Genomic DNA, 57,423 nt, shown 5'->3' with positions numbered 1-57,423 from the left:
GGTGAGGCGGTCGTGGATGGCGTGCGCGCTGGTTGCGGGCAGGTAGGCCGTGAGCCAGGCCATGCCGTCAGCGGCGGGGTCGAGGTGCACGGCGCGCCTGGTCGCGGCGCTCTCATGGCGTGCTGTGAGAGGTTCCGGGTGGGCCAGGTCACGAGCTCGCCGCAACCGGCGGCGCAGTTGCGGCAACGTCACGCACGCCGCTGCGGGCAGCACCGCCGCCTCGATCGCCACCTGCGCCTGTGCGCGCACCCGCGCAGCGTCGGTGTCGGGAGGGGCATGAGGCAGGTCCGCCAGAGCGTCCGCGATCGCGCGGGCGTGCGCGAAGGAGAACCGCCCCTGGCACAGCTCGATCAGCGTCGACGTAGCGGGCGCGCCCGCCTCCCGGACACCCAGCGCGACGTCCGCCAACGTCTTCGCGGTGTCCACCAGGTGCGTCGCCTGCTGCTCGGACAACCGCAGCGCCGTCGCCAGATCGGCGATGAACGCCCGCTGCGCCAGCTCCCGCCGCCGCAGCGTCGACGCGCGACACACCTCGAGATCGGTCTCGTCCAGCAACGTCCGCTCGCACCCGGCCGCCGCCCGCCGTGCCCGCTCCACCACGAGCAGCCTGCGCCCCTCCAGTGCGTCGATCCACGCCTGGAGCAGGACCGCCTCGTCGATCGCCGTCGACACGTCACCCACTGACGGGCGCGGCCCAGGATCAACCTGGGTTGCGACATCGACGGCCTCGACATCCACGGCTTCGAACATGCGTTCGAGTCTAGCGCTCGTCAGTCCGGTCCGACAGGGGGTGTGGACAACTATCCGGCCTGGTCAGCAGCATGGTCAGCAGCATGGTCAGCAGCATGGTCAGCCCAGGAGGACTGCGATGCCCAGCGACACGGGCAGGGCGAGCAGCATGCTCAGCAGCGTGACGTCGCGCACGGCCGTCGTCGGCAGGCGGAAGTGGCCGGCGAAGAGGAAGACGTTCTGCGCGGTGGGCAGCGCGGCCATGATGACGACGCCGAGCAGGTCGACGCCGTCGAGGTGGAAGGCGAACCGGCCCACGACCCACGCCAGCACGGGCATCACCGCGGCCTTGAGCACCGCGCCGGCCACGACCTCCGCGCGGGCTTCGCCGCCCAGCGGCTTCTGCCCGCGCAACGCCATCCCGAAGAGGAGGAGCAGGAGGGGGACGGACGCGTCGGCGAGCATCTCGAGCGGCGCGCCCAGCACCTCCGGCAGCTCGACCGACAGCAGCGCGGCGGCCAGGCCGAGGGCCGTGGCGACGCTCACGGGGTTGGCGAGCGAGCGCGCGAGCGTCCGCCCCAGGCCGCCGGACCCGCCGTCCGCCCTGTGCCGGCACCACGCGAAGACCGCCAGATAGAACGGCGCGACGACGAGCAGCTGCGCGAGCAGGACGGAGACGACCGGCGCCGTGGTGCCGACCGCGTACAGCGCGATGGGGACGCCGATGTTGCCGGCGTTGACGTACGAGGCCGCCATCGCCCCGGTCGCTACGCGCCCCGCAGGCCGGCGCAGCATCCCGCCGGCGAGGGCCGCGTAGAGCAGCCCCGTGGCGGCCGCCGTGATCAGCGCGAGCGGCGCATACGTGCCGAGCACCGCGTCGACGTCGGCACCCGAGACCAGCACGAACATCAGCGCCGGGTTGGTCACGTAGTAGACCAGCGGCGCGATGCCGCGCTGCATGTCCGGCGCGCGGGCCGGCAGAAGCAACGTGACCGCCAGGCCCACCGCCACCAGCACCAGAACGACGGCGAAGCCGGTGAGCACGCCCCCCACGCGTCAGCGACCCCTCAACGAACGAGGCACGGGCGCTTCGGGTCGAACTCCCACCCCGGCACCAGATACTGCATCGCGACGGCGTCGTCGCGCGAGCCGAGCCCACGCCTCCGGTACAGCTCGTGCGCTGTGGCGAGGCGGTCGCGGTCCAGCTCGACGCCGAGGCCGGGGGCGGTCGGGACGCGGATCTCGCCGCCGGTGATCCGCAGCGGCTCGGTGGTGACGCCCTGCCCGTCCTGCCAGATCCAGTGCGAGTCGAGCGCGGTGATCTCGCCGGGCGCCGCCGCGCCCACGTGCGTGAACATCGCCAGCGAGATGTCGAGGTGGTTGTTGGAGTGCGAGCCCCAGGTAAGCCCGAGCTCGTGGCAGAGCTGGGCCACGCGCACGGACCCGGCCATCGTCCAGAAGTGCGGGTCGGCCAGCGGGATGTCCACGGCGTCGGCGCGGAGGGCGTGCCCCAGCTCCCGCCAGTCGGTGGCGATCATGTTGGTCGCGGTGGGCAGCCCGGTCGCGCGGCGGAACTCGGCCATGACCTCGCGCCCGGAGAACCGGCCCTCGGCGCCGCACGGGTCCTCCGCGTAGGCCACGACACCCCGCATGCGCCGCCCGAGGCGGACCGCCTCGTCGAGCAGCCAGCCGCCGTTCGGGTCGAGCGTGATGCGGGCGTCGCCGAACCGCTCCTTGAGCGCGACGACCGCGTCCACCTCGAGGTCGCCGGCCTGCACGCCGCCCTTGAGCTTGAAGTCGGCGAAGCCGTAGCGCTCGCGGGCGGCCTCGGCGAGCCGGACGACGGCCTCGGGCGTCATCGCGGCCTCGCGGCGCAGGCGCGACCAGGCGTCCGGGCCGTCGGGCTCGCGAAGGTACGGCAGGTCGGTGGCGTCCGGGTCGCCGACGTAGAACAGGTAGCCGAGCATCGGTACGGCGTCGCGCTGCTGCCCCTCGCCGAGCAGCTCGGCCACGGGCACGCCGAGCGCCTGGCCGTGCAGGTCCAGCAGCGCGGACTCCAGGCCGGTGACGGCGTGCACGGTGGTGCGCAGGTCGAAGGTCTGGTTGCCGCGCCCGCCGGCGTCGCGGCCGGAGAACGCCGCGGAGACCTGCCGCAGCAGCGACCGGAACCGCGCCACCGGCTGCCCGACGACGAGCCGCCCGGCGTCCTCGACCGTCGCGCGGATCTTCTCGCCGCCCGGCACCTCGCCCAGCCCCTCGCGACCGTCGGAGTCGTGGACGATCACGACGTTGCGCGTGAAGAACGGCCCGTGGGCGCCGGACAGGTTGAGCAGCATCGAGTCGTGCCCGGCGACCGGCACGACCTCGACCCGGTCGATCGTCGGGGTGCTCACCGCGCGGCCTCGGGCGCGAGCTCGAGCGCGCCGTCGACGCGCCGGTTCAGCCGCCACGGATTGTCCGGACGCACCGGCGCGGGGAGCAGGAACTCCGGCAGGTTCTGGTAGGCGACCGGCCGCAGGAACCGTTCGACCGCGAGCGTGCCGACCGACGTCGAGCGACCGTCCGACGTCGCGGGGAACGGGCCGCCGTGCACCATCGCGTGCCCCACCTCGACCCCCGTGGGCCAGCCGTTCGCGAGGATGCGCCCGGCCTTGCGCTCCAGCACGGGCAGGAGCCGCACGGCGGTGTCACGGTCCGCCTCGGTGAGGTGCAGCGTCGCGGTGAGCTGGCCCTCCAGCCGCCCGAGGGCCGCGAGCAGCTCGTCGTCGTCCGCGTACCGCACCACGAGGGACGCGGCGCCGAAGATCTCGGCCTCGAGGACGGGGTTGGCGAGGAAGGTCGCGACGTCGGCCGTGAAGACGGCCGGGGCGGGCGCGTTGCTCGTCGCCCCGGCGGTCCCGGAACCGGTAGTCGTGACACCGTCCTGCGCGGCGAGCCTCTCCACGCCGTCGTGCCAGGCCCGGGCAATGCCGGCGGTGAGCATGGTCTGCCCGGTGGCGGCCTCGACGGCGTGGCGCACGGCGTCGACGAAGGCGTCGCCGCGCTCCGACCGCGGCGCGAACAGCAGGCCGGGGGCGGTGCAGAGCTGGCCCGAGGACCCCGTCACCGAGGTGAGGTAGGCGTTCGCGAGGGCATCGACGTCGCCCTCCAGCGCGCCCGGGAGTACGACCACCGGGTTGATCGAGCTCATCTCCGCGTACACGGGGATCGGCACGGGGCGCGCGGCGGCCGCGGCCACGAGGGCCAGCCCGCCGGACCGGGAGCCGGTGAAGCCGACGGCCCGGACGGCGGGGTCGCGCACGAGCGCCTGGCCGACCTCCGCCCCGGGGCCGTAGACGAGCGAGAAGACGCCCGGGTGCAGGCCGGCCTCCGCGACGGCCTCGGCGACCGCGCGGCCGACGAGCTCGCTGGTGCCCTGGTGGGCGCGGTGCGCCTTGACGATCACGGGGCAGCCGGCGGCCAGCGCCGACGCGGTGTCGCCGCCCGCGGTGGAGAACGCGAGGGGGAAGTTGCTCGCGCCGAAGACGGCGACGGGGCCGACGGGCACCTGCCGCTGGCGGATGTCGGCGCGCGGCGCGGGCGTGCGGTCCGGCAGGGCCGGGTCGACCCGCACCCCGCGGTGGTCGCCCCGGCGCACGACGCCGGCGAAGAGGCGCAGCTGGCCGGTGGTGCGGGCGAGCTCCCCGGTGAGCCGGGCCTCGGGCAGCCCGGTCTCGCGCAGCGCGCGCCCGACGATCGCGGAGCCCGCGGCCTCGATGTTCTCCGCGACGCGCTCCAGGAACCGGGCGTGCGGCTCCGGGGCCAGCGCGGAGAACGAGGCGAAGGCCTCCTCGGCCGCGGCCGTGGCGAGCGGGAGCTGATCGGTGGACAGCAGCGAGTAGGCGGGCTCGAGAGCCTCGTCGGTGGCGGGGTCGTGGCTGCTCGCGGAGCCGGCGGCGCCCACCAGCGGGGCGCCGGCGACGATCGAGTGCCCGGTGAGGACGGCGGTGGCGGTCATGGTCCCTCCAAGGGTGCGCGCGGATGCGCGTGGCTGTGTGGGCGTCGTCGGTCAGCGTGCCAGCGCGACGTCGGCCGGCCGGATGCCCGCCGCGTCGACGAGGGCGCGCAGGTCGTCGACGTCCCGGTCGGTGAGGTCCTGCAGCGGGGGCCGCACGCCGCCCAGGTCGCGGCCGACGGCCTTGAGGCCGCCCTTGACGATCGAGACGCCGTAGCCCTTGGCCCGGTCGCGGATGTCGAGGTACGGCAGCACGAAGCGGGTCAGCTTCTCGGTGACGGCGTCGCGGTCGAGACGGCGCACGTCGCGGTAGAAGTCGAGCGCGAACTCGGGCACGAAGTTGTACATCGCGGAGGAGTAGGTGCTCATGCCGAGCTGCAGCAGCGGCAGCGCGAAGGTCTCCGCGGTGGGCAGCCCGCCGAGGTAGAACAGGCGGTCGCCGTTGGTCGCGACCACGCGCGTGAGCTGCTCGATGTCGCCGAGCGCGTCCTTGAAGCCGACGAAGTTCGGGTGCCGGTCGGCCAGCCGGGCCACGGTCTGCGCGGAGTAGACGGCGTTGGCGCGGTTGTAGACGATGACGCCGACGTCGGTCGCGGCGCACACCGCGGAGGCGTGCTCGAGCAGGCCGTCCTGGTCGCAGTCGGTGAGGTACGGCGGCAGCAGGAGGACGCCCTCGGCACCCGCGGCCTCGGCGGCCCGCGCGTTCTCGACTGCCTGCGCGGTGTTGCCGCCGGCGCTGCCCAGCACGGGGGTGGCCCCTTCCGCCGCCTCGACGGCGAGCGCCATCACGCGCGCGGCCTCGCCCGGCGTCAGGCTGAACCCCTCGCCCGTACCGCCGGCGGCGAACAGGCCGCCGATCCCGAAGCTCGTCTGCCACGCGATGTGCTCGGTGTACCGGGCGCCGTCGACCTCGCCGTCCGCGGTGAACGGGGTGACGGGGAACGAGAGCAGGCCCTCCTTGAGGGTGGCGGCGAGCTCCGAGGGTGAGTACGTGGCCACGATGGCCCCTCCTGGTGACAGACGTCGGCGGTGACAGTTCGTCCGACAACCTAAGGAGCGTTCACGATGCCTGTCCAAGCCCCGAATGGCATCGAATCATGCACGTCCTGCATCGCTGTCGGAGCTCCTGCCGGGCGTCCGCCTCAGTCGTGCACCTGCTGCAGGATCCGGAGGAACTCGTGCAGCGCCGGGTTCCGGGAGTCCCGGTCCCAGATCGCGTGCAGCTCGACGACGGCGTGGGGGACGTCGGCGAGGTCGACGAACTCCACCCCCGGCAGGCCGAGCAGGCGGGCGGACTCCGGGACGAACGCGACCCCCCGACCGGCCGCCACCAGCGAGCACATCGTGAGGATCTGGCTCACGACGTGCACCACGTTCACGTGCTCGACGTCGACGTAGCGCACCACCATGTCGTAGAAGTAGCGGGCCTTGGTGGAATGGTGGCCGATCAACGGGACGTCCCGCAGGTCGCCGGCGCGGACCGCGCGACGCAGTGTGGCGAACGGGTGGCCGTGGGGAACCACCAGCACGAGGTCCTCCGACAGCAGGAGCTGGGAGTCGAAGGTGCTGTCGTCGAACGGCGGGCGACCCAGCGCCAGGTCGAGCTCGCCGCGGCGGATCGCCTCGATCTGCTCGATCGTGACGAGCTCCTGCAGGTCCAGGTCGACGCCCGGCATGTGCTCGCCGATCGCCCGGACCAGCGTGCCCAGCAGGCTGAACCCGGTGGCTGCCGTGAAGCCGAGACGGAGCACCCCCGCCCTGCCGGCCGCGATGCGGCGGGCGAGCGCCGGAGCGTCGTCCGCCGCGGTGAGCAGGCGGCGTGCCTCGGTCAGGAAGACCTCACCCGCCGTGGTGAGTCGGACGTGTCGGTTGTCGCGCTCCAGCAGGAGGACCCCGACGACCCGCTCGAGCTTCTGGATCTGCCGGCTGAGCGGCGGCTGGGTCATGTTCAGCGCCTCCGCGGCGCGGCCGAAGTGCAGCTCCTGCGCGACGGCGACGAAGCAGCGGATCTGGTCGAGGGTGAACACGATGCCCTCCGGGACTCACGCAATGCTGTAAGTGGCTTAGACAGGCATCGTACGGCTCCCTAGGCTCGCCGCCAGACCGAGGTTCACGACCCCGGACCGCCCGAAGCCGCACCGACCGTTCTCGATGAGGAGACATTGATGACCATCCCCCTGCGCCGGGCTCTCCTCGGCGCCACCGCAGCCGTCAGCGTGATCGCCCTCGCCGCCTGCGGCGGGAACGTGAACGGCGGCTCCACCGACGAGTCGTCGTCCGACTTCCCGACCGAGGACATCACCTTCACCGTGGGCCAGGACGCGGGCGGCTCCACCGACCTCATCGCGCGGTCCGTCGCCGACGGTATGTCGGACGACCTGGGCGTCGCCGTCCCCGTGGTGAACAAGCCGGGCGCAAACGGGGCGCTCGCCACCAAGGAGGTGGCCGCCATGCCCGCCGACGGCCAGAACCTCGTCCTGCTCAACGCCTCCCTCATCACCATCACGAACCTGGCGCTCCCGGAGGACGAGGCCGTCTCGCTCGACGACCTCGACGTCCTCAAGGGGCTGTCGCAGGACGACTACGTCCTCGTCGCCAGCACGGAGTCCGGCTTTACCTCCGTCGACGACCTGAAGGCCGCCTCGGGCGGCATCAAGTTCGGCACCACCGGCGTCGGTACCGGATCACAGCTCGCGCAGGAGCTGCTCTTCGCGCAGGCCGAGATCGAGGGCACCCCTGTGCCGTTCGACGGCGGCTCGCCGGCCCTGACCGCCGTCGTCGGCAACCAGGTCGACGTCTCCACCGTCCAGCTCGGCGAGGCGAAGCCGCAGATCGACGCCGGCAAGGCCGTCCCGCTCGTGGTGTTCTCGACCGAGCGCAACGAGAACCTGCCCGACGTGCCCACCGCGGCCGAGGAGGGCTACGACGCCCCCGTCGCGCAGTACCGCGCCGTCGCCGCCCCGAAGGGGCTCCCGGAGGACGTCAAGGCGCGGCTCGTCGAGTCCATCGACGCGGCCCTCGCGACCGACGCCTACCAGGAGTTCAACAGCTCCCAGCTCCTGACCCCGCACGAGATCTCGGGCGAGGAGGTCGTCGAGGAGTGGAACGGTCTCGCCGACAAGTACGCGGAGCTCACGGAGACGTACGACATCGCGCTCTCGGAGAACTGAGCACGCCGTGAGGAGCACGACGATGACGACACCCGGCACGCACCCGACGGCCGACGCGCCCGAGCCTTCGCCGGCGGGCACGCAGCCCGCGGCCGACGCCGGGCCCCCGGTCGACTCGGTCGACTCGGTCGACTCGGTCGACTCGGTCGACGACAGCCCGGACGGACCCGAGCCCGCCGGCCGCGTGGCGAACCTGGCCTCTGGCCTGGTCGCCCTCGCCGTCGGGGTCTCGGGCGCCGTGCTCTCGGTGTCGTTGGGCCTGGGCACGCTGGAGCAGCCGGGCACCGGCCTGTGGCCGTTCGCGATCTGCGTCGCGATGGCGGCGCTGGCGCTCGCGCAGCTGCTGCTGGGTCGCCACGGGGGCGAGGGAGAGCGGTTCTCCCGCCACTCGTGGCTGGCCCTGGTCGGGCTGGTCACCCTGGTCGTCCTGGTCGTGCTGCTGCCGGTGATCGGCTTCGAGATCCCCGCGCTCGTGCTCAGCATCGTGTGGATGCGGTTCCTCGGCGGAGAGACGTGGCGCTCCACGATCGTGTGCTCCGTCGGCCTCGTCGCCGCGCTGTACGCGATCTTCGTCGGCGCGCTCGGCACCGCCGTCCCGCACCTGTTCTGACCGCCCGAACGCACCCCGCGAAGGAGACGTCAGGTGGAATCCCTGGACAACGTGATCGCCGGATTCGGTGTCGTGCTCGAACCGACCAACCTGCTCTACTGCCTGATCGGCGTCGTCGTCGGCATGCTCGTCGGCGTGCTGCCAGGCCTCGGCCCGGCCGCGACGATCGCGATCCTGCTGCCCATCTCGTACGGGCTCGAGCCGGTCACCGCCATCATCATGCTCGCGGGGATCTTCTACGGCGCCCAGTACGGCGGCACGATCACCGCGGTGCTGCTCCGCCTCCCAGGCGAGGCGAGCTCGGTGGTGACGGTGCTCGACGGCTACGCGCTGGCGCGCAAGGGAAGAGCCGGTACGGCGCTGGGGATCGCCGCGGTCGGCTCGTTCGTCGGCGGCACGATCGCGATCGTCGGGCTGACGTTCCTCGCTCCGGTCGTCGCGGGGTTCGCGCTCGACTTCGGGCCGCCGGAGTACGCGGCCCTCGCGCTGCTGGGCATCCTCCTCGTCGCGACGATCGCGTCGGGGAGCGCTCTGCGTGCGCTCGTCGCGGCGACGTTCGGGCTGCTGCTGGCCACGGTGGGCCGGGACTCGTTCACGGGTGTCGGGCGGCTCACGTTCGGCAGCCTCGACCTCGCGGACGGGATCGACTTCGTCGTCGTCGCGATGGGCGTCTTCGGCCTCGGTGAGATCCTGTACAACCTCGAGGACCGGCACCGTGCCGTCGCCGCGCCGGGCAAGGTCGCCAACGTGTGGCCGTCGCGCCGCGACCTGCGGGAGTCGTCCGGCGCGATGGGTCGCGGCTCCGTCCTCGGCTTCCTCCTCGGTGTGCTGCCCGGCGGCGGCGCCACGATCTCCTCCATGGCGGCGTACGCCGTGGAGAAGAAGCGCGCCAAGGACCCGAGCCGGTTCGGCAAGGGCGCTGTCGAGGGGGTGGCGGGGCCGGAGACGGCGAACAACGCCGCCGCGACCAGCTCGTTCATCCCCCTGCTCACGCTCGGCATCCCGGCCAACGCCACGATGGCGATGATGTTCGGCGCGCTGCTGATCCAGGGCATCACGCCCGGGCCGCAGCTCGTCGACCAGGAGCCCGAGCTGTTCTGGGGCGTCGTGAACTCGATGTACATCGGGAACGTGCTGCTGCTCATCCTGTCGATCCCGCTCGTCGGGCTCTTCGTCCGCGTGCTGAAGGTCCGGCCCGCGATCCTGGCGCCCGTGACGGCGCTCATCACGGTGATCGGGGCGTTCACGCTCAACAACTCGGTGTTCGACGTGCTGCTGGTGGTCGTGTTCGGCGCGCTGGGCTACCTCATGAAGAAGTTCGGGTACGAGGCGGGACCGCTGGTGCTGGCGTTCGTCCTCGGCGGGTTGCTGGAGGAGAGCCTGCGCCGTTCGCTGCTGCTGTTCGACGGCGACCCCGGCGGGTTCCTCGGCCGGCCGATCTCCGCCGTGCTGCTCGCGGCGTTCGTGCTGGTCGCGGTGTGGCCCCTGGTGAAGGTGGCACGCACGCGAGTGCAGGCGATGTTGTCGTCGGGCGACGAGACGTCGTCCGACGGGCGCTCGAACGACAGGAAGAAGGAATCGGTATGACCGTCGTCGTGGGATACGTCCCGACGCCCGCGGGCGAGGCCGCGGCCCAGGCCGCCGTCCGCGAGGCGAGGCTGCGCGGGGAGGACCTGCTCGTCGTGAACTCGGCACGGGAGGGCTCGCTCGTGGCGAGCAGTGTCGCGACGGACGAGGACCTGGACGCCCTGCTCGCACTGGCCGCCGACGCCGGCGTCCCTGCACAGGTGGTGCGCGGCACGCACCGCGACGACTTCAGCGACGAGATCCTCGAGCTCGCCGAGCGGCACGACGCGACCCTCATCGTCATCGGGTTGCGCCGCCGGAGCCCGGTCGGGAAGTTCATCATGGGCTCCGTCGCGCAGCGCATCCTGCTGCAGGCCGAGCACCCCGTCCTCGCGGTCAAGCCGGCGTCGTGAGCCCCGGCGGGGTCAGCCCCGCCCGGCCTCGGCGAGCAGGCGGCGGCGCGAGCCCGCCAGGTGCACCCGCATCGCCGCGGCGGCGGCGAGCGGGTCCTGCGCCGTCAGCGCGTCGAGGATCGCCTCGTGCTCGTGCACGACGGTGACGAAGCGGCCCGCGCCGGCGGCCCCGTCCACCCCGGCGTCCTCGGCGGAGGCGCCGAGCCGCCCGCGCGGCATCGCGATCATCTGCGGGCCGAGCCGGTCGAGCGCCTCGAGCAGGTAGCGGTTGTGCGCGGCCTCGGCGACGAGCCGGTGGAACGCGAAGTCGTGCTGCATCGCCGTCGCGGGGTGCCCGTGCGCGGCGTCCAGGTCGCGTAGCCGCTGCGCGAGCGCGGCGAGCTGGGCCGAGGTGCGGTGGTCGGCCGCGAGCGCGGCGGCCTGCGTCTCGACACCCAGGCGGTAGTCGACGAGGGCGAGCCGGTCCTCGAACGAGCGGGCGACGGGCTCGCCGTCGGCGTCGCCGGTGGGCGGGGCCAGGGCGTAGGTGCCGCTGCCGCGCCGGGTATGGACGAGCCCCTCGAGGTTGAGGCGCGTGATCGCCTCGCGCACGACGGTGCGGCTGACCTCGTGCTCGGCGGCGAGGCGCGTCTCGCTCGGCAGCCGCTCCCCCGGGGCGATGTCACCGTCGACGATCCGCGCCCGCAGCGCCGCGACGAGAGCGCCGCTCAGGGTCTGGGACATGGCCTCATGCTTCCATCCCGCCGCTTCCGCCGGCGCCTCATCGCGCGCCGACCACCACGCTGTCGGTGGTCCAGGCCCGCGCCTGCTCGGTGAGAGTGGCGCCGAGGCCGGGCCGGTCGGGCACGAGCATCCGGCCGTCCCGCGTCTCCAGCCGCTCCTCGAACAGCGGGTCGAGCCAGTCGAAGTGCTCCACCCACGGCTCGCGCGGGTAGGTGGCGGCCAGGTGCAGGTGGATCTCCATCGCGAAGTGCGGTGCGAGGTCCAGACCGGCCTGGTCGGCGAGGGTCAGCAGGCGCAGGAACTGCGTGATCCCGCCGACGCGGGGCGCGTCGGGCTGGATGACGTCGCACGCGCGCGTGGCGATGAGCCGCTCGTGCTCGGCCACCGACGCGAGCATCTCCCCCGTGGCGATCGGCGTGTCGAGCGTGGCGGCGAGCGCGGCGTGGCCCTCGACGTCGTCGGCGTCCAGCGGCTCCTCGATCCACGCCAGGTCGTACGGCTCGAGGCGGCGCCCCATGCGCAGCGCGGTGGTGCGGTCCCACTGCTGGTTCGCGTCGACCATGAGCGGCACGTCGGGGCCGATGTGCTCGCGCACGGCCTCGACGCGGGCCAGGTCCGTCCGGGAGTCCGGCAGGCCCACCTTGATCTTGATGCCGCCGATTCCGTCGTCGATCGACCGGCTGGCGCGGTCCTTGACCTCGTCGATGCTCGCGTTGAGGAAGCCGCCCGAGGTGTTGTAGGTGCGGACCGAGTCGCGGTGGGCGCCGAGCAGCTTGGCCAGCGGCAGGCCGGCGCGCTTGGCCTTGAGGTCGTAGAGGGCGATGTCGATCGCGGCCAGCGCCTGCGTGGCCACGCCCGAGCGCCCGACCGACGCGCCCGCCCACAGGAGCTTCGTGTACAGCTTGGCGATGTCGTTGGGGTCCTCGCCGATCGCGGAGCCCGCGACCTCCTGGGCGTGCGCGTACTGCGCGGGGCCGCCGGCCCGCTTGGAGTAGGAGAACCCGAGGCCCTCGAACCCCTGCTCCGTGCTGATCTCGGCGACGAGGAACACGACCTCCGTCATCGGCTCCTGACGGCCGGTGAAGACCTTGGCGTCCGAGACAGCGGTGGCCAGCGGCAGGGCGAGGGTCGAGAGGTGCACCGTCCGGATGGCATCGGGCTGGTAGTGCATGACGCTCCTTCGCGTGGGGTCGCGGTCGCCGTCCGCGACCGCGGCTCCGCGCGACGACGCGCGGGCCAAACCGATCATACAAGTTGGTAACTTGTATGCCCACACTGTGCCGCTCGGCGGGCCGGAGTGCGAGGCGGGTGCCCGAACGTGGCGTCGCTCGGAGGCCTACGGAGTCGGCGCCATGCTCGGCCTGCTCGTTCGAGAAGCCCTCGAACTCCAGCTGATCGATGAGACCGGAGCGCGAGAAGCTCGAGTACCCCATGTAGTTCTCGGCACTCCTCGCAGCCTGTTCCATCCAGTCCACCTCGACATTGTTCACGGCGTACTTGGCGTCCTTCTTCGAGTAGCCCTCGAACTCCAACTGCTTGATGAGCCCGGACTTCGAGGAGGTGGTGTAGTCGAGGTAGTCCTCGGCGCGGGTTCATCCCGACGACGGACCCGACAGGGCAGGTCAGAACGGCGCGGCACCGTGGCGGGGGCCATGGATGCCACGTGGTCGGACGACTCCTCTGCGCCCTTCAGCGGCGGGGGAATTCGCGAAGGTCGCACCGATCTCTGCCGACGAGTCGGCGATGCAGTTTGAATCCACGTTCGAAGTATGGGGACCTCGGGCCCCCCTGCGGGTGAATGACGACCGGCACGGTTGTCCGGCCCCCCGACCGTTCTACAGTCGAGAGGTGAGCCGCGAGCCGGGCACGGCACGGGCGCCCGCGGGGCTGGACCGACAGCTCCTCGAGGCCAAGTTCACCGTGCCCCGCCCCCGCGCGGGGACGGTGAGCCGGGCCTGCCTCGTCGACGCGGCCCGGTCGAGCGGGACCCGGGTGGTCGGCGTGACGGCGCCGGCCGGGTACGGCAAGACGACGCTGCTCGCCGAGTGGGCGTCGCGCGACGACCGCGCCGTCACCTGGGTGTCGCTCGATCGGCTGGACGACGACCCGCTGTCCCTGCTCGCCGTCCTCGCCTCCGCGTTCGCGCGGATCCACCCGGGGCACCCGCACCTGGCGGCGGACCTGGCCGGGCGGGATGTCGCGGTGCTCGGAAGGGCCGCGCCCCGGCTGGCTGCTGCCCTGCGCGAGGCCCCCGCGCCCTTCCTGATCGCCCTCGACGACCTGCACGAGCTGCGCTCCCCCGCCTGCCACGACGTGCTCGGCGTCGTCCTCGCCGGGATCCCCGCTGGGTCACAGCTCGTCGCCGCGAGCAGGTCCGAGCAGCCGCACCTCCCGCGGCTGCGCGCGACGGGCGACGTGGTGGAGATCGTCGCGGACGACCTGGCGCTCGACGTCGCAGGCACTGAGCGGGTGTTCGAGGCCTCCCACGTCCCGGTCTCGCGGGAGGTCGCCGCGACCGTCACCGACCGCACGGAGGGCTGGCCGGCGGGCGTCTACCTCGCGTCGCTCGTCGCGCGGCACGGCGACCCGCGCGCCGTGACGATCACCGGGGCCGACCCGTACATCGCCGACTACCTGCAGCGCGAGACGTTCCGGCGGCTGTCCGCGACGACGCGGCGGTTCCTGCGCCGCACCGCCGTGCTGGAGGTCATGTCGGCGCCGCTGTGCGACGCCGTCCTGGGCGAGCGCTCGTCGCACCGCCTGCTGCGGCTCCTCGAGGCGTCGGGCGCGTTCCTCGTCCCGCTCGACCGGCAGCGCGAGTGGTTCCGCTACCACCCCCTCTTCCGGGAGTTTCTGCTCGCCGAGCTCCGGAACGTCGAGCCCACGACGGCCGACACCGTGCGGATCCGCGCGGCCGACTGGTTCGAGGCGCACGGGTCCCCGGAACGGGCCGTCGAGCACCTGCTCGCCACGCCCGAGCGCGACCGGTGCGTCCGGCTGGTCACGCGGATCGTCATGTCGAACTTCCAGGCCGGGCGCGTCGCGACCGTCGAGCGGTGGCTGCGCACCCTGGGCGACGACGCCGTCGCGGGCTACCCGCACCTCGCGGTGCTGGCCGGGTACGTGGCGGTGTACGAGGGGCACGCCCTCGAGGCGGAACGCTGGGGCGCCGTGGCCGACGCCGCGTCGTCCGCGGAGGACCCCGTGGACGGGACCGCCTCCTTCACCTCGGCGCGCGCCATGTACCGGGCGCTGCGCTGTCCCGACGGGCCGCAGCGGATGATCGACGACGCCCGCGTCGCCCTCGCCGAGGAGCCCGGGTGGAGCGTGTGGCGGGACACCGCGCTCACGCTGGCCGGCGACGCGCTCCTGCTCGCGGGGGACGTCGCGGGCGCCGTGCGGCACCTGGAGGACGCCCTCGCCACGGCCGTCGCCCTCGGTAACGCGGACACCCTCGTGTTCAGCGCGGCGCTGCTGGCCCAGCTCGACATGGACCACGACCGCTGGGACGACGCCGCGAAGCGGGCCCGTCTCGCCCTGGACGCCGTCGGGCAGCACCGGATGGGCGACCACGCGACCAGCGCGCTCGGCTACGCCGCCGCGGCGCGCCTCGCGCTGCACCGCGGGGACGTGCCCGCCGCCCGCCGGCGGCTCACCCAGGGGATGCGGGCGCGGGCGTTCTGCACCTTCGCCTTCCCGACGCTCGCCGTGCGGGTGCGCCTCCACCTCGCGCGCGTGAGCTGGTCGACGGGCGACGTCGCCACCGTCCGGCACCTGCTCCGCGAGGTCGACGACGTCCTGCTGCACCGCCCCGCCCTGGGGATGCTGGTCGACGAGGCCGCCGACCTGCGCAAGACGTTCGGCGCGGGGCAACCCCGGTCCCCCGACAGCGTGGTCCCCGGCAGCGTGGGGGCTCCGCTCACGCCCGCCGAGCTCCGGCTCCTGCCGTACCTGCAGACCCACCTGACGATCCGGGAGATCGGGGAGCGGCTCTTCGTGACCCGCAACACCGCCAGCTCACAGGTGGGGTCGATCTACCGCAAGCTCGGCGTCACCTCCCGCGGCGGCGCCGTCGCCCGGGCCACCGGGATGGGGCTGCTCGGCTCCTGAGCACTGCCCGCCCGGTCAGGCTGTCCGATCAGCCTGTCGGGTCCGAGCCGAACGGGTCGTGACCCAGCGCCAGCGCGAGCTTGGGCGCCGCCGCGACCGCGCCTGGCAGCCCGACGATCGGGACGACGGCGACCAGCACGTCGACGATCTCGGCCGTTGTCGCCCCCGCGGTGACGGCCTCGTCCACGAGGCTCCCGTACGTGGGCTCGGCGCCGCCGACCGCGACCAGCGCGGCGAGGCGCGCCAGGGCCACGTCCCTCGGGTCGAGCTCCGTCGGGAGCTCCAGGTCGACGTCGAGCCGCGGGTCGTTCACCGCGAAGCGACGCAGTCGGTCGACGTAGTCCACGGGTCCCCCTCCGGCGTCGGGTCGACCCGTCCATTCGACGCGCGGCGGCGGGCCCGCGCATCACCCCGATCAGGTGATCCCGGCGCCGGACCCCGTTGCCTCCGACCCCGTGCCCTCCGACCCCGTGCCGCCGAGACCAGGGTTTCGACAAGCTCAACCAGCGGCGGGCCGATCGCCTCGACGACGCCGGGGTCATCAACGACGAGGAGTTCACCGCCCTCAAGGAGAAGGCGCTGGGCTGACTCTCACGACGCCGGCTCTGCCGTCGCCGCCGCTCCCGACTCCTCGGGCACGGGCGAGCGGGCCAGCAGCTCCAGGACGGCGACGACCACGCCGGCGACGATCGCGGTCCCGACCACGAGGCCCGGCGTCGGAGAGTCGGCGAGCAACAGCACCAGCGCCGCGAGCGCCACGACGACCACGCGGACGAAGCCGCGGTGCTGCCCGAGCCAGTCGCCGACCGGCCCGGACGACACGCCCCGCCGCTCGCCGTACGTCCGCGCCCGGGCGAATCCCCGGCCGATGCCGGCCCGCAGGCTGCGCGCGGACGCGCTCCCGCCGCCCAGGTAGGCGGCCAGCGCGACGACGAGGCCGAGCACGCCGACGGTGCGCAGCGTGACGCGCAGGAACGACACCAGCTGGTCGTAGAGCACCTCGGCGGCGTCGAGCCGCAGGACGACGTCGTCGAGCGCGTCGAGGTACAGGCCCCGCGCGATCGCGAGCCCGATGCCGAGCACGACCATCCCGGCGGCGAGGGCGAGGCCCGCGACGACGAGCGCGCGGAGCCGGTGCGACGCGACGAGCACGCCGGCCGCGAGCAGGCCCAGCGCGACCCACGGCAGCCACGTGCCCAGCGCGACGACCTGCGCGTACCGGTTCTGGACCTGCACCAGCTGGGAGGTCTCCATGACGGTGAACGTGGCGTCGACCCGGGGGATGTTCGCGGCGATGCCGAGCCCGCGGTCGACGAGGCGCTCCTTGAGGAGGTCGATCATCCCGGCGAGCTGGATGGTGAGCTGGCCGTCCTGCCCGATCTGCAGGAGCTCGCCGCCCTGACCCTCCATGGTGGCGACGAGCTGCCGGTGCGCCGTCCGGTTGGCCTGCCCCCACGCGTCCTCGAACGCGTCGCTCTCGACCACGCCGTCGGCCGCGCGGCGCACGAAGGACCCGACGCCGCTGGTCAGCGGCGCCTCGAGCGCGCCCAGCGCCGTGGCCGCGCGCGGCGGCACGCCCTGCTCCTCCAGCCCGGACACGACCGTCCCGAGGATCGCCGCCACGTCGATCCGCGACATCACGGCCTGGGTGAGGCGGCCGGCCACCGCCGACTTCACCACCGGGTCCTCGGCCAGGGGGCCGACCGTGGCGACGTACCGGTCCGTGTCCGTCAGCGTGCGCTCGGCCCACGCGGCGACCGCGCCCACCGGGGCCAGGACGGCCCCGAGCGCGATGAGCACCACGGCCGCCGCCGCGCGGCCCCGGTGCCGCCGGGACCGGTGCCCGGCCGGGGACCCGCCGTCCGGCGCGTGACCCTGGTCGGTGGCGCCGGCCGCCAGGCGGCGGCGCAGCTCCGCGTTCTCCCGCTCGAGCTCGCCGAGGCGCGTCGTCAGCCGGGACGACGCGACGTCGTCCCCCGGTGCCCCGATCGGAGTGCTCATGCCGACCCCGCCTCTCTGCGGTAGCTCAGACGCGACGACTCAGACGACTCAGACGACTCAGACGACTCAGACGACTCAGACGACTCAGACGACTCAGACGACTCAATGGTGCAGGAGACTCAATGGTGCAGGAGCAGCTTGAGAATGATCATCGCGACACCCAGCATTCCCGCCAACGCGGTCGCGGCGAGGCGTCGGCCGCCGGTCATCCCGCCGGCGGTGCTCATGCGCCAGCCGACGAGCAGGAGCAGCGCGATGTTGACGACGAGGGCGATGTCGGCGGCGAGCGCCGGCTCCACCCGGAGCACGGCCTCGGCCAGCAGCACCACCGCCGGTATCGCGCACGCGGCCAGCATCGGCAGCCCGGCCGCGAAGATCTCACGCCGCTCGCGGGAGTGCAGGGAGCGGCGCAGCGCGGTGCGTGCGGCGATCATGTGGGCGTACGACTCCGCGCACCAGTAGACGGCCAGCGTGCCGCCGAGCAGCGCGGCGATCCGCACGAGCCTGAGGTCCTCCGGCGCCGTCGCGAGCACCGAGCCCGTGACGATCAGGCCGTAGAGGTAGGCGGAGCGCTGCTCGTACGGCACCACCTCCGGGCGAGCCCGTGCACCGTCGTCGCGCACGAGTCCCCTCACTGCCGCGCCATCGCGACCCGGAGACGCTCCTCGGGGCTGACGAAGTGGTCGGAGTCCTCCTTGTCGACGTCGAGCTGGACCCAGCGGAGCCGGCCGGTGAACCGGCTGTCGCGGGCGGTGTAGTCGGGCGAGACGGTGGTGCCGGACTCGTACCCGACGTCCGTCGTCTCGTCGGCGGAGAAGACCAGCGGCTGCGTGGCCTCGACCCGGCCGGTCCCCGCGACGACGCCGTCGTGGTACAGCGAGACGTCGCCGCCCTTGCCCAGCCCGCCGCCGTCGTAGGCGAGCTCGACGCGCAGCTGGTGGGTGCCGGTCGGCACGGGCTCGTCGGCCACCACACGGTAGAGGTGGATGCCCAGCACGTTGTAGGCGAACACGAGCCGCCCGTCGCGGGCGTACACGCTCCACCCGCCGAACCGCCCGCCCTGGGCGATGATCACGCCGTGGACACCGGGGTCGGCGACGTCCACCTCCGCGGTGACGGCGAACGACCGGTTCTTCACGCTCACCACGCTGTTCTCCGAGAGCCGGCCCATGCCCGGGAAAAATAGCTGGGACGTGCCCCGCACGAGCGTGGGGCGACCCGCCAGGGTGGGCTCGAAGCGCTCGCCGGTGCGGTCGTCCATGGGCAGCACCTGGTACTTGGTCGCCTCAATGAGCCACAGCCGCTGCAGCCGCGCGAGGACGTCGGGATGCTGCGCCGCCAGGTCGCGGGCCTGGCTGAAGTCGGCGGACCCGTCGTACAGCTCCCACACGTCGTCGTCGAAGGCGGGCACGGCGCCGCCGGCCAGCTCCCACGGCGTGCGGTGCTTGGTGACGGCGCTCCACCCGCGGTGGTAGAGGCCGCGGTTGCCGAACATCTCGAAGTACTGCAGGTCGTGGCGCTCGTCGGCGTCGGCGTCGCCGAACGCGTACAGCATCGACGTCCCCTCCATGGGCGACTGCAGCACGCCGTTGACCGTGGCCGGCTCCGGCAGTCCCGCGGCCTCCAGCACGGTGGGCGCGACGTCGATGACGTGGGTGAACTGCGACCGCAGCCCGTCGCGCTCGGAGATGCCGCGGGGCCAGTGCACGATCGTCCCGTTGCGGGTGCCACCCCAGTGCGAGGCGACCTGCTTGGTCCACTGGTACGGGGTGTCCATGGCCCAGGCCCAGCCCACGGCGTAGTGGTTGTACGACGTCGGCGAGCCGAACTCGTCCATCTTGCTGCGCATGAACTCGGGCGTCTCGAGGGCGGCCATGCCGTTGAAGTTCGCCATCTCGTTGAACGCGCCGTTGACGGTGCCCTCGGCCGACGCGCCGTTGTCGCCGATGATGTACAGGACGAGCGTGTCGTCGAGGATCTCGAGGTCCACGAGGGTGTCGATCACCCGGCCCACCTGTACGTCGACGTGCTCGAGGAACCCCGCGTACGTCTCCATCTCGCGGGCCAGCACGGGCTTGAGGTCGTCCGGCATCTCGTCCCACGACGGGATCTCGTCGTGCCGGCGCGTGAGCTCCGCGTCCGCCGGGACCACGCCGAGCTCCTGCTGCCGAGCGAACGTCCGCTCCCGCTGCGCGTCCCAGCCGTCGTCGAACGCGCCCCGGTACTTCTCGATCCACTCCGGCGCCACGTGGTGCGGCGCGTGCGTGGCGCCGGGCGCGAGGTAGACGAAGAACGGCCGGTCCGGCATGAGCGCCTTCTGCTGGCGCACCCAGGAGCACGCGTGGTCGACGAGGTCCTCGGTGAGGTGGTAGCCCTCCTCCGGCGTGGCGGGCGGGTCGACGGGCGTGGTGCCGTCGTACAGCGCCGGGTCCCACTGGTTGTTCTCGCCCCCGATGAACCCGTAGAAGGTCTCGAACCCGCCGCCGCCCGTCGGCCACGCGTCGAACGGGCCCATCGGCGACGTCTGCCACACCGGCACCTCGTGACACTTGCCGAACTGCGCCGTCGAGTAGCCGTTGAGCCGCAGCGTCAGCGGCAGCGGGGCCTTCGTGTTGGGGCGCAGGGAGCTGTTGCCGGGCGCCGACGTCGCCGTCTCGGTGATGCTGCCCATGCCCACCGAGTGGTGGTTGCGGCCGGTGAGCAGCGCCTGCCGCGTCGGGGCGCACAGCGCGGTGGTGTGGAACCGGTTGAACCGCAGCCCGCCCCCGGCCAGGCGCTCCGCCGTCGGCGTGTTGCACGGCCCCCCGAACGCGCTCGACGCCCCGAACCCGACGTCGTCCAGCAGGACGACGAGCACGTTCGGCGCGCCCTCGGGCGGCAACAGCGGCTCGATCGGCGGGTAGGAGGTGTCCGGGTCCTTGGCGTCGTAGGTCGTGAGGCCCGGCGCCGGCCGGTCCGGGATGGGCAGCATCGTGCGTGCGTGCGCGTCGGGTCGCATGGCGGCCTCCCCGGTCGGGGCGAAGATGGGGACGCCACCACGCTAGGAAGCGGGCAGCGCCGCCACATCACCCAGACAAGGTGAGGTCGCCGAGCGCGGCACGCGCGGCCGCGAGCCGGGCGATCGGCACCCGGTACGGGGAGCAGGAGACGTAGTCCAGCCCGATCTCGTGGAAGAGGGCGATGGACGCCGGGTCGCCGCCGTGCTCGCCGCACACGCCCGTCTTCAGCCCGGGCGTGGTGTCCCGCCCCTTGCGGACGCCGATCCGCACGAGCTCCCCCACGCCGTCGCGGTCGATGCTCGCGAACGGGTTGGCCGGCACGACCCCGCTGTCGAGGTAGGCCTGCAGGAACGAGCTCTCGGCGTCGTCACGGGAGATGCCGACCGTCGTCTGCGTGAGGTCGTTGGTGCCGAAGGAGAAGAAGTCGGCATGCCGGGCGACGGCGTCCGCGACGAGCGCGGCGCGGGGCAGCTCGATCATCGTGCCGACGGAGTACGGCAGGCCCGCACCGTCCGGTCCGGCCTCCGCCATCTCGTCGGACCACGTCGTCTCGACGACCTCGCGCATCCGCCGCAGCTCCTCGGCGAACCCGACGAGCGGCACCATGATCTCCACCCGGGGGTCCAGCCCACGCGCCCGGACGGCGTAGGCGGCGCGGGCGATGGCTCGCACCTGCATCTGCGCGATCTCCGGGAACAGCAGCGCGAGGCGCACCCCGCGGGTGCCGAGCATCGGGTTCGTCTCGCTGAGCCGCCGGACGTGCGCGAGCAGCGCCCGGGCGTCGCCGAGCTCTCGGCCGGCGGATGCACCCGAGGACCTCGCGTCCTCCAGGCGCTGCACCAGCAACGACTGCTCCACGAGGTCCGGCAGGAACTCGTGCAGGGGCGGGTCGATGAGCCGGATCGTCACCGGCAGCCCGTCCATCGCGGTGAAGATCTCCTCGAAGTCGGCCTGCTGCATCGGGAGCAGCCGGTCGAGAGCCGCCGCCCGCTCGCCGGGCCCCTCGGCGAGGATCATCGCCTGCACGACCGGCAGCCGGTCGGGGGCCATGAACATGTGCTCCGTGCGGCACAGCCCGATGCCCTCGGCCCCGAGCTCGCGCGCCTTCGCGGCGTCGGCGCCCGAGTCGGCATTGGCGCGCACGCCCAGGCGGCGCACGTCGTCGGCCCACGACAGCACCGCGCGGAAGTCGTCGGTGATCCGCGGCGGGATCAGCCGGAGCGCCCCCGCGTACACCTCGCCCGTCGACCCGTCGATCGTGACCGTGTCGTCCTCGGTGAGCACCGTGTCCCCGACGGAGACGGTGCGGGCCTCGGCGTCGATGCGCAGCTGCCCGGCGCCCGCGACGCACGGCTTCCCCATGCCCCGGGCGACGACGGCCGCGTGCGACGTCATCCCGCCGTGCACGGTCAGCACGCCGCGGGCGGCGATGACGCCGTGGATGTCGTCCGGCGTGGTCTCCCAGCGCACGAGCACCACCGCCTCGCCCGCGTCGCCGCGGGCCGCCGCCGTGTCGGCGTCGAAGACGAGCGCCCCGACCCCCGCGCCGGGCGAGGCGTTGAGCCCGCGGGCGAGCGGCGTCTGCCCGTGCTCGGGGTCCAGGCCCGGGTGCAGCATCTGGTCGAGCTGGGCCGGTTCGATGCGGCGCAGCGCGGCCTCCCGGTCGATGACGCCCTCGGCCACCAGGTCCCGCGCGATCTTGAGCGCCGCCGCGGCGGTGCGCTTGCCGGTGCGGGTCTGCAGGAGGTACAGCGTCCCGTCGTCGACGGTGAACTCGATGTCCTGCATGTCGCCGTAGTGCTGCTCGAGCCGCTGCATGGTGTCGAGGAGCTCGCGGTAGGCACCCGGCAGCACCTGCTCCATCTCGGCGAGCGCGCGCGGGGTGCGGATCCCTGCGACGACGTCCTCGCCCTGCGCGTTCAGGAGGAACTCGCCGTAGAGCTCCTTCGCCCCGGTCGACGGGTCGCGCGTGAAGCACACGCCGGTGGCGGAGGTGTCGCCGCGGTTGCCGAACACCATCTGCATGACGTTGACGGCCGTACCGAGGTCGTCGGGGATGCCGTTCGCCCTGCGGTACACGCCGGCGCGCGGGGTGTCCCAGGACGCGAAGACGCCTCCCACGGCGCGGCGCAGCTGCTCGCGCGGGTCGGTCGGCAGGTCCTCGCCCGTGTGGTGCCGCGCGACGGCGCGGAAGGTGGCGACCAGCTCCTGCAGGTCGTCCGCGGTCAGCCCGGTGTCCTCCGCGACGCCGCGGCGACCCTTGAGCGCGGCGATCTCGTCCTCGAACACGTGCCCCGGCACGCCCTCGACCACCTCGCCGTACATCTGCAGGAACCGGCGGTAGCAGTCCCAGGCGAAGCGGGGGTTGCCGGACTCCGCCGCGAGCCCGACCACGGACTCGTCGGAGATCCCCAGGTTGAGGATCGTGTCCATCATCCCGGGCATCGAGACGACCGCCCCGGAGCGGACGGCGACCAGCAGCGGTCGCTCGGCCGCGCCCAGGCGCCGACCGGTCCGCCGCTCGAGGGCGTCGAGGTGGTCGAGGATCTCCTCCCACAGCCCTCCCGGCCAGGTCCCGCCCGCCTCCATCGCGGCCACGCAGGCCTGGGTCGTGACGGTGAACCCATCGGGGACCGGCACGCCGATGCGGATCATCTCCGCGACCCCGGCACCCTTGCCGCCGAGCAGCGGCTTCATCTCAGCGCTGCCCTCGGCGAGGTCGTAGACGAGCCGGCGGCCGCCTCCCGCGGGCTGGTTGCCGCCGGAGCTGGACAGGGGGGTGGGGGCCTGGCTCGTCATCGTTCGGTCGCCTCCGTCTCGGTGCCGGGCGGCGCAGGCCGCCCGTCCGGGTCGTTCCTGTGGCCCTGCTCTGGACCGTCGTCGGGGACTGTACGGGCGCGCTGCCGCGCTGTCACCAGCTCGATGATCCGCCCCGCGGCCTCCTCCAGCGCAAGCGAGGTCGTGTCGAGGACGGGGCAGCCGAGCCGGCGCTGGACGTGCGTGATCTCGTCGAGCTCGTCGAAGATGCGCGAGAGATCGGCGTATCCGCCGAGGCGCCCCGCGTCCTGGGCGCCCGCGCCCATGAGGTCGACCCGCCGGCGGCGGATCGCCACGAGGCGCTCCGGGTCGATCGTGAGGCCGACGATCTTCCACCGCGCGACCCGGGACAGCGCGGCCGGCGGGGCGAGGCCCGCGACCAGCGGGATGTTCGCGGTGCGGTAGCCGAGGTACCCGAGATACATCGACAGCGGCGTCTTGCCGGTCCGGGAGGCGCCGACCAGCACGATCTGCGCCTCGTCGAGGCTCGCGTCGGTGACGTGGCCGTCGTCGTGGGCGACGGCGAACTCCATGGCGTGGATGCGCTCGAAGTAGTCGGCCGCGAGCCCCACCGGATGGACGATCCGCGCCGGCGCGGCCCCGGTGCGCGCCGTGACGGCATCGAGCGCCGGGGTGAGCAGGTCGGCGCACGGGATCCCGAGCTCGGCGCACCGGTCGAGCACCTGGGCGTGCAGCGTCTCGTCGACCACGGTGCAGAACACGACGGCCTCCGAGGGCTCGGCGCGCAGCCGCTCCAGGACGTCGTCCAGGCCCTCCTGGCTGTGCAGCCGGGGGTGCCGCACGACGACCACGTCGAGCGCCGGGTACTGCGGCTGCACGGCGCGCGCCACCCGGGCGCCCGTGTCCCCCGTCGAGTCCGCGACCACGTGGATGACGACCCGCACCGCTGCGACCATGGCCTCAGGCTAGGTCAGGACGCCGTCGCGACCAGCCGCTCCAGCGTGGCGCGGGCCGGCGGCCCCCACGAGGACTTCCCGCCCGGGCGCCCGTGGTCGCCGGCTTCGCCGACGAGGAGCCCGCCCAGCGCGGTGGCCGCGGCCCACCCGCGGGCGCGGCGGCGGGCGGCGTCGTCCGCGCCCGGCCGGTAGGCCGCGTAGAAGCCGTCGACGGCGCCGTCGGGCAGCAGTCGCCACGCGCCGGCGAGGTCGTAGGCCGGGTCGCCCGTGAAGAGGTCGCCGAAGTCGATGACGCCGCAGAGGGCCCCGTCGGCGGTGAGGACGTTGGCCGGGTGCAGGTCACCGTGCAGCCACACCGGTTGGCCCGCCCGGCCGGGCGCGGCGACGGCGTCCGCCCAGACGGCACGGACGGCGTCCGGGTCCGGGACCAGGCCCCGCTCGAACGCCTCGGCGAGGCCCCGCTCGAAGCCCTCGCCGTGGTCCGCCAGCGGGCCGCCCCGCCCACGGCCGGCGGGCCCGTCGTCCGGGGCCGGGCGGTGCAGCGCCGACAGGAAGCCGGCCAGCGCCTCGGCCCCCTCCTCGCCCCGCGTGATCGGGGCGCGGTCGGCGGGCTCGCCCGGCACCCACGTGGTGACGATCCAGGTGCGCGGGAACCGCTCCGTGGGTTTGCCGAGGCGCTGCGGCACGGGCACCGGCAGCGGGAGCCCCGGCGCCAGCCCGGGCAGCCACGCATGCTCCTTGCGCAGCAGCTCGTCGGCCGACGCCGTCGCCCACGGCAGCCGGACGGCGAGGTCGTCGCCCAGGCGCCACAGCTGGTTGTCCCAGCCGCGGGCGCCGAGCTCCAGCGGACGGTCGGCCAGGTCGGGGTGCTGGTCGCGCAGCAGGTCGCGGATCAGATCGGCGGTGATCTCGACGTCGACATCAGTCATGCGGAGCAACGTAGCGGTCGCGACACGGCCACCTGGCGACGGCCTGGCGACGGCCTGGCGACGGCCTGGCGATGACCTGGCGATGACCTGGCGATGACCTGGTGTCGGCTTCGCGTCGAGCCGGTGCCGAGCCGGCGACATCCCCTTCGAGGATCAGCCCGTCGAGGAGCGAGGGGTTGTGCCGCACCGCCGACGGTCATATGTTAATGGCGAATCACAAGTTAACGGCCAGTCACATTGGTACCGGACGGGTAGCGAGCGCCTGGGCGGCGTCGACGATGATGCCCCGGCGACGCCCGTCCCCGTCGGAAACAGGTGGTCACATGAGCGAGATGAAACGGCGCACCCTCTTGACCCTCGGAGCGGCGCTCGGCCTCACGGGTGCGGTCGGTGCGGAGGCGGCCTGGTCCTGGTCGCCCACGAGGTCGGTGCGCGGCAGCGGCACCGGCGTCGACCCGCTGTGGGTCTGGGACGACGAGATCGACCAGATCATGGCCTCGGTGATCACCGACGGGCAGGTGCCCGCGGTCAACGACGCCATCACCCCGTGGGTGGACAACAACCACCCGATCCCCGGTGGCCTGCCGACGGAGCTGTCCGGCTTCCTGCAGCGGGAGGCGCAGCTGCCCGAGTGGGCCGACATGTCCAAGCTGCGCCGCGCCGCCGACTTCAACCGCCGCAAGGACCTGTACCTGTTCCTCATCTACGGGCTCGGCGGCGGCATCATGAGCACCGTCATCCCCCGCGAGGCGAAGTCGGTGTACTGGTCCAAGGGCGGCGCCGACATGCAGGACCGCGCGGCGAAGACGTTCACGTTCGGCTACGACCTGACCGACGTCAACGCCTACGAGCCGGACGGCCAGATGATCGTCACGGCGAACAAGACCCGCCTGGTCCACGCGGCGGTCCGCCACCTGCTGCCCCAGTCGCCGTACTGGAAGGCGGTCGCGGACGAGACGATCCCGATCAGCAACATGGACATCCTCGTCACGTTCCACAGCACCGGCACCTTCGCCCACAAGACGATGAAGGACTGGGGCGTCAAGATGTCGGCCGCCGACGAGGAGGCGTTCCTGCACCACTGGCAGGTGGCACTGCACCTGCTGGGCGTGCACGACGAGTACATCCCCGCATCGTGGGCGGACGCCCACGCGCAGTCCGAGCAGGTGCTCACGCCGCTGCTCGCCCCCACGCCGGAGGGGCGGGACCTCGCCGAGGTGCTGCTCGGCCTCACGGCGCAGGTCGACCTCGGCGTCACGCGCGGGTTCCTCAACGAGTTCGTGATCTACCAGCTGGGCCCCGACGTCGCCGACTGGCTCGACCTGAGGCGCGACCCCGCGTCGAGGGTGCTCATCCGCACCGTCTGGCCCACCTACATCGCGTTCCGCGAGGGCCTGCTGCCGGTCGCGCCGTACTCGTTCCGCCTGTTCGACAAGTTCGTCAAGGCCCTCGGCATGGCGTTCCTGAACAAGGGGCAGTCCGGCAAGACGACCCCCATCACCATCCCCGACGTCAACCGTCCCGGCGTCTGACCTCCCGCTGGTTGAGCTTGCCGAACCCGCTGGTAGAGCTTGTCGAAACCCGCTGGTTGAGCTTGTCGAAACCGGGTTTCGACAAGCTCAACCAGCGGCTCGACCAGCGGGTTTCGACAGGCTCAACCAGCGGTGCGCGTGCCTACGCCCGCGGCGGCGGCCACGTCGCCCAGGATGACTCCGTCGATGAGCTGCCGCGCCCACGTGAGCACCTCCGCGCCGCGCAGCGGGCGGCCCCCGATGCGTGCCGTCGTCGGGAACGGCACGAGGAACGCCCGGATGGCGGGCTTGAGGATGGTGCCCGGATACAGGCGCTTGAGCCGCAGCTCGGCCGACTCGGGCAGGTCCACGGGAGCGAAGCGCACGAACTTACCCTGGGCGGTGACGTCGGTGAGGCCGGCCCGGCGGGCGTGGTTGCGGAAGCCCGCCACCTCGAACAGGGCGGAGGCGACCTCGGGCAGCGTGCCGTAGCGGTCCACCAGCTCGGCGCGCACCTCGGCCAGCTCGGGTGCGTCCTGCGCGGACGCGATCTTCTTGTACGCCTCGAGGCGCAGCCGCTCGGTGGCGATGTACGACTCGGGCAGGTGCGCGTCCACCGGCAGCTCGATGGTGACCTCCGGCTGCTCCTCCTCGCGCTCGCCGCGGAACGCGGCCACGGCCTCGCCCACCATGCGCACGTACAGGTCGAAGCCGACGCCCGCGATGTGCCCCGACTGCTCGCCACCGAGCAGGTTGCCCGCGCCGCGGATCTCGAGGTCCTTCATCGCGATCTGCATGCCCGCGCCGAGGTCGGTGTGGGCCGCCATCGTCGCGAGGCGGTCGTGGGCCGTGTCGGTGAGCGGCCGCTCCGGCGGGTACAGGAAGTACGCGTACGCGCGCTCGCGGCCACGGCCCACGCGGCCCCGCAGCTGGTGCAGCTGGGACAGGCCGAGCACGTCGGCCCGCTCGAGGACGAGCGTGTTGGCGTTGGAGATGTCCAGGCCGGTCTCGATGATCGTGGTGCAGACCAGCACGTCCAGCTCCTTCTCCCAGAAGCCGCGGATCACCTGGTCGAGCTGGCGCTCGCTCATCTTGCCGTGCGCCACACCGATGCGGGCCTCCGGCACGAGCTCCGCCAGGCGGGACGCCGTCTTCTGGATCGTCTCCACCTTGTTGTGCACGTAGAAGACCTGGCCCTCGCGCAGCAGCTCGCGGCGGAGCGCGGCGGTGATCTGCCGCTCCTCGTAGGCGCCCACGTACGTGAGCACCGGGTGCCGCTCCTCCGGCGGCGTGGCCAGCGTCGACATCTCGCGGATGCCGGTGACCGCCATCTCCAGCGTGCGCGGGATCGGCGTCGCGGACATCGCGAGGACGTCGACGTTGGTGCGCAGCTGCTTGAGCGTCTCCTTGTGCTCGACGCCGAAGCGCTGCTCCTCGTCCACGATCACCAGGCCCAGGTCCTTGAACTTCACCGACCCGGTGAGCAGGCGGTGGGTGCCGATGACGACGTCGACCGTGCCGTTCGCCAGGCCCTCCACCGTGTCGGCGGACTCCTTGTCCGACTGGAACCGCGACAGCGCGCGCACGGTCACCGGGAACCCGGCGTACCGCTCGGAAAACGTGTCGAAGTGCTGCTGCACCAGCAGCGTCGTCGGCACGAGGATGGCGACCTGCTTGCCGTCCTGCACAGCCTTGAACGCCGCCCGGATGGCGATCTCCGTCTTGCCGTAGCCGACGTCGCCGCACACGAGGCGGTCCATCGGCACCGCCTTCTCCATGTCGGCCTTGACCTCGTCGATCGTCACGAGCTGGTCGGGCGTCTCGACGTACGCGAACGCGTCCTCGAGCTCGCGCTGCCACGGGGTGTCCGGGCCGAAGGCGTACCCCTGCGTGGCCATGCGCGCCGAGTAGAGGCGGATGAGCTCGCCCGCGATCTCCTTGACGTGCTTGCGGGCGCGCGCCTTGGTGTTCTTCCAGTCCGCGCCGCCCAACTTGGACAGCGACGGCGACTCCCCGCCCGTGTACTTGGTGACCTGGTCGAGCTGGTCCGTGGGCACGAACAGCCGGTCGCCCGGCTGGCCGCGCTTGGACGGGGCGTACTCGATGACGAGGTACTCGCGCGTCGCGGCGTTCGCCCCCGCGCCGAGCGTGCGCTGCACCATCTCGACGAACCGGCCCACGCCGTGCTGCTCGTGCACCACGAAGTCTCCCGCGCGCAGCTGCAGCGGGTCGACGACGTTGCGGCGCCGGCTCGGCATCTTGCGCATGTCGCGGGTCGTGGAGCCCTGCCGGCCCGTGAGGTCGGCCTCGCTGAAGACGGCGAGCTGCAGGTCGGGGGCGACGAACCCCTTGCCCACCAGCGCCGGAGCGACCAGCACGACCCCGCCCTCGGGCTCCTCCCCCAGCTCGGCCACGAGCCGGGCCGCGGTGTCGACGGCCGAGAGCTGCTCCACCATGCGCTTGGCCGGGCCGTGCCCCTCGGTGGTGAGCACCAGCCGCCAGCCCGCACGCTGCAGCGTCTGGACGTCGTCGAGCGCGCGCTGCACGTCGCCGCGGTACGACTCGATGTCGCGGGCGCCGACGGTGAACGTCGTGACTCCGTCGGCGTCGGGCTCGCGGACGGGCGCGATCACCTCGTCCGCGTCGGCGTCGTCGGGCACGTCGAGGCCGAAGGAGGACAGCGTCCACCAGCCCAGGCCGCGGCGGGCAGCGACGTCGCGCACCTCGGCGAACGTCTCGAAGGACGCGGCCGACAGGTCGATCGGCGCCGCTCCCCCGGCGACGGCCCCGGTCCAGGCGGCGGCGAGGAACTCCTCGGTGGTGGCGACGAGGTCGTGCGCGCGGCGGCGGACGCGCTCGGGCTCGTCGATGACGAGCAGCGCGTCGTCGGGCACGAGGTCGAGCACCGGCACCATGCGGTCCACGAGCACGGGCGCGAGCGACTCCATGCCCTCGACGGCGACGCCCGCGGCGAGCCGGTCGAGCATCTCGATCGCGCCGGGCAGCCGCTCCACGAGCCCGGCCGCGCGCTCGCGCACGGCGTCGGTGAGCAGGATCTCGCGGCACGGTGGGGCCCACAGGCCCCGTTCGGCGGTCTCGAGGGAGCGCTGGTCGGCGACGGCGAACCACCGGATCTCGGTGACCTCGTCGCCCCAGAACTCGATGCGCAGCGGGTGGTCCTCGGTGGGCGGGAAGGCGTCGAGGATGCCGCCGCGCACCGCGAACTCCCCGCGCCGCTCGACCATGTCGACGCGCGTGTAGGCGGCCGCGACGAGCCGGTCGCCCACGTCGGTGAGGTCGGCCGTGGTGCCGGCGTGCAGCTCGACCGGCTCCAGCTCCCCGAGCCCGTCGACCACCGGCTGCAGCAGGGCCCGCGTCGGCATGATCAGCAGCCGGATCGGCCCGGTCTGGCCCGTCGCGGGCGCCGGGTGCGCGAGCCGTCGGAACACGGCGAGCCGCTTGGCCACCGTGTCCGCGCGCGGCGACAGGCGCTCGTGCGGCAGCGTCTCCCACGCCGGCAGCACCGCGACGTCGTCCGCGCGCTCGTCGGGCAGGTATGCGCGCACCGACGCGGCGAGCTCGTCGGCCTCCCGGCCGGTGGCGGTGACGACGACGAGCGGGCGCCGCTCGGCCGCCGCGGCCAGCAGGGGCGCACGCACGCCGGGCGGGCCGACGACGTCGGCGAACCCGCGCAGGGCGACGTGCTCGAGCGCGGCCGAGGCGCCGGGGTCGGCGAGGAGAGCAGGGACGATGCCGGTGAGGTTCATGCAGGTCCTTCGGGGCGAGGCTTTCGGGCGCAGCTCGACTGTGCAGGCACGACAACAGGCCCAGCTCTCCCCGGGACGCACGTGGTGCTCCGCGGTTGTTACCAGAGGGGCACAACGAGGCCGGCGGGGGTGCCGGGCGTGCCGCACCAGACTACGCCGACCCTCCGACGCCCCCGTGGAGCCCGAACGGAGCTCCCTCGCGGGGTCAGTTGCCCGAGGGGAGGCGGTCGCGGACGTCGTCGGGCAGGAGGTCCTCGGGGACGCTCGAGAGGAGGTCGTCGCACGAGGCGCCGTCGCCGCCCTGGCACTGGTCGGCGAGGTCGCGCAGCTCGTCCGCCTGGCCGACGGTGCCCACGAGCTCCCGCAGGTCGCCCAGGGAGACGTCGCCGGTGAGGCCGCCGAGCAGGAGGTCGGGCAGGGACAGATCGGCCTGGGTGAGCTGTTCAGCCTGCTCGAGCCCGTTCTCGATGTCCTCGCCGTACGCGTTCCAGAACAGCACGCCCGCGACCACGACGAGCGCGGTGAAGACCACCTGGATCGTCCCGAGCGTGACCCCCGTGGCGGCCATCCCCCGGCCGCCGCTGCCGCGGCGGCGCGTGCGGTCCAGGCCGATGCTGCCCAGGATGATCGCGAGGATCCCCAGCAGCGGCACCACGAAGCCGAAGAGGCCCGTGACGAGAGATGCGACCGCCGTCGGCTCCGTGCCGCGCCGCACGGCGGAACCGCCGTTCGACTGACCGCCCTGCCGACCGCCTTGCCGACCGCCCTGCTGACCGCCCTGCTGCCCGGCCGGTGGGCGGGCGTGCGCGGGCGGTGCCGCGTGCCGCTGCGGAGGGAGCACCTGGGTGGGCGGGACGGCGCGAGGGGCGTCCCCGTACTGCTGGCTCATGTTCCTCCTGGTCACTGACGGTCCTTGCACGGCCGGCGCCGCCCGAGCCGCGATGCTATCGACCCGCCGGGGGGCGGCGACAGGCCCCCGGTCGTCTTCGCCGGAACAGCACAGGACCCACGGGAGACGGCCGTGACAGGCGACCACTACCCGGGGCGGCTACCCGCGACCGGCGGGCACGGCGTCCGACCCGACGGTCACGTCCTCGAGCCCGCGCGCGTGCGCCGTCACCTCGAGGCTCAGGTCGCGCCCGACGTCGGCACTCCCGACCAGGTACGTGGACCCGGGACGGAGGTGAGCACCCACGGGTCGGCGTCCCCGCGGAGCACCTGTCCCGTCAGCGCGAGCAGCCGGGCCAGGTCGGTGACGGCGCCGCGCGCGGTGCCGTGCCGGGTGTCGGGGACGTCGACGGGCGGCCGGGCGTTGACCAGCCCGTCGGGCTCCGGCACGTCGGCGGTCACGAGCCGCCCCACGCCCCACCGGGCCGTGGACTGGTAGCCGGCGCCCGTCGGGTCCGCCCGCGCCGAGCAGGTCGACCGCGGCCTCGACGACGTACCCGCCGCCGGCTGCCACGTTCGCGCCCATGATGCCGGTCACACCGCGCCGCTCCCCATCAGCGCGGCGGCCGCTGCACCATCGACCGCCCGCCTCACCCGCTGCCGCATCGGCGCTCCCACGCGATCGGTGGGGCCCCGGCTCCGACAGGTGGTTCGCCCGGGTCCGACGGCACGTCAGTGTGCCGTCGACGGCACCGTAAGGGGCCGACCGCATTACGGGCAATGGTTGAACCAAAGGGCCCGGGTCGCTCACCCCAGCGCGGACCAGTCGTACTCCCGGGGTCCGTCGTAGTTCTGCCAGTCCATCTCCGAGAAGAACGCGATCCCCAGCACGACGAGGACGAGCCAGACGACGATCCACACCGCCCCCAGCACGATGCCGGCGATCGCCATCCCCTTGCCCTGCTGGCCCGTGCGGTTGATCCGCGACAGCCCGATGATGCCCAGCACGATCGGGATGATCGCCAGCCCGAGGATGCCCGTGACGAGGGCCGCGATCGACCACCCGTCCGTGCCCGCCGACGGCTGGTACTGCTGCGGGTACGGCTGGGCGTACTGCTGCGGGTACGGCTGGGCGTACTGCTGGGGTTGCGGCTGCGGCGGCCCGCCGGGCTGCTGCGCAGACGGCTGCGGGGGCTGCTGCGGGTGCGGCGGCGGGTGCGGCGGCGGGCTCGGTCGCCCCTTCGGGCCTTGCGGGCCCTGCGGTGTGCCCGGCGGCCCTCCCGGCTGCGGGTGCGGTTCCGGCGGGCCGGTCGGGTCGCCGGGCCGAGGCTCGTACGGGTTCGGCTGGTTGCCGTCGTCCTGGCTCATGGCCGTACCTCCTGGTGGGGACCCTGCCCTCCCACTATGCCTGTTCACCCGGCCGTTCACCCCCCGGCGACGCCCCTGACCAGGCCCGCGGCTGGCATCCTGAGAACCGGCGGGCCGGGCCTGGGACCCGGCCCGCCACCACCGGGCCGGCAGAGGCCGGATCGCGCCCCGACCTCGGGCCCGACCGAGGGTCAGACTGGAGGCCAGACCGGGGTGCTGGAGGCCAGACCGGGGTGCCGGACCGAGGAGGGATCGTGCGGGTACTCGTCGTCGGTGGAGGGATCATCGGGCTCGCGACCGCCGCACGCCTCGCGCGCCGCGGCGACGACGTGACCGTGCTGGAGAAGGAGCGCGACCTCGCCAGCCACCAGACCGGCCGCAACTCGGGCGTCATCCACTCCGGCCTCTACTACGCGCCGGGCAGCCTCAAGGCCCGGCTCGGCACGGCGGGCGCGGCGTCCATGACACGGTTCGCCGCCGAGCACGGCGTGCCCGTCGCCACCACCGGCAAGCTCGTGGTCGCGACCGGGGCCGACGAGCTCGACCGCCTGCACGTGCTGGCAGAGCGGGGCGCCGCGAACGGCGTGCCCGTGCGCGAGCTGAGCCCCGTCGAGGCCCGCGAGCACGAGCCCGACGTGGCGTGCGTCGGGGCGCTGCGTGTCGAGACCACGGGCGTCGTCGACTACCAGGGCGTGTGCGCCGTCCTCGCCCGGCAGGTGCGCGACGCCGGCGGCGCCGTGCTGCTCCGCCGCGCGCTGCACGGCGCCCGCGTCGTCGGCGCGCAGGTGCTGGCCGACGTCGCGGACGTCGCGACCGGCGAGCGTCACGAGCTGGTCGCCGACGCGCTCGTCGTCTGCGGCGGCCTGCACGCCGACCGCCTCGCACTCGCGTGCGGCGTCGACCCCGGCGCCCGCATCGTGCCGTTCCGCGGCGAGTACTTCGACCTGGCACCCACCGCCGCGGACCGGGTGCACGGCCTCGTGTACCCCGTGCCCGACCCGCGGTTTCCGTTCCTCGGCGTGCACCTCACCCGGGGCGTGCACGGCGACGTGCACGCCGGCCCCAACGCGGTGCTCGCGCTCGCCCGCGAGGGCTACCGGCGCGGCGACCTCGCGTGGCGCGACGTGCGGGACGCCGTGTCCTGGCCCGGCCTGTGGCGCCTGGCGGGGCGCCACCTCGCGCCCGCCGCCGGGGAGGTGGCCCGGTCGATGTCGCGCACGCTGTTCGCCGCGTCGGTCGCGCGCCTGCTGCCCGGCACGACGGCGGACGACCTGCACCCCGCGCCCGCCGGCGTGCGGGCCCAGGCCGTGGCCCGCGACGGCTCGCTGGTGGACGACTTCCTCGTCCGCACCGCGCCGCGCCAGGTGCACGTGATCAACGCGCCGTCGCCCGCCGCCACCGCGTCGCTGGAGATCGCCCGGCACATCGAGGCCGAGCTGGACCGGATGGCGGCCGCGGCGTGAGGGCACGACGCGGGCGGGTCGGATGATGGCTCGACGACGGCGCGCGGGCACGCTCGTGCGCTCCCCGGGCGGCGTCGCGCTGACGGTCTCCGTCCTGTCGTCAGTCCTGTTCGCTGCCCTGTTCGCGCTCTCGGTGCTCACCGCACCGGGCCAGCGTGCGGACATCTCCGGCTTCGCGCTCCTGACCGCATCCGAGCCCGTCGTCGGGCTCGCCCGGCTGGGGCGCGTGCTCCTCCCGGCCCTCGTGGCGGGCGGGCTGGCGGTGGCTCTCGTCGTCGCCGCGCGCCGCAAGGAGTGGTCGCGCGCGCTGGCGGCCGCAGGCCTGCCGCTCGCCGTGCTCCTGCTGGCCACCCTGCTCCGTGACGGCCCGCTCCCCCGGCCCTACCTGGGTGCCAACGGCTACCTGCACAACACGTTCCCCAGCGCCCACACGGCGACGCTCGCGGCAGCCTGCGTCGGCATCGCGCTCGTGGGCGGCCACCGCCTCGGCCCACGGACGGCGGCGGCGCTCGCGGCGGTGGTCGCCCTCGCCTGCTGGGCAAACGTCGCGTCGCTAGCCCATCGGCCGAGCGACGTCCTGGGTGCGCTGCTCCTGGTGGGCGCCGCCGCGCCCTGGGCGGTCCTCGCGGCCCGCCACCGCGGCGGCCTTCACCCTGTGCCGGAGTCCACGAACCGGAGGTAGTCGGCGCGAGCGCGCGGATCCGGGACGTCGAGCCGCAGGGCCTTGTCCGTGGCACCGGGCGCCCCGCGGCGGATCGCCCGCTCGATCCGCCGATCCGCCAGAGTGTCGCGCACGAGAGCGGCCGCCGTGGACCAGGCCTCCGGTCGCGCGCTCGAGTACAGGCGACCGCTGCGGTGGGCGTCGCCCGGCAGGTCCGGGAACGCGATCCGCGCGTCGAGCGCGGCCGTCGCTGCCCCCAGCGCTCCCGGCCTCCGCAGGCCGGTCTCCCCCAGGTCACCCAGCACCCGCGCCGCCCGGTCGAGCACGAGGCCGACCGGCACCTCTAGGCGCATGATCCGGGCGCGGGCCCCGATCTCGGCCCGCGCGCCGTCGCACGCCTCGACCCCACGCGCCACGTCCACAAGCCACATCAGCCGCCCGGCCCCGGACTGCGCCGCGTGGAACGCGAGCACCAGCACCGTGTCGACGGGGTCGAACGTCGGGACGGACCGGCCGCCGCCCACGTCCACGGGTCGGCGCCGGGCGATCATCGCGTCGTGGTCCGTGCGGAACGTGCGCCGGGTGCTCTGCGGGACGGCGACGTCCCAGTGCAGGTCGAGCGGCACCCCGAGGGGCCCGCGCATCGCGTACTCGGCCCGCCGCTCGGCGGCCATGAGCGGCCAGTTGCGGTCCACGCCCGTGCACCCGGCGGCCTCGAGCGCCTCGACCGCCCGCCGGAACTGCGCGCGGGGCACGTACAGGTCGAGGTCGTAGTACTCGCGCATGTCCGGCGCCGGCCACAGGACTGCGGCCATCGGCCCCTTCCCCACCACCCACGGCACGCCGGCGCCGTCCAGCGCCCTGCCGAGGCCGGCGAGCTCCGCGAGCACCCCGAGGTGCCGCACCACCTGCTCGTCCCTCGCCCGCCGCAGCGGCGCTCGCCACGGCTCGGGGCAGTCCGGCTGCGCGACGACGTGCTTCGCGACGGCGGGCAGGATCCGGTGGTCCTGCGCGGCCTCCGCCAGCTGCTCCAGCGGGATGGCGTCGAGCCGGACGGGCGAGGGCCTCCCCGGGGACAGCACGGAGTCGACCAGGACCTGTCCCAGCGGCCGACGCTCCGTCGCTCCTGCCTCCACCTCGGCAGAATAGGTGGCGGGGTCCCGGCGCGGGCCCTGCAGAGCGGGCGAATTATCGGCCCGACGCCACCTCTGGCGGGTCCGCGCGGCTAGCGTGGTGTCGCCCCGTCGGCGCCGTCGCGGGGCCGCCGGACGGACGGAGCGATCACCGTGGTGGACACCGTGGAAGGCCCGGCCGGGTCCCGGAGCGATGAGGCCAGGTCGCGACGTCTCCTGCGTCATCTCGGCAGCTCGCTGTCCGTCTCCTGGCGCGCGAGCCGGCCGCTGTTCGTCACCATGCTCGGCCTGCAGGTGGTCGTCGCCGTCGCGCTGGCCGGGCAGGTGCTGGTGGTCGCCGCGCTGCTCGACGTCCTGCTCGGACTCTCCGAAGGGACCGGGACCCTGCGGTCCGTAGCCGGGCCCGTGCTCGCCTTGGCCGGGCTGACCGCCGTCACGACCGTGGCCGGGGGGCTCCAAGGCTCGGTGCGCCGGGTGCTCGGCGAGCATGTCGCGCGGCTGATGGCCGAGGAGGTCCAGGCTGTCTCGACGAGCATCCCACTCGAGCAGTTCGAGTCCGCCCTGTTCTACGACCGGCTCCAGCGCGTGCGGGTCAACGCCCTCTCCCGGCCGTTCCAGGTAACCCAGGGGGTGTTCGACCTGATCGGGTCCTCGATCGCCACGCTGGGCGTGGGCGCGGCCCTGTTCGCACTGCACCCCGCGCTGCTGCCGCTCCTCGCCGTCGGCGGCTTGCCGCTGCTGGTCGCGGGGCGGCGCGAGGGCAAGCTGGAGTTCGCGTTCAAGGTGGCGCAGACGACGAACGAGCGCGAGCGGATCTACACGAACTACGTGCAGAGCACCCGCGACGAGGCCAAGGAGGTGCGGGCGTTCCAGTCGGCCCCGTGGCTCCAGGCCCGCTACCGCGAGCTCTACGGGTCGTACCTGGCCGACCTGGCCCGGCACGTCCGCCGTCGCGCCCTCACCAACGGCGCGGGCAACCTCGCCGCCGCGATCGTGCTCGCCGCGGTGCTGCTGGTGCTGGCCTGGCTCATCACCCGCGGCGCGGTCTCGTTCTCGGAGGCCGGGGCCGCCGTCGTCGCCGTGCGGATGCTGCAGGGCCAGATCCAGGGAATCTTCGGGGGCGTCCAGCAGATCTTCGAGTCCGGCCTCTTCCTCGACGACGTGCAGGAGTTCCTCGAGGAGGGCCGTGCGGCCGCCGCGGCGTCCGACGGGAGCGTCGCGCCGCCGGCCGTGTTCCCCGGGGTGTTCGCGCGCGACGTGTCGTTCACCTACCCCGGCTCGGAGCGGCCTGCGCTCCGCGCCGTGGACCTCGCCCTGCGCCCCGGCGAGGTCGTCGCCCTGGTCGGCACCAACGGCTCGGGCAAGACGACACTGGCGAAGCTCCTGGCAGGGCTGTACGAGCCGACGTCCGGCGAGGTCCTCTGGGGCGACCTCCCGCTCGCCGACCTGCGCCGCTCGGAGGTGCGCTCGCAGATCGCCGTGATCTTCCAGGACTTCGTGCACTACGCCTACACGGCGACGTGGAACGTGGCACTAGGCCGCTCCGACGTGCCGGTGGACGCCGAGCGGGTGCGCCGCTCCGCCCGGGTCGCCGGCGTCGACGCGGCGCTGGCCGGGCTCCCGGACGGTTACGAGTCGCGCCTGTCGCGGATGTTCCCGGGCGGCACCGAGCTGTCCGGCGGCCAGTGGCAGCGCGTGGCGATCGCCCGCGCGTTCTACCGGGACGCCGCCCTGGTGATCCTGGACGAGCCCACGGCCGCGATGGACCCGCTGGCGGAGCACGACCTGTTCGCGTCGCTGCGCGCCACGCTCGACGGGCGGACCGCGCTCTTCGTCTCGCACCGCTTCTCGACGGTCCGGTCGGCGGACCGCATCGTCGTGCTCGACGACGGGGCGATCGTCGAGCAGGGCGCCCACGACGACCTGATGGCGCTCGACGGTGCCTACGCCGAGATGTTCACCGTCCAGGCCAGGGCCTACCTGACCGGGGCGTCCGCCCCGACCAGGTCGGGGGCCGACCACGACGCCACCGACCCCGCGATCGACCCCGCGATCGACCGGTTGAGCTGAGCCCCGAGCGTCGGGTCGAAGGGCGGGCCCCACGGCACGTCGGCGACCAGCACCGGGACGCTGCGGGCGACGTCGGCCAGGTGCCGCAGGTGCGTGCTCTGCACCCGCTCGTCCAGCCACCCGTGCAGGCGCGGGTAGTGCAGCAGCTCGAAGAGCGCGGCCGTCCCCGTCCGGCGTCGGACCACGAGGTCGCCGCCGTCGCGGTCGGGCCGCGGCACCACGATCGCCCGCAGCGGCCGGCGGTCCCGCGCGCCCGCCCCGAGCTGCAGCACGTGGCGGGCGTCGGCACTGACGCGGCGACCGGGCGCCCGGTCGCCGAACCGGTCGACGAGCGTGTCGGCCCCCTTGCGCAGCCGCACCTCGGTGGCGCCCAGCCGGGCCGCGAAGCCGTCGTCGGTGCGGTCCAGGCGCAGGACGTCGTCGGTGACGAGCGCCGCGCCCTCGGCACACAGCAGGGTCGCCATCGTGGACTTGCCCATCCCGGAGTAGCCGACGAATGCGACCACGCCGTCGTCGTCCTCGACCGCACTGGCATGCAGCACGATCTCGCCCCGCAGGTAGAGCTGGAACGCCAGAAGCCCGCCCGTGGCAAGTACCCGACTCAGGCCGGGGTCCACGCCGTCGGCCTCGCACAGCACCGCGCGGGTGAGGTCGGGCGAGACCTCGAAGTCGCACGCGCCGTGGAACCGCAGCAGGTAGCCGTCCGGGCCGAGGTCCCACGCGGTGTACCAGGGGTCGCCGGCAAGCGCGTGGTGCAGAATCTGCCGGCCCCCCGGAGCCGTCCTCTGGTCGGTGCCCCGCCCGACGACGAGCTCGACGTCCGCGGGCCGGGTGGCGTCGCACGCCCGGTCCTGATGGAGGTCGAACGGCGCCTCGACGACGAGGCCGTACAGCAGCTGACGGTCCACAGCGGTCACGCTCCTTGCTGGTGGAGATGCCGGTCGACCACGAGCGGGCGAAAGCCCGTCCCGCGGTCCAGGTCGAGGTCGTGGCGGCCGATCCGCAGCCACGCGTGGGCACGGACGACGCCCCCGGACTTCGCGACCCCCAGCACCAGCACGGGGCGGCGGGAGCACAGCACGCGACCCGCGAGCACCGCCGAGCGGAGGCACGTGCCGTTGACCCGCGGGAGGCCGAGGACCCGACGCAGCACCCGGAGGTCCCGCACCTCGCGGGCGTCCAGGTCCGCGAGGTCGAAGTCGCCGAGGGAGGTGCCCGGCGTCGAGAGCAGCCCGAGCCCGTAGTGCTCGGCGACCCGGGACAGGTCCCACCGCCGGAGCCGGGATTCGAGCACCAGCAGGGCCCCCAGGAGCCGGGCGGCGAGCGGAACCGCCCCCAGGCGACGCAGCGCCCCGGCCGCGGTCATCGCACGGCCTCCGCGCCCACCGACGCCAGCCACGCCTGCTGGAGCAGCAACCCGGTGGGGCCCGGCGGGTAGCCCGAGAGCCAGGCGGTGCGGAGCGCGTCGACGTCGACCAGCCCCGGGTCGACGCCCACGCCGTCCCACCGGGAGGCGAAGCCGCGCGTCGCCGCGCCGAGGTAGGCCCGGTTGAAGGATGCCTTGCTCGACCGCGCGCAGACGGCGGCAGGCAGGAGGGTGCCGAACACGGCGCGCATACCGGCGGTGCGGTCCGGGAAGCCCCAGGGGTGCCGCGACCCGAGCGACCGCAGGAACCCGTCGTCCAGCAGCGGGTGCGCGAGCGCGACGTCGTGCCCGGCGGCCACCTGCGCGTAGGTGTCGAGGAAGACGCGGCTGGCGCGCCGGCGGCGCAGCCAGCGCAGGCTCTGGCGGAACGCCAGCGGTTCGGAGGCGGTGTCCGCCGCGATCTCGTCCGTGAGCCGGTCCCGGGCGGGGTCCGTCAGCCATGGCAGCGCGCCGGTGCCCTGGACGACCTCGGCACGCGCCCTCCGTCGGCGCACGGCGCGCGGCTGGAGCGACGCCAGCGCGGCCCGCCGCGGGGAGCCGGGACGCGCCCGGTCACGTGCCGTCCGGAGCAGGGCGCGGGACCTGCGGTCCCCGAAGACCTCGTCCCCGCCCTCGCCGGTGAGCACGGCGTGGCCCTCGAGCTCGCGGAGCATCGCGTCCTTCACGTGCATCGTCGCGGGGAAGAGCAAGCCGCGGTGCAGGAGGCTCCCCCGCGCGCCCTCGCCGAGGAGGTCGTTCTCGTCGGCGACGTCGATGCGCCACCACGTGGACAGGCCGAGGTGCTCGACGACGGCCTCCTGCCACCCGGACTCGTCGGCCTCGGTCACCCCCGGGTAGCGGAACGTGACAGGCACCGGGTCGGCGACGCCGTCCTCGCGGGCGACGGCGGTCGCAACGGCGAGCACGGCGGACGAGTCCCGCCCGCCGGAGAACGTCACCGCGACGGGCCGCCCGTCGCTCGCTCGCCGGACCGCAGCCTTGATCTCGTCGAGGGGATCGTGGACGGCCCCCACGGCCGTCCCGGCCCCGACGATCCCGGGCAGCCAGCAGGCCGCGACCTCGAAGGCCGTCGGGTGGTAGAAGGACGTCATCGTCGGACCCCTGCTGGAAGGGCGACGCGGCACCGGTCCCCCGACATCGGAGGGCCGGCACCGCGCCTGCGGGACAGGGTCAGGACGCCTTGCCCTTGTGGAACAGGTCGCCGTCGTAGTCGAAGGCCAGCTGCTGCTCCAGCGTGACGTCCTTGACCGAACCCACCTCGGTGATGCGCGGTGCCTCGTACATGGGAGGCTCCTCTCTTTTCGTGCCTGCAGGACGCGCCCAACGTCGCCCCGCCAGCGTGGCCGGTCAAGCGCTCCGCGGCGATGTCACCCGGTACGGCGCACGCTTTCACCCGGCGCCGGGTGAAACCTCGTTCGTCCCCCGGCCACGGCCCCCGGATCGTCCTATCCTCGGTGCGACCCGGGGGGACCACCCACGACGAGAGGCACGACCATGCGGCTTCGCGAGGACGGCGTCACCTGGCAGGAGATCGACGGCGAGCTGGTCATCCTCGACCTCGCGTCGTCGACCTACCTCACGACGAACGGCAGCGGCGCCTTCGTCGCCAAGCTGCTGCAGGACGAGCGCTCGGCCGACGAGCTGGCGGACGCCCTGGTCGCCGAGTACGGCGTCGAGCGCGACGTCGCCGAGCGCGACACCGAGGCGTTCCTCACCGAGCTCCGCCGGCGCGAGCTCCTGCTCGGGGCCTGACCCGCCCCGCCGTTCCCACGACGTCGTAGAGGCGGCGGTAGCCCGCGACCACGCGGCCCCACGTGAAGCCCTCGACCGCGCGCCGCCCGGCGTCGCCGATCCGCCGCGAGCCGGGGGCGACGGCCGCGACCAGGGCGGCGGCAAGGACGTCGACGTCTTCCGGGTCCACCAGGAGCCCGGTGACGCCGTCCTCCACGAACTCCGGCGGGCCGCCGCGGGTGGTCGCGACCACCGGCACGCCGGCACGCCACCCCTCGAGCACCACGATCCCGAACGCCTCCGCCCGGCTGGGCACCAGCAGCGCCTCCGCCCCGCGGACGGCCGCCCCGACCTGTTCGCGGGTGAGGCGCCCGGGGAAGACCACCCGGCGCTCGATCCCCAGCTCGGCCGCGAGCGCCCGGAGGGCCGGCAGCTCCGGCCCGTCGCCCGCGACGACGAGCGCCGGGCCTGGGACGAGGGCGGCCCGGGCGTACGCCTCGAGGAGCAGGTCGAAGCCCTTGGTGCGCACGACGCGACCGAGGGCCAGCAGGTACCGGTCGGGCAGGCCGGGCGGCGGCGCACCGACCGGCTCCTCCAGGTCGACGCCGTTCGGCACCACCGCTCCGGCACCCGGGGCCAGCCCGAACCGGGCCAGGTCGTCGAGGACGTAGCGCGAGCACCCGGTCACCGCCGAGGCGCGACGGAGCGACGCCGTGAGAGAGCGACGCAGCAGCGCCGACGTGCCGAAGACGTCGTCCGCGTCACCGAAGGTCTCGCCGTGCGAGGAGACGACGAGGGGCCGCCGCGCCGCGGCGGCCACCAGCGTGGCCCATGGCCCGTTCGGCCCGTAGCACTGGACGTGCACGACGTCGGGCCGGTCCTGGCGGACGGCCCGCCACCAGGCCCACGCTGCGGCTGGGGCGGAGGTGGCGAAGCGCAGCAGGGCACCCGCCGAGCGGGCCGGCATCGGGGTCGGCAGGTAGCGGACGGGGATGCCGTCGACGGCGGCCGGGGTGGCCTTGTCGCCACGGTCCACAGCCCAGACGACGACCTCGTCGCCGGCGTCGCGCAGCCCGCGCGCGACGTGGCGCACGTGCTCCTCGACCCCACCGACGTGTGGCAGGTAGCTACTCGTCACCAGCGCGACCCGGACCATGCGACCCCCTCCTGTGCGCGTGACGGCTCGCAGATCATAGGTTCTGCGCGGCCCTGTCCGCGGGGTGAAGTCGGGCCGATTCACCCGCCCGAGGTCCCGCCGCGGGTGGTGCGCCGGGTCAGAATGACGAGGACCGCACGAACGACGGACGGAGCACCATGGCACGGCTGACGATCGCGACCGTCGCCGTCGGCGCGCCCATGGGCCAGCAGGTCTACGAGCGCGAGGTTTCCGCGCGCGCCGCGGCCACCCTCGGCGCGGACGTCGAGGTGACGCGGTCCGTCACCCGCACGCTGCGCTCGCCGCTGCCCGGCACCGCGCGGCTCCCCCACCGGCTGCTCCGCGACGCGCCCACCGGGCTGCGCCGCGCCGTCGGCGCCGCCATGTACCGCGGCGCGGACGTGGTGCACCGCATGGGGATGTCGCTGCCCCCGGCGCGGGTGCCGGAGATCGTCACGGTGCACGACACGGTGGCCTGGCGCTACCCCGACGAGTCGAGCCCCGAGACCTTCGCGGCGGCCGAGCTGCGCCGTGTGCGGGCCGTCGTCTCGGTGTCCCGGTTCGCGGCGGACGACGTCGCGGAGTACCTCGGCCTGGACCGCGTGCACGTCATCCACAACGGCGTGGACGAGCGCTTCTTCGCCGCCATGCCCACGCCGCCGGAGCGGCTGCGCGAGCTCGGGGTGACCGGTCCCTACGTACTGCACGCGGGTGGTTCGTCGACCCGCAAGAACCTCGAGGGCCTGGCCGACGCGTGGCCCAAGGTGCGCGCCCGCTTCCCGGACGTCTCCCTGGTGCTCAGCGGGCCGCCGTCCGAGCGCCGCGACCGGCTGTTCGGGCCGCTCGACGGCGCCGTCCGTGTCGGCCGCGTGCCCGACGACGTCGTGCCCGGCCTGCTCGCGGGCGCCGAGGCGCTGGTGGTGCCGTCCCTCTACGAGGGCTTCGGCCTGCCGGCGCTGGAGGGCATGGCCGTGGGCAGGCCCGTGGTCGCCGCGGACCGGTCGTCGCTGCCCGAGGTGTGCGGGGACGCGGCCGTGCTGGTGGAGCCGGACGGGGCCGCGATCGCGGCTGGTCTCGAGCATGTGCTGGCCGGTGGCGGCGACGTGGACCGGATGGTCGCGCGCGGGCGGGAGCGGGCCGCGCGGTTCACCTGGGACGCCTCCGCCGCCGCCCACGCCCGGCTGTGGCGCGACGTGCTCGACGGCCGGCTCTGACCCTTCCGCCGGTCGAGCCTGTCGAGTCCCAGCGTGGTCTCGACAGGCTCGACCGACGAACGACCGATCAGCCGGCTGGGCTCCACGCCCGCACGGCGCTGACGGCGACCAGCCAGTCGCTCTCTGTGGCCAGGTCCATGAACGACGGCGGAGGGCCGCCCAGCACTCCGGAGTGGTTGACGTCGAGCACCCGCGTGCCGCGGATCTCGGTCCACCCCGCGGTGACGCGGACGGCGGTGATCTCCACCGGGTCGAAGGAGAAGAGCGCGACCCGGTCCCAGAGCTGGTCCTCCGGCGCGGCCACCTCGCGCCAGGTCCCGTCGGGAGTGCGCACCTCGACCGTGTAGTCCCGCAGGCCCCCCGTACAGCACCGGATGCCCGCGGTCGCGACGGCGATCCGGTCGACGGTCACCGGCCCGTCGGTCTCGATCTCGACCGACGGGGCCGGATCGACCGAGCCGTCCGCGAGCCGACCGGAGCGCCACGGGTCGCGCACGTCGAACGTGCCCGAGGTGATCGTCGCGGGCGCGCCACCGTCCGGGTGGGTGGACGACGCGGTCACCGGGAGCCCCTTCAGAACGTCGTCGCCGAACGCCTCGGTCGCGCGCACCCGGAGCTCCTCGCCCGCCGGGACCCGCAGCAGCACCGGGCTGCCCGACACCGGCACCTCGGTACCCCCCGCCGCGAGAGTCAGGTCGGCCTCCGCGCCGTAGACGTCGCGCCGCACCACGGGCACCTCGCGCTCGCCCTCGGGGGCCACCACGACCGACGTCGTCAGGTCCTCAGACCACAGCGCGAGCACCGATGAGCCGTCGCCGGCACGGCCGCTCATCGCGTGCACGCCCGGGCTCCCGGTGTCCACCGTCGCGACGTCGTCGAGAGCCTCGACGACGGGCGCCGTCGCCGCCATCGCCGCGCCGGCAGGCTTGACGTAAGCGTCGAGCTGCATCAGCGACCAGGAGTTGCCTGTCTCGCCGAACCCACCCTCGCTGAAGAAGTAGGTCCACTCCTCGACGTCCTCGGCGGCGTACCACCACAGCTTGCGCGCCACGTCCCAGCCGGACGCCCAGAAGTTCACGACGCCGTCCGACCACCATCCGGTCTCGGTGTCCCACACCGGCAGGTCGTCGCAGGCGGCGAGGATCTGGCGCAGCCGGTCCATCTCCGCCCCGTCGGCGGAGAACCCCTCCTCCTCCCACGACCGGTTGAGCCCGGTGTACGGGTGGACGCCGACGACGTCCATCGACGCGCAGCCGTCCGCCGCGACGAGGCCCTCCCACCAGTCGAGCGCGACGCCGAGGGTGTTGCCGCCCACGATCACGGCGTCCGCGTCGGCGGCGCGCACGCCGCTGGCGAACGGCGCCCCCACCTCGGCCTCGTACCGGGCGGCGTCCTCGTAGCCGGTGCCGTTCGGCTCGTTCCAGGGCGACCAGTAGCGGATCCCCGGCGCCTCGTCGTGCAGGCCGGCGACGATCTGCCGCACCCACCCCTCCCAGGTGCCCGCCTCGGCGGCCGCGTGCTCGCCCTCGCCGCCCTGGCCCACCTGCACGACGAGCCGCACGCCGGTGCGCTCGGCCTCCCGCGCCGCGGCGGCGAGGTCCGCGAATGGGTCGGGCGTCTCGCCGTCGCCCGCGCCGAGGGTGGCGCCGGGCAGGGCGTCCCACGCGATCCCGTCCGGCGCCGGCTCCGCGGTCGGGTCGGGCACCAGCGCCGTGAGGTCGAGCTGCACGCGGTGCGACCCGACGCCGAGCTGGTCGGCGAGCTGCACCCCGCGCAGCGGCGCGGCCCCGCCCCAGTCAGCGCCGTCGGCCAGCGACGCCGGGTCGAGCGCGCTGCCGTCCGGCGTGATGGTGTACCGCAGGCACGACCCGGAGACGGCGACGCCGTCGGGGTCCACCAGGGCCGCGTCGACCTCGTAGACGCCGGGGCGCGACGGCGGCAGGTCAAGCTCGAGTTCTCCGCCACCCGCCGGCAGGTCGGCCAGTTGCACGTCGCCGACCACCGGGTCGGGCACGCGTGGGTCGCCCCGCACCTGGTAGCGCAGGCGGTAGCGGTCGGCCTGAGCGCCCCAGGTCTCATCGAACGCCGCGGCCACGTGCGGCGCCTCGTCCGCGGCGAACACCCCGTAGGGCCGGTCGACGAGGAGGCCGGCCCCGAGGCCCATCGTCGCCACCAGCGGCTCGTTGGCCGCGTTGAGCTTGATCGGCGCGCGCAGCTCCGCAGCCATCCGGTCCGTCGTGACCGAGGTGAGAGACGTCGCCCCGTCCGGGCCGGCGGTGACCAGGTAGTAGAGGTCGCCGTCCTGGAGCACCGGCGTGCGGTCCGCCAGGGTGAACGGCTGCTCGAGGTCGACGCTGACGTCCGGCCACGTGCCCAGCCGGACGCCGTCGGTGCCGTACCACCGCAGCCCGGTGCCCGGCTCCGCGAGCAGCAGCCCGCCGCCCGGGGCCGACGCGACACCCGTCGCATCCGTCCACGGCAGCGACGACTCCCCGGTCTCCGGCTCCGCAGCGGCCCAGGAGCCGAGGCGTGCCCGGACCTCCCCCGCCGGGTCGACCACCGTGAGGTTCCGGTCGACCCGGTCGCCGTCGGCCTCCGGCCGCTCCGCCCTGAGCACGGCGGCGCCGTCGTCGAGCTGGCCGAGCCTCGCCCCGTCGATCGTCAGCGGGTCGAGCGTGGTGCCGTCGGCGCCCACCCGGTGCATCATCGACCCGGCGTCCACCACCCCCACGACCTCACCGTGCTCGGCGTCGTCCCACACGAAGGTCCCGTACAGGTCGACGACGGAGCCCGTGGACTGCGGCCCCTCGGGGAGCGCGACGCGCCACGACTCGTCGCCGTCCGGCGACACCTTGATCAGGTCCCGGCGGCCCATCAGGGTGTCCAGAAGGTAGATCGACCCGTCCGCGCCCACCTCGAAGGAGTCCGTACCGAAGGTCTCGCTCGTCCCGTCCCAGGCGAGCTCGACGACCGTCTCGCCCTGCAGCTCCCCGTCGTCGAGCGCGTACCGCGCGACGGTGTGCGTGGCGTCTTCGCGGGAGAGCACGTACGCCGACCCCTCGGACACCCGGGCCGCAAGCACGTCCCCCGTCTTCGGTCGAACGTCCTCGACCACGGTCCGGACGCCGCCCGCGGAGGTATGGTCCACCCCGTCGTCGACCACCTGTGCGAGGTCGGGGATGCCGCACACGGGGCCTGTCCCCGGCACGAGGACCTGCTCGGGGCCCACGGCCGACATGGCGGCCCCCTCGTCCTCTCCCTGGAGCAGCGCAGGCCCGACCACCAGCGCCCCGACCACGGCGCACACCGCGACCGCCGAGACCGTCACCACCACGACTCGTCGCGTCACAGGATCTCCCGGGGTCGAGGATTCTTCCAGCCAGGCTAGGCAGCGAACGGGACGGTCCGGCAGGAACGGGCAGGCATTTCACCCCGTTCGTCACCCACGACCGGTCAGACGAACCTCTTGGCGTAGCCGAGCCGGTAGCGCAGGTCGTGCGACCGTTCCCGGACGAACCTCGCCGGGTTCCCCGCCACCATGGCGAAGGGCGGCACGTCCTTCGACACGACGGCACCCGCCGCGACCACGGCCCCCTCACCGATCGTGATCCCCGGCAGCACGATCGCGTGGCTGGCGACCCACGCGTGGTCGCCCACAGTCACGGGCGCGCCCACCTCGGCGAACTCCGGGGAGTCCACGTCGTGCTGGCGGGTGTAGATCGTCACGTGGCTGCCGAGGTTCACGCAGTCCCCGATCACGAGGCCGCAGCGCCCATCGAGGAATACGGAGTCGCCGATCGTGCAGTGCTCGCCGATCACGATCGACTCCGGCGCGTAGAACTCTGCCCGCCAGTGGATGCTGGAGCTGGGCGGCAGGGTCAGCCCGGCCCGCCGGTAGAAGAATCCGCGGACGCGGTGGGACGGGACGTGCCCGACGTCGGCGAGCAGGCGGAGGCGAAGATCCGCCCACATCTCCCTGCGCCAACGCACCGCGTCGACCGCGACCTGGGGGGCCACGCCCTTGACCGAATCCCGCAACGCGAACACCTCGGCGCCTCCTTCTGCCGGACATCGCGACGATACGCGCGAAGGCCCACGCCCCCGACCAGCAGCCGACGGATTCACCCGGTATCCGCTGTCCTTCACCCGTTCGGGGGCGGGCTCCGGTCTGTACCGGCACGCGCACCGCCGCGATACTGGCAGCGTGACGACCGATGCCGGTGACGGCGCCCGTCCCGCTCCTCGCCGTGCGGCGCGCAGCCTCGTCGTCGTCCTCAACTACAAGGGCCGGGACGACACGATGGGGTGCGTCGCGTCGATCGTCGGCGAGTCCTCCGGCCACCAGGTGCTCGTGGTCGACAACGGGTCCGGCGACCATGTTCTCGATACCGTCGCCGCCCGCTGGCCGACCGTCGACACCCTGCAGAACGAGAGCAACCTCGGCTTCGCCGGCGGCATGAACCGCGGCCTCGACTGGGCGCGCGAGCACGGCTTCGACGTCGTGACGATCCTCAACAACGACACGGTCGTCGCACCGGGCGCGCTCGATCTCCTCGTCGAGCGCGCCCTGGCGGACGACGTCGCCGTGAGCCCCGTGATCAGATACCGCGGGAGCTCCCGGACCTGGTTCGCCGGAGGCGGGACCGACTCGCGCGACGCGCTGCCCCGCCACCTCAGCGACGACGAGGTCGCCGCGTTGCGCGGCGGCACATCCCCGGCCCCATACCGGACCGAGCTGCTCGCGGGCTGCTGCGTCACGGCGCGCTCGACGACGTGGGACACGGTGGGGGGCTTCGACGAGCGGTTCTTCCTCAACTTCGAGGACTCGGAGTGGAGCCTCCGGGCCGCACGAGCCGGCGTTCCCCTCGAGGTCCTGCCGGCCGCGGCCGTCGTGCACGCCGTCTCCGCGTCGTTCACGGGGGCGTATTCCTACCTCGGCACCTACTACTACGCGCGGAACAGCCTGCTCTACGCGCGCCTGGCCCGGTCGGGGCTCCGGCGCACGCTCCTGATGCTCCGGTACCGCGTGCTCCCGTCCCCGTGGCGATCCGTCCGGCACGACGGCGTGCGGGAGGGCGCGCGACGGGGTGTCATGGTCGTCGCGGGTCTCGGGTCCGACGTGCTTCGCCGGTACGGGCGGGCACCGCGCTGGATCGAGCGCGTCGCGTCGCGGTGGTCGTCCCTGCAGTCTGCGGGTCTCGGCCGGCCCTGACCAGGACGTCGCCGGGGCCCGGCGTCAACGCCGCACGGTCGTCATGATCCGGAACGAAACGGCGAAGATCCGCTGGACACGTCGGGGCAGCGCCCGTCCGACGGCCTCCGCGTCCTCGGAGGTCAGCCCGGTACGCGTCAGACGCATCGCCCCGACCAGGAGGACGAGACCGGCGAGACCGGCGAGGACAGCCGATGGCACCGGCCCCCACGCGAGCCAGGACGTGCCCCACCAGGTCGCCGCGCAGACGGCGACCGCGAGAAGGTACGGCGCGATGTCCCGGAGGACCTGCGCGGCGCCGATACCCACCGCCCGTACCTCGGTGACCAGCAGGAGCCCCAAAAGAACCGCCGCCGAGCTGACGTTGGCCAGGACCGCCCCCCAGACGCCGAGGTGCGGGATGAGGACCACCATCAGTCCGAGGCTGACCGCCAGCGACACGAGATTCATCCAGAGCATCCAGGCTCCCTTGAGCCTCGCCATCACGAAGGCCCTGATCGGGCCGGCGACCACCAGGAGCCCTCCGGAGACACCGAGCGCGAGCAGCACCTCGGGGACGTCGGAGAACTCCTCCCCGTAGATCAGCGGAACCAGGAACGCGAAGGCGGGCATCGCCGCGGCGACGATCGGCGCCATCACCGTCGAGGACGCACGAAGGGTCCTGCTCAGGGCACGCCCGACGGCGTCGACGTCTACCTCGCGCAGCCCGGAGATCGCCGGCACCAGCGGGCCGAGGAAGGCCTGGGCAGGCGCGAAGAGGTGGATCGACAACCCGAAGGCGAGGGCGAAAACGCCGGCCGCCTCGGTGGCCGACATCCAGGTGAGCACCAGGACCTCGCTCCGCGAGGAGACGAACGCCTCGACCATGCCGGCGGCGCCCGCGGGGAGCGCGAACTTCCAGAAGCCCGGCGGGAACCGCCGGAACCGCGGCCTGAGCAGGGCTCGGCGGTACATGCCTGCGACGAAGACGAGGAACACCAGCGCCCCGAGGCCGCCCGCGATCAGGCGCACGGCCCAGATCGAGTCGGCCGTGCCCACGGTCGTCGCGGCGATCACGACGAGCACCTGGGTGGCGAGGTTGACGATCATGACCGATTGCGCGCCCTGGGCCGACTTGTTCTCGATCCCGAGCGCGTCACCGGCGCCTCCGAGAGCGCACGGAAGGGCGAGTCCGAAGACGACGGCGATCGCCATGAGGACGGGATCGACGTCGACCAGCAGGATCACGGCCGTCGTGACCACCGGGAAGCCCACGAGCACCCGGTATCCCTGGGCAGCCGTCAGGATCCGCTTGACCTCCTCGAAGCGCCCGGCCGCGTGGGCCTTGGAGCCGAACTGGACCACCCCGGTGCCGACGCCGAGGTCGAACACGGTCGCGACCAGGCCCAGCACCGTCGTGAGGTAGGCGAGGCGTCCGAAGTCGACGACTCCCAGGGTCCGCGCGATCAGGACGTTGACGGCGAACGCCAGGGGGAGAGACACGGCGACGTGGATCAGCGTCCAAAGCACGCCCTTGATCGCCCTGTCCTGCAGCTCGCCGCGCGTCATGACGTCGGTCGCGGACCCCGCCACCGCCCCCGCCGTCGGGACGATCGGGCCAACCGCCCCTTCCTCGGGGGTCGCCGGGTCTGGTTTCATAGTCGACATCGTCGCCAATGTCCGCGCCCGTTCCGAGACCTGAGGCCATTCTTCAGCCGGTCCGGGACCGTCTTTCACCCATCGAGGTGGCGTGCTCTCGCAGGAGGACGATGCCGCTCGACGCGCCGGGCGTGACTTCACCCCGGGACGAGGGCCCTGGAGCCCAAGTTCACCCCTCCGGGCCCGCCCGCGGCACCTACTGTCGACAGACATGAGGCTGCGAACCGCCGGCATCACCCGTCAGGAGCTCGACGAAGTGTTCATCGTGCTCGCCGGCGGTGCCCTCGACTCTCGACGCCACGAGCGCGAGTTCGCGGACCTCGTCTGAGGCGGCGCCATGATCCCGGACCCTGCGGGCACCTCTCTCCCTCTCGGCGAGGTGCACCTGATCACCCCCGGCGACCACTACTCGCCCCGCACCGGGTCGGCGGTACCGACGGTCGTGCACGGCCTCGCGTCGGCGGCTTCCCGCCGGCCGACCGTGCTCCTCGCCGCCGGCACGTATCCGGAGCGGTACCCGAGCGCCGACACCGTCGAGTACGCCCAGCGACCCTCCCGGCGCCTGGACCGGTTCGTCGACGCGGCTGCGGCGCGCGTCGGCCTCCCCCGCGCCGGGGCACGCGCCTCCTATCGCGCCGCTCTCGCTCCCCAGGGCGCCCTCGGGCCGGCCGTCGTGCTGGCGCACAACGCCGTGCAGGCCGTCCCGGAGGTCGACCATCGCCGACACGTGCCGGTGCTCTACGCACACAACGAGCTGCTGCGTAGTTACAGCCCCGGCGAGGTGCGGCGCGTGCTCGGACCCAGCGCCGGAACCATCGCGGTGAGCGAGCATCTGGCGTCGCGACTCGCCGAGCGGCTCCCCCGCGGATCTCGGGTGGAGGTCGTGCGTAACGGTGTGGACACCGAGACATTCACACCACCGGAGAGATGGGCGCGCGGCGACGCGATGAAGGTCCTCTTCGTCGGGCGCACGATCCCCGACAAGGGCGTCCACGTGCTGCTGAAGTCACTCCGGCGGCTCGGTCGCCGCGACATCGTGCTCGACGTGGTCGGGCGTCACGGCTTCTCCGCACGCGACCTCTTCACCCCGTACGAGCAAGAGCTCCGAGCTATCGCCGAGAGCGCTCCCGGGGAGGTCCGGTTCCGTTCCTTCCTCGATCGCGCCGAGGTCGTCCGTGCGCTGCGGGAGTGCGACGTCGTCGTCGTCCCGTCGACCTGGGCGGAACCGAGCGGCCTCACCGTGCTGGAAGGCATGGCCTCCGGCGCGGCGCTCGTGGCCTCCCGCATCGGCGGCATCCCCGAGCAGGCGGGCGACGCCGCGTTCCTCGTCCCTCCTGGCGATCCCGCCGCGCTCGCGGAGGTGCTCGCGCACCTCGCCGACGACGAGGAGGCCCTGCGGACGGCCCGCAAGGCCTCCCGGGAGCATGCGCTCCGGCGCACCTGGCGGCACACGCGGACCAACCTCGACTCCGGGCTACGACGGCTCGTGTGACCGCCCACCTCACGGGGCGATGGCCGTCACGACGTCGCGTGCCATGCCCCGCCAGCGCGGTATCGCCCAGTGCCTGAGGACGTTCGCCCCCAGCTGTGCCCGATGCCGTGCGCTCAGCGGTGCGTTCGCAGCCGCTCGCAGGAGCTCGACGTTGGTCATGGTCTGCGGAAAGGCGAACCGCACGCGCGCGTCGGGATTGATCCACTTCACCTGGCCGCCGCGGAGTGCGGAGAACTGATCAGGACGACGACGCTGGGCGAACCAGCCCTCCTCGGCACGGACGAACGTCCCGAGGGGCGCCAGCTCGGCCAGGAGCACCATGTCGTCCCCCACGACGGGACGCAGGCCTCGCGTGCGCCTCAGCGCGTCTGTACGAATCAGCCCGTAGAAGAGGTGGGACGCCTGGGCGCGGAGGATCGAGGCGAGCCGGTCTGCCGGGTCGTCCTCGGACCCGATCGCGTCGTCGTTGAACTCCTCGATCAACGCACCCTGCTCGTCGACGGAGTGCGTGTGGCAGTAGGCGACGACGGCGTCGGAGGTTTCGATCGTTCGCAGGCAGGCGCTGACGAAATCGGGGGACTTGATGTCGTCCGCCGCCAGCCACGTGAAGAGCTGACCACGGCCGCGGCGCGCGACCTCCATGAAGTTCCAGAGACCACCTCGGTTCACGAGCGCACGAAGGTGGACGATCCGTTCGTCCCGCGCGGCGAACTTTCGACAGATCTCGTCCGTGCGGTCAGTGGACGCGTTGTCGGAGACAACGATCTCGAGGTCACCGTAGGTCTGCGACACCGCGGACTCGAGTGCCTGTTCCAGGTAGTCCGCACCGTTGAAGACAGGAATTCCGATCGTGACCAGGGGCCTCATGACAGTCCTCCCGGACCGGCCGCACGAGGTAGCCCGTCTCGTCGTGCCGGAGACGAGCTCCAGCGGAATCGTCGGCCCCAGTCCGGCGGCCACGTGGCCCCGAAGATCTCGAACACGTCGGTGACCATCGCTCCGGGCGGCCGCGGAAGCGTCCAGTATCGCCGCAGCGTCGCCGCGCATCGCATCTTCTCGGCACGCGGGAGGGGCACCGAGCGGAGAGTCGCTGCCAACGCGATGTTGATCGACTGGTTCGCCAGTCCGAAGGAGATCTCGCGTCGCGTCGCCCCGGGCCTGTCCCACGGGATGATCTCTGCCCCTGCGTCTTTGCTCCGAACGTCGTGCAGACGCTGCATCATCAGCCGTTCCAGAACGAGGCCGATCTTCCCGACCATGCACAGCTGGACGCCGAATGCCCAGTCGGCACCAGGGCCGCCGCGGACGCGTCCGAGCTCACGCAATGTGTCGGTCGCTACGACGCCGTACATCACGTGCCCCACCACCCCGGTCAGGAGCCGGCTTACGCGTTCGTGCGCCGTTGCTGGGTCCAGGCCGAGCTCACGACTGGCATCCGTCGAGCCGTTGTCCGAGACAAGGATCTCCAGCCCGTCCGCATCCTGGGCGCAGACCGATCGGAGGGCCTCTTCCAGGAAGCGGGCACCGTTGAAGACGGGGACTCCGATCGTGGCCTTGGGTCTCACTGCCGACCTCCCAGCTCCAGCAGGACACGGTTGGACCGGAACGCCTCCGCGAAGCGGCACCTGGACTCGACGCCACGCAGGCGCAAGATCGCGGTGAAGGTCTCTCGATCCCACCAGTCGCGGGCGACCTGGGAGCCGAAGGCCGCGTCAAGCAGCGCGACCTTGCGGTCGACGTCGACGTCGCTCAGCGGGACGTACACATTCGTTCGCCCGAGGTCCCCGTCCCACTTGGGGATCTCGTACTCGAGGACGAGCGAGTCCCGCCACACGGTCGGCACGAGCTCGGCGAGCAGCCGGTGGTCCTGGTGCGCGTCGTCACGACGCGGGCAGAAGATCACGTCCGGGTGCGGTGCCCTACCCGCGACGGACTCGAGGAAGTCCTTGATCTCGTTCCAGCACGCGGGCAGGCGGCCGTCCGGGAGCCCGCCGAACTCGACCGTGGCACCCGGCAGGAAGCTCTCGGCTGCCTGCTTGGCCTCCACCTGACGCGCGGAGCTACCGGTCATCACGACGAACTGCGCGCGGACGTCTCGGGCGGCACCCAGCGCGAGGAGCGTCCCACCGCACCCGATCTCGATGTCGTCGGGATGGGCACCGAGGCAGAGCACCTCGAGCCGGCCGACCGGGAGCCCGAGTCCGATCATCGAGAAATCCGTGCGGGCGGGCTCGCCACCTCGGGAAGATCGACGACCGGCACTCGGCGGCCTGCGACCTGCTCCCGATGCTCCCAGAGCGCCCACGGGCTCCGACCGGTCCGGTGCAGCTCCTCGAGGTGAGACCGCTCCTTCAGGGTGTCCATCGGAGCCCAGAATCCGTCGTAACGCTGCGCCCGGAACCGGCCGTCCTTCGCGGCCCGAACGCACCCGTCCATCACGAGGTCCTCGCCCTCGTCGAGGTAGTCGAAGATGCCCTGGCGCAGCACGAAGTAGCCGCCGTTGATGCGCATCTCCATCTCGGCGACGGGCTCGATCCCCTGCAGGTTGCCGTCCGGATCGATCTTCACGACGTGGAAGGAGTCCTGGGGGTCGACGGCGAGCAGGGTCCCGACGGCCTCCGTCTGGGAGAAGTCGTCGATGATCGCGTTCAACGGTGCGTCCGTCAGCACGTCACCGTAGTTGGCGAGGAACATCTCGTCCCCGTCGAGGTGCTTGCGTACCCGGCGGAGGCGCTCCCCGATCGGCGTGTCCATTCCCGTGTCCACGAACGTGATCCGCCAGTCGCTGATGTCTGTCGAGAGAAGCTCGACCCTCTGGCAACCTTCCGACAGGACGAAGTCGTTCGAATGGGTCTCGCGATAGTCGAGAAAGTAATCCTTCACCGCGTTCGCACCGTATCCCAGGCACAGGACGAACTCCTTGTGACCGAAGTATGCGTAGTACTTCATGATGTGCCAGAGAACGGGGCGAGAACCGATCGGCATCATCGGTTTGGGCAGCTGGCTGTCGGCGGAGCGCATGCGCATCCCCAGCCCGCCACAGAACAGGACGACCTTCATTCCGGACCCCTTCCCGTGGGGACGAGCTCGTCGGTGTCGATCACGTTGCCGGCAAGCGCAGCGACCATTGGTGCCGCCAGCTCGACGTCGTTACCGAGCTTCCAATAGCTGATCCCCAGCTGGGCGGACCACTCGAGGATCTGGTCGATACACGCCTCGCGGGTCCCGCGGATCGACACCGGCGATGGCGCCAGATCGCCGTTGTCGACCGCCGCGGCGATGGCCTCGTGCTGAGACCGGTCGCCGTCCACCACGAGGTCGTACACCGAGAACTGGATCTCCGGCGGGGGCCGACCGGCGGCCTCGGCCGCGTCTCGCACGATCCTGATCCGGGACCTGATCGCCTCGAGCTCGAACCCCGCCACCGCGTTCTGCACACCCTGCCCGCCAAGCGGAGCGTGGATTCCGACGATGTCGGCGAAGCGACCCGCAACGCTCAGCAGCCGGGGTCCGGCCGCGCCGACCATGACCGGGATGCCCGGATGTTGCGTCGCGATCGGCAACGCGGCGAAGCCCGCCGTCGCGAAGGTCCGCCGGCCCATGGTCAGCTCGCCACCGCGCCGATACTCGTGCATCAGCTCGAGGCACCCGGTCAGCCTCTCCACACGATCTCCCGCGGGCGGCATCTGTGTGCCGACCACCGAGAAGTCCTCGGGCATCCAGCCCGCTCCGAGCCCGAGCTCGACCCTTCCGCCGCTGAGGACGTCCAGGGTCGCTGCCGCCCGGGCGAGCCGTGCCGGATGGTGGAGCTCCTGATTGAGTACCAGCGTCAGCAGCCGGAGACTCTTGGTCGCGCCCGCGGCGAAGGAGAGCGCCGTCCACGCGTCCATCACCCAGCCGCGGGTCAGGTGCTCCGACACCGCGACCGACGAGAACCCGTACGACTCGATCGCTCGCAGCTCGCTGCGCCACCTGAGGGAGTCTGCATGGAGGCTCGGCATCGGTGCGATGAAGCGCAAAGGTCTGGCTTCCATGAATCACTCCTTTCAGGTTCGACAGCCAGTCTCACGTGCCGTTGTCCGGGGGAATAGGGCGGGCCGCGCTTTTCATCCCCTATACCACCCCCTCGGTCGGTAACCTCTCCCCATGGACGTGCATCCGGCATCGCTCGAGGGGCCGCTGGTCTTCGAGCCCACGCCACACCATGACGACCGTGGCTTCTTCACCCGGACGTTCGACGCAGACGTCGCGCGTTCGGCCGGTATCGACCCGAACGCCTTCGTCCAGGACAGCCAGTCCCGCTCCCGGCAGGGCGTCGTCCGAGGAATGCACGGCAGGATCGGTGGCGGCGAGGCCAAGCTCGTCCGGGTCGCGCACGGTGCAGTGATCGACGTCCTGGTGGACGCACGACCCGGCTCACCGACGTTCGGCGAGGTGGAGACATTCCTGCTCGACGACGAGTCGTTCCACGTGCTCTACGTCCCCCGGGGCTTCCTGCACGGCCACCAGACGCTCACCGCGACGGCGGACGTGTGCTACCGCATCGATGCCGCCCACGACGCTGTCGAAGACGTCTCCGTGTACCACCTCGACCCCGACCTCGGCATCGAGTGGCCCGAGCCGATCACGGTCGTGAGCGGCCGGGACCAGGCGGCAGGTTCCTGGACCGAGCTCAGCGCCCAGCTCCGGTCCTGACGTGCCGGGTCCTGAAGTTCAGCGCCCCCGGGGCTCGACCTCGCGCGGCTCGGGCTCCGCGAGCACCCAGCGGCCGGCCGCCTCCTCGATCTCCGGGTACGCCTGCCGAACCTCGTCCAGCAGGTCGGGCACGAAGAGGATGACCTTGTCGGGCCGCATGTCGGCGAGATCCTGCGGCGACACGATCGGCACGCGGGAACCCGGCATCACGCGGCCGCGCTTCGACGGCGACCCGTCCGCGACCGCGACCAACCGCGCCGGTGTCGCTCCTGCCAGCTGCAGCAGCGCCACCGCCCGGGAGGCGGCGCCGTACCCGGCCACCGTCCGGTCGGCGTTCTCGTCGAACCAGCTGCCGAGCGCAGTCACCGTGCGGGTCACCGCGCTCCTGAGGCTCCCGACGACCGCGGGGTCCAGGACGCCCGCGGCGGCCTCCGCCGCGACGAGCTCCTCGACCCGCGGGTCCGCGGCCACCGCCCGGCGCGCGAACGCCACCATCGTCGTCCCGCCGTAGAGGCCGTAGGCCCACGCGCCGACGGGGACCAGCCCGACGGCGCCGGCCATGTCGACGAGCACCGGGACGGAGTAGTAGGCGTAGTGCCCGTGCCGCAAGGCGTTCCAGGTGCCGTCACGCACGATCGTCGCGAGCGTGTGCACGTGCACCGCCAGCACGCCGTCGTCGGCCAGGCGCGCCGCCCGGGCCTCCCAGGCCGCCCGTTGGTCGGCCTCGTGCATCATCCCGAACGAGTCGACGAACAGCTCCACCGGCCCCTCGTCGACCGGCACCCCGCCGGCGTCACGCACGCCGTCGAGCCAGCTGCCACCGTGCGGGCTCGGCGCCTCACCGACCCGTGCACCGGACCACAGCAGCCCGGCGGCCACCAGATCGCCGACGGCGGCCCGGCCCTGAGACGTCAGTGCCGCGGGCTCGATGCCGCGCGGTTCCTCGGCGTCCGTCGGGTCCTCTTCGAGCTGCGCCAGGCCGCACCCGCGGCAGAGCACCATCCGCAGCGGGTGCGTCGC

Annotated in this window: 48 protein-coding genes and 1 pseudogene (2 of these 49 only partly in view); 14 read left to right on the top strand and 35 right to left on the bottom strand. The window is 73.3% G+C overall.

Annotated elements, in window-relative coordinates:
• The 6 genes from AC1C2W_RS01925 to AC1C2W_RS01900 all read right to left on the bottom strand — a co-directional run.
• Window positions 1-750: the beginning of an HNH endonuclease signature motif containing protein gene (locus tag AC1C2W_RS01925; RefSeq protein ID WP_495412221.1), read on the bottom strand. It extends 759 nt beyond the left edge of the window; only the first 750 of its 1,509 coding nucleotides appear in the window; the start codon lies at window positions 748-750; its stop codon lies off the left edge, out of view.
• Window positions 751-849: 99 nt separating this feature from the next.
• A complete protein-coding gene (locus tag AC1C2W_RS01920; RefSeq protein WP_495412220.1) occupies window positions 850-1,782 on the bottom strand; it encodes an AEC family transporter in 933 nt (310 codons plus the stop codon).
• Window positions 1,783-1,796: 14 nt separating this feature from the next.
• Window positions 1,797-3,122: an enolase C-terminal domain-like protein gene (locus tag AC1C2W_RS01915; protein WP_495412219.1), complete on the bottom strand. Its 1,326-nt coding sequence runs from the start codon at window positions 3,120-3,122 to the stop codon at window positions 1,797-1,799.
• Window positions 3,119-4,726 carry an aldehyde dehydrogenase (NADP(+)) gene (locus AC1C2W_RS01910; RefSeq protein ID WP_495388057.1) on the bottom strand — a complete coding sequence of 536 codons (1,608 nt, stop codon included), beginning with the start codon at window positions 4,724-4,726 and terminating at the stop codon, window positions 3,119-3,121. Before AC1C2W_RS01910 ends, AC1C2W_RS01915 begins: the two co-directional genes overlap by 4 nt.
• Window positions 4,727-4,777: 51 nt before the next feature.
• Complete coding sequence (locus tag AC1C2W_RS01905) at window positions 4,778-5,722, bottom strand: 5-dehydro-4-deoxyglucarate dehydratase (protein WP_495412218.1); 945 nt, start codon at window positions 5,720-5,722, stop codon at window positions 4,778-4,780.
• Between the two features lie 143 nt (window positions 5,723-5,865).
• A complete protein-coding gene (locus AC1C2W_RS01900) occupies window positions 5,866-6,750 on the bottom strand; it encodes a LysR substrate-binding domain-containing protein (RefSeq protein WP_495388059.1) in 885 nt (294 codons plus the stop codon).
• A gap of 135 nt (window positions 6,751-6,885) precedes the next feature.
• Between AC1C2W_RS01900 and AC1C2W_RS01895 the strand changes: the two genes are divergently transcribed.
• From AC1C2W_RS01895 to AC1C2W_RS01880, 4 genes are read left to right on the top strand one after another with little or no spacing between them, the layout of a single operon-like run.
• Window positions 6,886-7,893, top strand: coding sequence for a tripartite tricarboxylate transporter substrate binding protein (locus AC1C2W_RS01895; RefSeq protein ID WP_495388060.1), 1,008 nt, complete (start codon window positions 6,886-6,888; stop codon window positions 7,891-7,893).
• Between the two features lie 22 nt (window positions 7,894-7,915).
• Entirely contained in the window at window positions 7,916-8,503 is a 588-nt protein-coding gene (locus AC1C2W_RS01890; protein ID WP_495388061.1) for a tripartite tricarboxylate transporter TctB family protein, read from the top strand.
• A 33-nt stretch (window positions 8,504-8,536) separates the two neighbouring features.
• A complete protein-coding gene (locus AC1C2W_RS01885; protein ID WP_495388062.1) occupies window positions 8,537-10,090 on the top strand; it encodes a tripartite tricarboxylate transporter permease in 1,554 nt (517 codons plus the stop codon).
• Window positions 10,087-10,482 (top strand): universal stress protein, encoded by a 396-nt coding sequence (locus AC1C2W_RS01880; RefSeq protein ID WP_495388063.1) that lies wholly within the window; start codon window positions 10,087-10,089, stop codon window positions 10,480-10,482. Before AC1C2W_RS01885 ends, AC1C2W_RS01880 begins: the two co-directional genes overlap by 4 nt.
• A 12-nt stretch (window positions 10,483-10,494) precedes the next feature.
• Here the strand turns inward: AC1C2W_RS01880 and AC1C2W_RS01875 are convergent, their stop codons facing one another.
• The 3 genes and pseudogenes from AC1C2W_RS01875 to AC1C2W_RS01865 all read right to left on the bottom strand — a co-directional run.
• Window positions 10,495-11,205, bottom strand: a complete 711-nt coding sequence (locus AC1C2W_RS01875) for a FadR/GntR family transcriptional regulator (protein WP_495388064.1) — start codon at window positions 11,203-11,205, stop codon at window positions 10,495-10,497.
• A gap of 37 nt (window positions 11,206-11,242) precedes the next feature.
• Entirely contained in the window at window positions 11,243-12,376 is a 1,134-nt protein-coding gene (locus AC1C2W_RS01870) for an L-talarate/galactarate dehydratase (protein ID WP_495388065.1), read from the bottom strand.
• 184 nt (window positions 12,377-12,560) lie between these two features.
• A pseudogene (locus AC1C2W_RS01865) lies at window positions 12,561-12,782 on the bottom strand (Ltp family lipoprotein); the annotation flags it as partial.
• Between the two features lie 271 nt (window positions 12,783-13,053).
• Between AC1C2W_RS01865 and AC1C2W_RS01860 the strand changes: the two are divergent.
• Entirely contained in the window at window positions 13,054-15,315 is a 2,262-nt protein-coding gene (locus AC1C2W_RS01860; protein ID WP_495388066.1) for a helix-turn-helix transcriptional regulator, read from the top strand.
• A 28-nt stretch (window positions 15,316-15,343) separates the two neighbouring features.
• Here AC1C2W_RS01860 and AC1C2W_RS01855 read toward each other — a convergent pair whose 3' ends face one another.
• The 7 genes from AC1C2W_RS01855 to AC1C2W_RS01825 all read right to left on the bottom strand — a co-directional run bounded on the left by AC1C2W_RS01855 (window position 15,344) and on the right by AC1C2W_RS01825 (window position 24,978).
• Window positions 15,344-15,661, bottom strand: a complete 318-nt coding sequence (locus AC1C2W_RS01855; protein ID WP_495388067.1) for a carboxymuconolactone decarboxylase family protein — start codon at window positions 15,659-15,661, stop codon at window positions 15,344-15,346.
• 245 nt (window positions 15,662-15,906) lie between these two features.
• Window positions 15,907-17,316 carry a hypothetical protein gene (locus tag AC1C2W_RS01850; protein WP_495388068.1) on the bottom strand — a complete coding sequence of 470 codons (1,410 nt, stop codon included), beginning with the start codon at window positions 17,314-17,316 and terminating at the stop codon, window positions 15,907-15,909.
• 119 nt (window positions 17,317-17,435) lie between these two features.
• Window positions 17,436-17,939 (bottom strand): hypothetical protein, encoded by a 504-nt coding sequence (locus AC1C2W_RS01845; RefSeq protein WP_495388069.1) that lies wholly within the window; start codon window positions 17,937-17,939, stop codon window positions 17,436-17,438.
• Between the two features lie 8 nt (window positions 17,940-17,947).
• Window positions 17,948-20,314: an arylsulfatase gene (locus AC1C2W_RS01840; RefSeq protein WP_495388070.1), complete on the bottom strand. Its 2,367-nt coding sequence runs from the start codon at window positions 20,312-20,314 to the stop codon at window positions 17,948-17,950.
• A gap of 67 nt (window positions 20,315-20,381) precedes the next feature.
• Window positions 20,382-23,114, bottom strand: a complete 2,733-nt coding sequence (gene ppdK / locus AC1C2W_RS01835) for a pyruvate, phosphate dikinase (RefSeq protein WP_495412217.1) — start codon at window positions 23,112-23,114, stop codon at window positions 20,382-20,384.
• A complete protein-coding gene (locus AC1C2W_RS01830; RefSeq protein ID WP_495412216.1) occupies window positions 23,111-24,049 on the bottom strand; it encodes a pyruvate, water dikinase regulatory protein in 939 nt (312 codons plus the stop codon). The genes ppdK and AC1C2W_RS01830 overlap by 4 nt, the downstream gene beginning before the upstream one ends.
• A gap of 14 nt (window positions 24,050-24,063) precedes the next feature.
• On the bottom strand, window positions 24,064-24,978 hold the full coding sequence (locus AC1C2W_RS01825) for an aminoglycoside phosphotransferase family protein (RefSeq protein ID WP_495388073.1): 915 nt from the start codon (window positions 24,976-24,978) through the stop codon (window positions 24,064-24,066).
• A gap of 323 nt (window positions 24,979-25,301) precedes the next feature.
• On the opposite strand from AC1C2W_RS01825, the gene AC1C2W_RS01820 reads away from it, so the two are divergent.
• Window positions 25,302-26,510, top strand: a complete 1,209-nt coding sequence (locus tag AC1C2W_RS01820) for an oxygenase MpaB family protein (RefSeq protein WP_495388074.1) — start codon at window positions 25,302-25,304, stop codon at window positions 26,508-26,510.
• 122 nt (window positions 26,511-26,632) lie between these two features.
• Here the strand turns inward: AC1C2W_RS01820 and mfd are convergent, their stop codons facing one another.
• From mfd to AC1C2W_RS01800, 4 genes are all read right to left on the bottom strand, one after another.
• Window positions 26,633-30,256: a transcription-repair coupling factor gene (gene mfd, locus AC1C2W_RS01815; RefSeq protein WP_495412215.1), complete on the bottom strand. Its 3,624-nt coding sequence runs from the start codon at window positions 30,254-30,256 to the stop codon at window positions 26,633-26,635.
• A gap of 205 nt (window positions 30,257-30,461) precedes the next feature.
• Entirely contained in the window at window positions 30,462-31,145 is a 684-nt protein-coding gene (locus AC1C2W_RS01810; RefSeq protein WP_495388076.1) for a DUF4190 domain-containing protein, read from the bottom strand.
• A 239-nt stretch (window positions 31,146-31,384) separates the two neighbouring features.
• Window positions 31,385-31,606, bottom strand: a complete 222-nt coding sequence (locus AC1C2W_RS01805; RefSeq protein WP_495388077.1) for a hypothetical protein — start codon at window positions 31,604-31,606, stop codon at window positions 31,385-31,387.
• Between the two features lie 345 nt (window positions 31,607-31,951).
• The gene (locus tag AC1C2W_RS01800) at window positions 31,952-32,512 is read right to left on the bottom strand and encodes a DUF4190 domain-containing protein (RefSeq protein WP_495412214.1); all 561 of its coding nucleotides are present in this window, start codon (window positions 32,510-32,512) and stop codon (window positions 31,952-31,954) included.
• Window positions 32,513-32,766: 254 nt separating this feature from the next.
• On the opposite strand from AC1C2W_RS01800, the gene lhgO reads away from it, so the two are divergent.
• Window positions 32,767-33,975 carry an L-2-hydroxyglutarate oxidase gene (gene lhgO, locus AC1C2W_RS01795; protein WP_495412213.1) on the top strand — a complete coding sequence of 403 codons (1,209 nt, stop codon included), beginning with the start codon at window positions 32,767-32,769 and terminating at the stop codon, window positions 33,973-33,975.
• A 22-nt stretch (window positions 33,976-33,997) separates the two neighbouring features.
• Complete coding sequence (locus AC1C2W_RS01790; RefSeq protein WP_495412212.1) at window positions 33,998-34,657, top strand: phosphatase PAP2 family protein; 660 nt, start codon at window positions 33,998-34,000, stop codon at window positions 34,655-34,657.
• Here AC1C2W_RS01790 and AC1C2W_RS01785 read toward each other — a convergent pair.
• A complete protein-coding gene (locus AC1C2W_RS01785; protein WP_495412211.1) occupies window positions 34,624-35,772 on the bottom strand; it encodes a nucleotidyltransferase domain-containing protein in 1,149 nt (382 codons plus the stop codon). The two genes, AC1C2W_RS01790 and AC1C2W_RS01785, sit on opposite strands and share 34 nt — an antisense overlap.
• Before the next feature lie 153 nt (window positions 35,773-35,925).
• On the opposite strand from AC1C2W_RS01785, the gene AC1C2W_RS01780 reads away from it, so the two are divergent.
• The gene (locus AC1C2W_RS01780; protein ID WP_495412210.1) at window positions 35,926-37,839 is read left to right on the top strand and encodes an ABC transporter ATP-binding protein; all 1,914 of its coding nucleotides are present in this window, start codon (window positions 35,926-35,928) and stop codon (window positions 37,837-37,839) included.
• On the opposite strand, the gene AC1C2W_RS01775 is transcribed toward AC1C2W_RS01780, so the two are convergent.
• The 4 genes from AC1C2W_RS01775 to AC1C2W_RS01760 all read right to left on the bottom strand — a co-directional run bounded on the left by AC1C2W_RS01775 (window position 37,746) and on the right by AC1C2W_RS01760 (window position 40,549).
• Window positions 37,746-38,756: a phosphoenolpyruvate carboxykinase (ATP) gene (locus AC1C2W_RS01775; protein ID WP_495412209.1), complete on the bottom strand. Its 1,011-nt coding sequence runs from the start codon at window positions 38,754-38,756 to the stop codon at window positions 37,746-37,748. The genes AC1C2W_RS01780 and AC1C2W_RS01775 overlap by 94 nt on opposite strands.
• Window positions 38,753-39,205, bottom strand: a complete 453-nt coding sequence (locus AC1C2W_RS01770; RefSeq protein ID WP_495412208.1) for a lasso peptide biosynthesis protein — start codon at window positions 39,203-39,205, stop codon at window positions 38,753-38,755. Before AC1C2W_RS01770 ends, AC1C2W_RS01775 begins: the two co-directional genes overlap by 4 nt.
• On the bottom strand, window positions 39,202-40,356 hold the full coding sequence (locus tag AC1C2W_RS01765) for an asparagine synthase-related protein (RefSeq protein ID WP_495412207.1): 1,155 nt from the start codon (window positions 40,354-40,356) through the stop codon (window positions 39,202-39,204). The genes AC1C2W_RS01770 and AC1C2W_RS01765 overlap by 4 nt, the downstream gene beginning before the upstream one ends.
• A 79-nt stretch (window positions 40,357-40,435) precedes the next feature.
• A complete protein-coding gene (locus tag AC1C2W_RS01760) occupies window positions 40,436-40,549 on the bottom strand; it encodes a lasso RiPP family leader peptide-containing protein (RefSeq protein WP_495412206.1) in 114 nt (37 codons plus the stop codon).
• A gap of 210 nt (window positions 40,550-40,759) precedes the next feature.
• On the opposite strand from AC1C2W_RS01760, the gene AC1C2W_RS01755 reads away from it, so the two are divergent.
• Window positions 40,760-41,017, top strand: a complete 258-nt coding sequence (locus AC1C2W_RS01755) for a PqqD family protein (RefSeq protein WP_495412205.1) — start codon at window positions 40,760-40,762, stop codon at window positions 41,015-41,017.
• Here AC1C2W_RS01755 and AC1C2W_RS01750 read toward each other — a convergent pair.
• Window positions 40,977-42,152: a glycosyltransferase family 4 protein gene (locus AC1C2W_RS01750; RefSeq protein WP_495412204.1), complete on the bottom strand. Its 1,176-nt coding sequence runs from the start codon at window positions 42,150-42,152 to the stop codon at window positions 40,977-40,979. The two genes, AC1C2W_RS01755 and AC1C2W_RS01750, sit on opposite strands and share 41 nt — an antisense overlap.
• Before the next feature lie 158 nt (window positions 42,153-42,310).
• Between AC1C2W_RS01750 and AC1C2W_RS01745 the strand changes: the two genes are divergently transcribed.
• Complete coding sequence (locus tag AC1C2W_RS01745; RefSeq protein ID WP_495412203.1) at window positions 42,311-43,366, top strand: glycosyltransferase family 4 protein; 1,056 nt, start codon at window positions 42,311-42,313, stop codon at window positions 43,364-43,366.
• Between the two features lie 67 nt (window positions 43,367-43,433).
• Here AC1C2W_RS01745 and AC1C2W_RS01740 read toward each other — a convergent pair whose 3' ends face one another.
• Complete coding sequence (locus AC1C2W_RS01740; RefSeq protein WP_495412202.1) at window positions 43,434-46,715, bottom strand: hypothetical protein; 3,282 nt, start codon at window positions 46,713-46,715, stop codon at window positions 43,434-43,436.
• A gap of 104 nt (window positions 46,716-46,819) precedes the next feature.
• Window positions 46,820-47,383: an acyltransferase gene (locus tag AC1C2W_RS01735; RefSeq protein WP_495412201.1), complete on the bottom strand. Its 564-nt coding sequence runs from the start codon at window positions 47,381-47,383 to the stop codon at window positions 46,820-46,822.
• 187 nt (window positions 47,384-47,570) lie between these two features.
• Here AC1C2W_RS01735 and AC1C2W_RS01730 point away from each other — a divergent pair, with 187 nt between their 5' ends.
• Window positions 47,571-48,578: a glycosyltransferase family 2 protein gene (locus tag AC1C2W_RS01730; protein WP_495412200.1), complete on the top strand. Its 1,008-nt coding sequence runs from the start codon at window positions 47,571-47,573 to the stop codon at window positions 48,576-48,578.
• 24 nt (window positions 48,579-48,602) lie between these two features.
• Here AC1C2W_RS01730 and AC1C2W_RS01725 read toward each other — a convergent pair whose 3' ends face one another.
• The gene (locus AC1C2W_RS01725; RefSeq protein ID WP_495412199.1) at window positions 48,603-50,216 is read right to left on the bottom strand and encodes an oligosaccharide flippase family protein; all 1,614 of its coding nucleotides are present in this window, start codon (window positions 50,214-50,216) and stop codon (window positions 48,603-48,605) included.
• A gap of 337 nt (window positions 50,217-50,553) precedes the next feature.
• Between AC1C2W_RS01725 and AC1C2W_RS01720 the strand changes: the two genes are divergently transcribed.
• Window positions 50,554-51,708, top strand: a complete 1,155-nt coding sequence (locus AC1C2W_RS01720) for a glycosyltransferase family 4 protein (protein WP_495412198.1) — start codon at window positions 50,554-50,556, stop codon at window positions 51,706-51,708.
• A gap of 9 nt (window positions 51,709-51,717) precedes the next feature.
• Here AC1C2W_RS01720 and AC1C2W_RS01715 read toward each other — a convergent pair whose 3' ends face one another.
• Genes AC1C2W_RS01715 through AC1C2W_RS01695 form a run of 5 tightly spaced genes read right to left on the bottom strand, consistent with a single transcriptional unit; the run spans window position 51,718 to window position 55,742 of the window.
• Window positions 51,718-52,575, bottom strand: a complete 858-nt coding sequence (locus AC1C2W_RS01715) for a glycosyltransferase family 2 protein (protein WP_495412197.1) — start codon at window positions 52,573-52,575, stop codon at window positions 51,718-51,720.
• Window positions 52,572-53,273, bottom strand: a complete 702-nt coding sequence (locus AC1C2W_RS01710) for a glycosyltransferase family 2 protein (RefSeq protein WP_495412196.1) — start codon at window positions 53,271-53,273, stop codon at window positions 52,572-52,574. The genes AC1C2W_RS01715 and AC1C2W_RS01710 overlap by 4 nt, the downstream gene beginning before the upstream one ends.
• On the bottom strand, window positions 53,270-53,917 hold the full coding sequence (locus AC1C2W_RS01705) for a PIG-L deacetylase family protein (RefSeq protein WP_495412195.1): 648 nt from the start codon (window positions 53,915-53,917) through the stop codon (window positions 53,270-53,272). The genes AC1C2W_RS01710 and AC1C2W_RS01705 overlap by 4 nt, the downstream gene beginning before the upstream one ends.
• A complete protein-coding gene (locus tag AC1C2W_RS01700) occupies window positions 53,914-54,768 on the bottom strand; it encodes a sugar phosphate nucleotidyltransferase (RefSeq protein WP_495412194.1) in 855 nt (284 codons plus the stop codon). Before AC1C2W_RS01700 ends, AC1C2W_RS01705 begins: the two co-directional genes overlap by 4 nt.
• Window positions 54,765-55,742: an LLM class flavin-dependent oxidoreductase gene (locus AC1C2W_RS01695; RefSeq protein WP_495412193.1), complete on the bottom strand. Its 978-nt coding sequence runs from the start codon at window positions 55,740-55,742 to the stop codon at window positions 54,765-54,767. The genes AC1C2W_RS01700 and AC1C2W_RS01695 overlap by 4 nt, the downstream gene beginning before the upstream one ends.
• Window positions 55,743-55,854: 112 nt before the next feature.
• Here AC1C2W_RS01695 and AC1C2W_RS01690 point away from each other — a divergent pair, with 112 nt between their 5' ends.
• A complete protein-coding gene (locus AC1C2W_RS01690; RefSeq protein WP_495412192.1) occupies window positions 55,855-56,403 on the top strand; it encodes a dTDP-4-dehydrorhamnose 3,5-epimerase family protein in 549 nt (182 codons plus the stop codon).
• Between the two features lie 18 nt (window positions 56,404-56,421).
• Here the strand turns inward: AC1C2W_RS01690 and AC1C2W_RS01685 are convergent, their stop codons facing one another.
• On the bottom strand, window positions 56,422-57,423 hold the 3' portion of the coding sequence (locus AC1C2W_RS01685; protein WP_495412191.1) for a class I SAM-dependent methyltransferase. It continues 141 nt past the right edge of the window; only the last 1,002 of its 1,143 coding nucleotides appear in the window; its start codon lies beyond the right edge, outside the window; its stop codon occupies window positions 56,422-56,424.

The organism is Isoptericola sp. Y581 (assembly GCF_059445475.1).
Note: the sequence above shows the minus strand (reverse complement) of the source record. Positions and strands in the feature narration are given on the sequence as shown.

Bases quoted from the DNA above. Each gene is read 5' to 3' on its own strand.
- AC1C2W_RS01910 (WP_495388057.1), bottom strand. From the start codon at position 4,726: ATGACCGCCACCGCCGTCCTCACCGGGCACTCGATCGTCGCCGGCGCC.
- AC1C2W_RS01890 (WP_495388061.1), top strand. From the start codon at position 7,916: ATGACGACACCCGGCACGCACCCGACGGCCGACGCGCCCGAGCCTTCG.
- AC1C2W_RS01880 (WP_495388063.1), top strand. From the start codon at position 10,087: ATGACCGTCGTCGTGGGATACGTCCCGACGCCCGCGGGCGAGGCCGCG.
- AC1C2W_RS01875 (WP_495388064.1), bottom strand. From the start codon at position 11,205: ATGTCCCAGACCCTGAGCGGCGCTCTCGTCGCGGCGCTGCGGGCGCGG.
- AC1C2W_RS01870 (WP_495388065.1), bottom strand. From the start codon at position 12,376: ATGCACTACCAGCCCGATGCCATCCGGACGGTGCACCTCTCGACCCTC.
- AC1C2W_RS01850 (WP_495388068.1), bottom strand. From the start codon at position 17,316: ATGAGCACTCCGATCGGGGCACCGGGGGACGACGTCGCGTCGTCCCGG.
- AC1C2W_RS01840 (WP_495388070.1), bottom strand. From the start codon at position 20,314: ATGCGACCCGACGCGCACGCACGCACGATGCTGCCCATCCCGGACCGG.
- ppdK (WP_495412217.1), bottom strand. From the start codon at position 23,114: ATGACGAGCCAGGCCCCCACCCCCCTGTCCAGCTCCGGCGGCAACCAG.
- AC1C2W_RS01830 (WP_495412216.1), bottom strand. From the start codon at position 24,049: ATGGTCGCAGCGGTGCGGGTCGTCATCCACGTGGTCGCGGACTCGACG.
- AC1C2W_RS01825 (WP_495388073.1), bottom strand. From the start codon at position 24,978: ATGACTGATGTCGACGTCGAGATCACCGCCGATCTGATCCGCGACCTG.
- AC1C2W_RS01820 (WP_495388074.1), top strand. From the start codon at position 25,302: ATGAGCGAGATGAAACGGCGCACCCTCTTGACCCTCGGAGCGGCGCTC.
- mfd (WP_495412215.1), bottom strand. From the start codon at position 30,256: ATGAACCTCACCGGCATCGTCCCTGCTCTCCTCGCCGACCCCGGCGCC.
- AC1C2W_RS01810 (WP_495388076.1), bottom strand. From the start codon at position 31,145: ATGAGCCAGCAGTACGGGGACGCCCCTCGCGCCGTCCCGCCCACCCAG.
- AC1C2W_RS01800 (WP_495412214.1), bottom strand. From the start codon at position 32,512: ATGAGCCAGGACGACGGCAACCAGCCGAACCCGTACGAGCCTCGGCCC.
- AC1C2W_RS01790 (WP_495412212.1), top strand. From the start codon at position 33,998: ATGATGGCTCGACGACGGCGCGCGGGCACGCTCGTGCGCTCCCCGGGC.
- AC1C2W_RS01770 (WP_495412208.1), bottom strand. From the start codon at position 39,205: ATGACCGCGGCCGGGGCGCTGCGTCGCCTGGGGGCGGTTCCGCTCGCC.
- AC1C2W_RS01765 (WP_495412207.1), bottom strand. From the start codon at position 40,356: ATGACGTCCTTCTACCACCCGACGGCCTTCGAGGTCGCGGCCTGCTGG.
- AC1C2W_RS01760 (WP_495412206.1), bottom strand. From the start codon at position 40,549: ATGTACGAGGCACCGCGCATCACCGAGGTGGGTTCGGTCAAGGACGTC.
- AC1C2W_RS01755 (WP_495412205.1), top strand. From the start codon at position 40,760: ATGCGGCTTCGCGAGGACGGCGTCACCTGGCAGGAGATCGACGGCGAG.
- AC1C2W_RS01750 (WP_495412204.1), bottom strand. From the start codon at position 42,152: ATGGTCCGGGTCGCGCTGGTGACGAGTAGCTACCTGCCACACGTCGGT.
- AC1C2W_RS01745 (WP_495412203.1), top strand. From the start codon at position 42,311: ATGGCACGGCTGACGATCGCGACCGTCGCCGTCGGCGCGCCCATGGGC.
- AC1C2W_RS01725 (WP_495412199.1), bottom strand. From the start codon at position 50,216: ATGAAACCAGACCCGGCGACCCCCGAGGAAGGGGCGGTTGGCCCGATC.
- AC1C2W_RS01720 (WP_495412198.1), top strand. From the start codon at position 50,554: ATGATCCCGGACCCTGCGGGCACCTCTCTCCCTCTCGGCGAGGTGCAC.
- AC1C2W_RS01715 (WP_495412197.1), bottom strand. From the start codon at position 52,575: ATGAGGCCCCTGGTCACGATCGGAATTCCTGTCTTCAACGGTGCGGAC.
- AC1C2W_RS01705 (WP_495412195.1), bottom strand. From the start codon at position 53,917: ATGATCGGACTCGGGCTCCCGGTCGGCCGGCTCGAGGTGCTCTGCCTC.
- AC1C2W_RS01700 (WP_495412194.1), bottom strand. From the start codon at position 54,768: ATGAAGGTCGTCCTGTTCTGTGGCGGGCTGGGGATGCGCATGCGCTCC.
- AC1C2W_RS01695 (WP_495412193.1), bottom strand. From the start codon at position 55,742: ATGGAAGCCAGACCTTTGCGCTTCATCGCACCGATGCCGAGCCTCCAT.
- AC1C2W_RS01690 (WP_495412192.1), top strand. From the start codon at position 55,855: ATGGACGTGCATCCGGCATCGCTCGAGGGGCCGCTGGTCTTCGAGCCC.